This is a genomic window from Massilia sp. PWRC2 (assembly GCF_049896725.1).
Taxonomy (GTDB): Bacteria; Pseudomonadota; Gammaproteobacteria; order Burkholderiales; family Burkholderiaceae_D; genus JAFCUW01.
Genome location: NZ_JAFCUW010000001.1, coordinates 745,614 through 801,823, shown reverse-complemented (window position 1 = coordinate 801,823; position 56,210 = coordinate 745,614). Strand labels below are relative to the sequence as shown.

48 protein-coding genes and 1 tRNA gene (1 of these 49 only partly in view) are annotated in these 56,210 nt (G+C 62.6%); 34 read left to right on the top strand and 15 right to left on the bottom strand.

Annotated features, from left to right (window positions below; all coding sequences use genetic code 11):
* The 3 genes from ACP7BZ_RS03595 to folD form a co-directional block, all read right to left on the bottom strand.
* Window positions 1-102, bottom strand: partial view of a glutaredoxin family protein gene (locus ACP7BZ_RS03595; protein ID WP_426110272.1) — the beginning only. 552 nt of this gene lie to the left of the window's left edge; 102 of the gene's 654 nt are visible here — the first part of the coding sequence; it begins with the start codon at window positions 100-102; its stop codon lies beyond the left edge, outside the window.
* Window positions 103-130: 28 nt separating this feature from the next.
* Window positions 131-2,215, bottom strand: coding sequence for a M3 family metallopeptidase (locus ACP7BZ_RS03590; protein WP_426110271.1), 2,085 nt, complete (start codon window positions 2,213-2,215; stop codon window positions 131-133).
* 328 nt (window positions 2,216-2,543) lie between these two features.
* Window positions 2,544-3,389: a bifunctional methylenetetrahydrofolate dehydrogenase/methenyltetrahydrofolate cyclohydrolase FolD gene (gene folD / locus ACP7BZ_RS03585; RefSeq protein ID WP_426110270.1), complete on the bottom strand. Its 846-nt coding sequence runs from the start codon at window positions 3,387-3,389 to the stop codon at window positions 2,544-2,546.
* 295 nt (window positions 3,390-3,684) lie between these two features.
* On the opposite strand from folD, the gene aceE reads away from it, so the two are divergent.
* The 4 genes from aceE to ACP7BZ_RS03565 all read left to right on the top strand — a co-directional run bounded on the left by aceE (window position 3,685) and on the right by ACP7BZ_RS03565 (window position 13,295).
* Window positions 3,685-6,381, top strand: coding sequence for a pyruvate dehydrogenase (acetyl-transferring), homodimeric type (gene aceE / locus ACP7BZ_RS03580; protein WP_426110269.1), 2,697 nt, complete (start codon window positions 3,685-3,687; stop codon window positions 6,379-6,381).
* Between the two features lie 78 nt (window positions 6,382-6,459).
* Window positions 6,460-8,127, top strand: coding sequence for a dihydrolipoyllysine-residue acetyltransferase (gene aceF, locus ACP7BZ_RS03575; RefSeq protein WP_426110268.1), 1,668 nt, complete (start codon window positions 6,460-6,462; stop codon window positions 8,125-8,127).
* A 12-nt stretch (window positions 8,128-8,139) separates the two neighbouring features.
* Window positions 8,140-9,939: a dihydrolipoyl dehydrogenase gene (gene lpdA, locus ACP7BZ_RS03570; protein ID WP_426110267.1), complete on the top strand. Its 1,800-nt coding sequence runs from the start codon at window positions 8,140-8,142 to the stop codon at window positions 9,937-9,939.
* Between the two features lie 191 nt (window positions 9,940-10,130).
* Window positions 10,131-13,295 (top strand): DEAD/DEAH box helicase, encoded by a 3,165-nt coding sequence (locus tag ACP7BZ_RS03565; protein ID WP_426110266.1) that lies wholly within the window; start codon window positions 10,131-10,133, stop codon window positions 13,293-13,295.
* Here ACP7BZ_RS03565 and ACP7BZ_RS03560 read toward each other — a convergent pair.
* Window positions 13,288-13,974, bottom strand: coding sequence for a TetR/AcrR family transcriptional regulator (locus ACP7BZ_RS03560; RefSeq protein WP_426110265.1), 687 nt, complete (start codon window positions 13,972-13,974; stop codon window positions 13,288-13,290). The two genes, ACP7BZ_RS03565 and ACP7BZ_RS03560, sit on opposite strands and share 8 nt — an antisense overlap.
* A gap of 111 nt (window positions 13,975-14,085) precedes the next feature.
* On the opposite strand from ACP7BZ_RS03560, the gene ACP7BZ_RS03555 reads away from it, so the two are divergent.
* The 6 genes from ACP7BZ_RS03555 to ACP7BZ_RS03530 all read left to right on the top strand — a co-directional run bounded on the left by ACP7BZ_RS03555 (window position 14,086) and on the right by ACP7BZ_RS03530 (window position 21,497).
* Complete coding sequence (locus ACP7BZ_RS03555; RefSeq protein WP_426110264.1) at window positions 14,086-15,255, top strand: HlyD family secretion protein; 1,170 nt, start codon at window positions 14,086-14,088, stop codon at window positions 15,253-15,255.
* Window positions 15,256-15,276: 21 nt separating this feature from the next.
* A complete protein-coding gene (locus ACP7BZ_RS03550; protein ID WP_426110263.1) occupies window positions 15,277-16,878 on the top strand; it encodes a DHA2 family efflux MFS transporter permease subunit in 1,602 nt (533 codons plus the stop codon).
* A gap of 53 nt (window positions 16,879-16,931) precedes the next feature.
* Complete coding sequence (locus ACP7BZ_RS03545) at window positions 16,932-18,410, top strand: efflux transporter outer membrane subunit (protein ID WP_426110262.1); 1,479 nt, start codon at window positions 16,932-16,934, stop codon at window positions 18,408-18,410.
* 159 nt (window positions 18,411-18,569) lie between these two features.
* The gene (locus tag ACP7BZ_RS03540; protein ID WP_426110261.1) at window positions 18,570-19,307 is read left to right on the top strand and encodes a hypothetical protein; all 738 of its coding nucleotides are present in this window, start codon (window positions 18,570-18,572) and stop codon (window positions 19,305-19,307) included.
* 142 nt (window positions 19,308-19,449) lie between these two features.
* Window positions 19,450-20,484, top strand: a complete 1,035-nt coding sequence (locus ACP7BZ_RS03535; protein ID WP_426110260.1) for a BON domain-containing protein — start codon at window positions 19,450-19,452, stop codon at window positions 20,482-20,484.
* A gap of 158 nt (window positions 20,485-20,642) precedes the next feature.
* Window positions 20,643-21,497: an HDOD domain-containing protein gene (locus tag ACP7BZ_RS03530; protein WP_426110259.1), complete on the top strand. Its 855-nt coding sequence runs from the start codon at window positions 20,643-20,645 to the stop codon at window positions 21,495-21,497.
* Between the two features lie 15 nt (window positions 21,498-21,512).
* On the opposite strand, the gene ACP7BZ_RS03525 is transcribed toward ACP7BZ_RS03530, so the two are convergent.
* Window positions 21,513-24,725, bottom strand: coding sequence for a PAS domain-containing protein (locus tag ACP7BZ_RS03525; RefSeq protein WP_426110258.1), 3,213 nt, complete (start codon window positions 24,723-24,725; stop codon window positions 21,513-21,515).
* Window positions 24,726-25,126: 401 nt separating this feature from the next.
* Between ACP7BZ_RS03525 and ACP7BZ_RS03520 the strand changes: the two genes are divergently transcribed.
* From ACP7BZ_RS03520 to ACP7BZ_RS03500, 5 genes are all read left to right on the top strand, one after another.
* The gene (locus tag ACP7BZ_RS03520) at window positions 25,127-26,074 is read left to right on the top strand and encodes an alpha/beta fold hydrolase (RefSeq protein ID WP_426110257.1); all 948 of its coding nucleotides are present in this window, start codon (window positions 25,127-25,129) and stop codon (window positions 26,072-26,074) included.
* Window positions 26,075-26,270: 196 nt separating this feature from the next.
* Window positions 26,271-26,675: a winged helix-turn-helix transcriptional regulator gene (locus ACP7BZ_RS03515; RefSeq protein ID WP_426110256.1), complete on the top strand. Its 405-nt coding sequence runs from the start codon at window positions 26,271-26,273 to the stop codon at window positions 26,673-26,675.
* A complete protein-coding gene (locus ACP7BZ_RS03510) occupies window positions 26,675-26,977 on the top strand; it encodes a putative quinol monooxygenase (RefSeq protein ID WP_426110526.1) in 303 nt (100 codons plus the stop codon). The genes ACP7BZ_RS03515 and ACP7BZ_RS03510 overlap by 1 nt, the downstream gene beginning before the upstream one ends.
* Window positions 26,978-27,146: 169 nt before the next feature.
* Window positions 27,147-28,040, top strand: coding sequence for a molybdopterin cofactor-binding domain-containing protein (locus ACP7BZ_RS03505; protein ID WP_426110255.1), 894 nt, complete (start codon window positions 27,147-27,149; stop codon window positions 28,038-28,040).
* 13 nt (window positions 28,041-28,053) lie between these two features.
* Window positions 28,054-28,521 carry a (2Fe-2S)-binding protein gene (locus ACP7BZ_RS03500; protein ID WP_426110254.1) on the top strand — a complete coding sequence of 156 codons (468 nt, stop codon included), beginning with the start codon at window positions 28,054-28,056 and terminating at the stop codon, window positions 28,519-28,521.
* A 98-nt stretch (window positions 28,522-28,619) separates the two neighbouring features.
* On the opposite strand, the gene ACP7BZ_RS03495 is transcribed toward ACP7BZ_RS03500, so the two are convergent.
* The 4 genes from ACP7BZ_RS03495 to ACP7BZ_RS03480 all read right to left on the bottom strand — a co-directional run bounded on the left by ACP7BZ_RS03495 (window position 28,620) and on the right by ACP7BZ_RS03480 (window position 31,993).
* A tRNA-Lys gene (locus ACP7BZ_RS03495) sits at window positions 28,620-28,695 on the bottom strand.
* An 83-nt stretch (window positions 28,696-28,778) separates the two neighbouring features.
* Window positions 28,779-30,590, bottom strand: coding sequence for a GspE/PulE family protein (locus ACP7BZ_RS03490; protein ID WP_426110253.1), 1,812 nt, complete (start codon window positions 30,588-30,590; stop codon window positions 28,779-28,781).
* Window positions 30,591-30,626: 36 nt separating this feature from the next.
* Entirely contained in the window at window positions 30,627-31,409 is a 783-nt protein-coding gene (locus tag ACP7BZ_RS03485) for a spermidine synthase (protein ID WP_426110252.1), read from the bottom strand.
* 86 nt (window positions 31,410-31,495) lie between these two features.
* Window positions 31,496-31,993, bottom strand: coding sequence for a glycine zipper 2TM domain-containing protein (locus ACP7BZ_RS03480; RefSeq protein WP_426110251.1), 498 nt, complete (start codon window positions 31,991-31,993; stop codon window positions 31,496-31,498).
* A 362-nt stretch (window positions 31,994-32,355) separates the two neighbouring features.
* Here ACP7BZ_RS03480 and ACP7BZ_RS03475 point away from each other — a divergent pair, with 362 nt between their 5' ends.
* The 5 genes from ACP7BZ_RS03475 (at window position 32,356) to ACP7BZ_RS03455 (ending at window position 37,537) form a co-directional block, all read left to right on the top strand.
* A complete protein-coding gene (locus ACP7BZ_RS03475) occupies window positions 32,356-32,754 on the top strand; it encodes a barstar family protein (RefSeq protein WP_426110250.1) in 399 nt (132 codons plus the stop codon).
* A 146-nt stretch (window positions 32,755-32,900) separates the two neighbouring features.
* Window positions 32,901-33,485 carry a phosphoribosylglycinamide formyltransferase gene (purN, locus tag ACP7BZ_RS03470; protein ID WP_426110524.1) on the top strand — a complete coding sequence of 195 codons (585 nt, stop codon included), beginning with the start codon at window positions 32,901-32,903 and terminating at the stop codon, window positions 33,483-33,485.
* Between the two features lie 43 nt (window positions 33,486-33,528).
* Complete coding sequence (locus ACP7BZ_RS03465) at window positions 33,529-34,878, top strand: RsmB/NOP family class I SAM-dependent RNA methyltransferase (protein WP_426110249.1); 1,350 nt, start codon at window positions 33,529-33,531, stop codon at window positions 34,876-34,878.
* 12 nt (window positions 34,879-34,890) lie between these two features.
* Window positions 34,891-36,222, top strand: coding sequence for a mechanosensitive ion channel family protein (locus tag ACP7BZ_RS03460; RefSeq protein WP_426110248.1), 1,332 nt, complete (start codon window positions 34,891-34,893; stop codon window positions 36,220-36,222).
* A 103-nt stretch (window positions 36,223-36,325) separates the two neighbouring features.
* Entirely contained in the window at window positions 36,326-37,537 is a 1,212-nt protein-coding gene (locus ACP7BZ_RS03455; protein ID WP_426110247.1) for a DesA family fatty acid desaturase, read from the top strand.
* Between the two features lie 68 nt (window positions 37,538-37,605).
* Here the strand turns inward: ACP7BZ_RS03455 and ACP7BZ_RS03450 are convergent, their stop codons facing one another.
* A complete protein-coding gene (locus ACP7BZ_RS03450; RefSeq protein WP_426110246.1) occupies window positions 37,606-39,318 on the bottom strand; it encodes a DUF418 domain-containing protein in 1,713 nt (570 codons plus the stop codon).
* Window positions 39,319-39,499: 181 nt separating this feature from the next.
* Here ACP7BZ_RS03450 and ACP7BZ_RS03445 point away from each other — a divergent pair, with 181 nt between their 5' ends.
* Window positions 39,500-41,911 (top strand): penicillin acylase family protein, encoded by a 2,412-nt coding sequence (locus tag ACP7BZ_RS03445; protein WP_426110245.1) that lies wholly within the window; start codon window positions 39,500-39,502, stop codon window positions 41,909-41,911.
* A 69-nt stretch (window positions 41,912-41,980) separates the two neighbouring features.
* Here ACP7BZ_RS03445 and rpmG read toward each other — a convergent pair whose 3' ends face one another.
* The 3 genes from rpmG to radC all read right to left on the bottom strand — a co-directional run bounded on the left by rpmG (window position 41,981) and on the right by radC (window position 43,200).
* Window positions 41,981-42,151, bottom strand: a complete 171-nt coding sequence (gene rpmG, locus ACP7BZ_RS03440) for a 50S ribosomal protein L33 (protein WP_197422130.1) — start codon at window positions 42,149-42,151, stop codon at window positions 41,981-41,983.
* A 10-nt stretch (window positions 42,152-42,161) separates the two neighbouring features.
* Entirely contained in the window at window positions 42,162-42,398 is a 237-nt protein-coding gene (gene rpmB / locus ACP7BZ_RS03435) for a 50S ribosomal protein L28 (protein WP_426103294.1), read from the bottom strand.
* 127 nt (window positions 42,399-42,525) lie between these two features.
* Entirely contained in the window at window positions 42,526-43,200 is a 675-nt protein-coding gene (radC, locus tag ACP7BZ_RS03430; RefSeq protein ID WP_426110244.1) for a RadC family protein, read from the bottom strand.
* Window positions 43,201-43,382: 182 nt separating this feature from the next.
* Here radC and ACP7BZ_RS03425 point away from each other — a divergent pair, with 182 nt between their 5' ends.
* The 6 genes from ACP7BZ_RS03425 to ACP7BZ_RS03400 all read left to right on the top strand — a co-directional run bounded on the left by ACP7BZ_RS03425 (window position 43,383) and on the right by ACP7BZ_RS03400 (window position 48,773).
* Window positions 43,383-43,838, top strand: a complete 456-nt coding sequence (locus tag ACP7BZ_RS03425; protein ID WP_426110243.1) for an FKBP-type peptidyl-prolyl cis-trans isomerase — start codon at window positions 43,383-43,385, stop codon at window positions 43,836-43,838.
* Window positions 43,839-43,863: 25 nt separating this feature from the next.
* A complete protein-coding gene (ispH, locus tag ACP7BZ_RS03420; RefSeq protein WP_426110242.1) occupies window positions 43,864-44,808 on the top strand; it encodes a 4-hydroxy-3-methylbut-2-enyl diphosphate reductase in 945 nt (314 codons plus the stop codon).
* Window positions 44,809-45,104: 296 nt separating this feature from the next.
* A complete protein-coding gene (locus ACP7BZ_RS03415; RefSeq protein WP_426110241.1) occupies window positions 45,105-46,034 on the top strand; it encodes a branched-chain amino acid ABC transporter permease in 930 nt (309 codons plus the stop codon).
* Between the two features lie 9 nt (window positions 46,035-46,043).
* Entirely contained in the window at window positions 46,044-47,252 is a 1,209-nt protein-coding gene (locus ACP7BZ_RS03410) for an ABC transporter permease subunit (RefSeq protein ID WP_426110240.1), read from the top strand.
* A gap of 28 nt (window positions 47,253-47,280) precedes the next feature.
* Window positions 47,281-48,054 carry an ABC transporter ATP-binding protein gene (locus ACP7BZ_RS03405; protein WP_426110239.1) on the top strand — a complete coding sequence of 258 codons (774 nt, stop codon included), beginning with the start codon at window positions 47,281-47,283 and terminating at the stop codon, window positions 48,052-48,054.
* Window positions 48,051-48,773, top strand: a complete 723-nt coding sequence (locus tag ACP7BZ_RS03400; protein WP_426110238.1) for an ABC transporter ATP-binding protein — start codon at window positions 48,051-48,053, stop codon at window positions 48,771-48,773. The genes ACP7BZ_RS03405 and ACP7BZ_RS03400 overlap by 4 nt, the downstream gene beginning before the upstream one ends.
* A gap of 72 nt (window positions 48,774-48,845) precedes the next feature.
* Here ACP7BZ_RS03400 and phaP read toward each other — a convergent pair whose 3' ends face one another.
* Window positions 48,846-49,412 (bottom strand): TIGR01841 family phasin, encoded by a 567-nt coding sequence (phaP, locus tag ACP7BZ_RS03395; protein WP_426110237.1) that lies wholly within the window; start codon window positions 49,410-49,412, stop codon window positions 48,846-48,848.
* A 363-nt stretch (window positions 49,413-49,775) separates the two neighbouring features.
* Here phaP and ACP7BZ_RS03390 point away from each other — a divergent pair, with 363 nt between their 5' ends.
* From ACP7BZ_RS03390 to ACP7BZ_RS03380, 3 genes are all read left to right on the top strand, one after another.
* Entirely contained in the window at window positions 49,776-50,678 is a 903-nt protein-coding gene (locus ACP7BZ_RS03390) for a DMT family transporter (RefSeq protein WP_426110236.1), read from the top strand.
* Between the two features lie 9 nt (window positions 50,679-50,687).
* Window positions 50,688-51,383: a nitroreductase gene (locus ACP7BZ_RS03385; RefSeq protein ID WP_426110235.1), complete on the top strand. Its 696-nt coding sequence runs from the start codon at window positions 50,688-50,690 to the stop codon at window positions 51,381-51,383.
* Window positions 51,384-51,522: 139 nt separating this feature from the next.
* Complete coding sequence (locus tag ACP7BZ_RS03380; RefSeq protein ID WP_426110234.1) at window positions 51,523-52,593, top strand: serine hydrolase; 1,071 nt, start codon at window positions 51,523-51,525, stop codon at window positions 52,591-52,593.
* Window positions 52,594-52,599: 6 nt separating this feature from the next.
* Here ACP7BZ_RS03380 and ACP7BZ_RS03375 read toward each other — a convergent pair whose 3' ends face one another.
* Window positions 52,600-53,385, bottom strand: a complete 786-nt coding sequence (locus ACP7BZ_RS03375) for an IclR family transcriptional regulator (RefSeq protein ID WP_426110233.1) — start codon at window positions 53,383-53,385, stop codon at window positions 52,600-52,602.
* Window positions 53,386-53,520: 135 nt separating this feature from the next.
* Here ACP7BZ_RS03375 and ACP7BZ_RS03370 point away from each other — a divergent pair, with 135 nt between their 5' ends.
* The 4 genes from ACP7BZ_RS03370 (at window position 53,521) to ACP7BZ_RS03355 (ending at window position 56,104) form a co-directional block, all read left to right on the top strand.
* Window positions 53,521-53,907 carry a diacylglycerol kinase gene (locus ACP7BZ_RS03370; protein ID WP_426110232.1) on the top strand — a complete coding sequence of 129 codons (387 nt, stop codon included), beginning with the start codon at window positions 53,521-53,523 and terminating at the stop codon, window positions 53,905-53,907.
* Between the two features lie 90 nt (window positions 53,908-53,997).
* On the top strand, window positions 53,998-54,561 hold the full coding sequence (locus tag ACP7BZ_RS03365) for an RBBP9/YdeN family alpha/beta hydrolase (protein WP_426110231.1): 564 nt from the start codon (window positions 53,998-54,000) through the stop codon (window positions 54,559-54,561).
* Window positions 54,562-54,598: 37 nt separating this feature from the next.
* Window positions 54,599-55,237: a peroxiredoxin gene (locus ACP7BZ_RS03360; protein ID WP_426110230.1), complete on the top strand. Its 639-nt coding sequence runs from the start codon at window positions 54,599-54,601 to the stop codon at window positions 55,235-55,237.
* Between the two features lie 93 nt (window positions 55,238-55,330).
* Entirely contained in the window at window positions 55,331-56,104 is a 774-nt protein-coding gene (locus ACP7BZ_RS03355) for a sulfite exporter TauE/SafE family protein (RefSeq protein ID WP_426110229.1), read from the top strand.
* Window positions 56,105-56,210: the final 106 nt, after the last annotated feature.

Sequence of the window (56,210 nt, the reverse complement as noted above, 5' to 3'; positions counted from 1 at the left end):
ACTGCTGCCAGCAGCGCTGACCACCAGCAGCACGCCCAGCGCTGCCTTCAACAGCGTCGGCATCACGTGCCGTTCCTGCCTGCCTTGTTCGACGACCTTCATAGCAACTCCTGGATGGTGGCAGGGCCGTTCAGGAGCCCATGCCACTGTGGCGCAACAGGGCGTCGATGCTCGGCTCCCTGCCGCGGAACGCCTTGAAGGATTCGAGCGCCGGACGGGAACCGCCGACGGCCAGGATCTCTTGCTGAAAGCGCTTGCCAGTTTCTTCGGAAAGGGCACCGCCGCCAGCCGCTACCGCTTCTTCGAAGGCAGCATAGGCATCGGCAGACAATACTTCTGCCCACTTATAACTATAGTACCCGGCCGCGTAGCCGCCGGCAAAAATATGGCCGAAGGAGTGTTGGAAACGGTTAAATGCAGGCGGCATCATTACCGAAAATTTCTGGCGTACGTCGTCGATCAACTGTTGCACGCTTTGCTCGCTGGCAGGGTCGAAGTCGTAGTGCAGGTGCATGTCGACCAAGGAAAATTCCACCTGGCGCAAGGTTTGCATGCCAGATTGGAAATTTTTGGCGGCCAGCATCTTGTCGTAGAGGGCACGCGGCAATGGCTCGCCGGCGCGCACGTGGGCGGTCAGCTGTTGCAGCACGTCCCATTCCCAGCAAAAGTTTTCCATGAACTGGGACGGCAACTCGACCGCATCCCATTCGACGCCGGAAATACCGGAGACACCGATTTCATCGACCTGGGTGAGCATGTGGTGCAAGCCGTGGCCGAATTCGTGGAACAGGGTGGTCACCTCGTCATGGGTGAACAGCGACGGTTGCAGCTGGCCATCGACATTGGCCGGTGGCGTGAAATTGCAGGTCAGATAAGCAATCGGCGTTTGCACGGCGCCGCCGATGTCGAGACGGCGACCGCGCGCATCGTCCATCCAGGCGCCACCACCCTTGCCGGCGCGCGCATACAGGTCCAGGTAAAACTGGCCGATCAGCTGGCCGTGGCGTTCGATGCGGAAAAAGCGCACATCGGGGTGCCAGACCGCCGCCGTATCGGCCGCGATGGCGACGCCAAACAGGGATTCGACCAGCTTGAACAGGCCCGACACCACTGTCGGTTCAGGAAAATATTCTTTGACTTCCTGGGCCGAAAACGCGTAGCGCTGTTCCTGCAGTTTTTCCGAGGCATAGGCAATGTCCCACGCTTCGAGCTGCTCGATGCCCAGTTGTTCCTTGGCGAAGGCGCGCAGCTCGGCCAGGTCCTTCTCGGCGTACGGCCGCGCACGGCGCGCCAGGTCTTCGAGAAATTCGATCACGTGCTCGGGGCTCTGGGCCATTTTCGGCACCAGCGAGACTTCGGCAAAATTGCGGTAATCGAGCAGTTTGGCTTCTTCGTCGCGCAGTTTGAGCAGCGTGGCGATGTTGCTGGTGTTATCCCACTTTTCCAGCTCGGAAAACACGGTGCCCATTTCCGATGCCTTGGTGGCGCTGGCGCGGTAAATGGTTTCACGCAGGCTGCGCTTGTGGGCAAACTGCAGCAATGGAAAATAGCTGGGGAAGTGCAGGGTGAACAGGTAGCCTGGCTTGCCAGCCGCTTCGGCAGCGGCACGCGCGGCGTGCTGGGCGTCTTGTGGCACGCCATCGAGGTCAGCAGCGTCAAGCACCACCAGCTGGTAGTCATTGGTGGCGTCGAGCACGTTTTCGGAAAAACGCGTGCTGACGGCCGCATGCTGCTCCTGGATGTCGGCAAAGCGCGCCTTTTTCGATTCGGGCAGTTCGGCGCCGCCCAGGCGGAAGTCGCGCAGGGCGTTGTCGATGATTTTTTTGCGCGCCGTGCTCAGGTTGACGTAATCGGGGTTGGCCTTGAGCTGCTTGTACTTGGCGAACAGCGCTTCGTTTTGCGACAGCGCGGTCCAGAATTCGGTGACCTTGGGCTGATTGTCGTTGTAGACGGCGCGCAGGGCCGGGGTGTCCATCACGCTGTTGAGATGGTTGACGATGCCCCAGGCACGGCCCAGGTGTTCGGTGGCCATTTCCAGCGGAGTGACGAAATTGTCCCAGGTGACGTCAGCCGAGGGCTGCTCGAGGCGTGCCACCACGGCGCTGGCGTCGGCGATGAGCTGGTCGACCGCCGGCTGCACGTGCTCGGGGGTGATGGCGTCAAAACGGGGCAGACCGGAAAAGTCCAGCAGGGGGTTGCTCAGTGCGGTAGTCATGATCGCTATTCTCCAATGTCAGGTGCGGGCCGCCGCGCAGTGCTTCTGCCGGCGTCTGGTGTGCGTTACGGTCGACTACTGTGGTGAATCAGAAATTCGTTGATGAATAAATGTGTCGAAATCGCTGCAAGACAAGGAGCAAAGCACAGACAGGCCGAGGCCTGGCGAGCATTTGAGACGCAGTATCGCTGCGATTCTCGGCATCTTTATTCAACAAATTTCTGATTCACCACACTAGGATCGCTTCACGTCTTGTCTTCACTTATATTGCCGGCCGCTCAGTTACGCTCAGTTACGCTCAGTTACGCTCAGTTACGCTCAGTTGCGCTCAGTTGCGCTCGGCCGCTTCCACGGTATTCATCAACAGCATGGTAATCGTCATCGGTCCAACCCCACCCGGTACCGGCGTGATGTGGGACGCCACTTCGCGCACGGCAGCGGTGTCGACGTCGCCGCACAGCTTGCCGGCGTCGTCGCGGTTCATGCCGACGTCGATGACGATGGCGCCCGGCTTGACCATGTCGGCGGTCAGGGTATTACGGCGGCCAACGGCGGCAACGACGATATCGGCCTGGCGCGTGTACAGCGCCAGATCGGCGGTCGCACTATGACAGATGGTGACGGTAGCGTTCGCTTGCAAGAGCAGCAGCGCCATTGGTTTGCCCACCGTGTTGCTGCGGCCGATCACCACCGCGTGTTTGCCACGCAAGTCGACGCCGGTGCTTTCGATCAGTTGCATGCAGCCATACGGGGTGCACGGACGAAAGCCGGGCAGCCCGGTCAGCAGTTCGCCGGCCGACAGCACCGAGTAACCATCGACATCCTTGCTGGTGGCAATCGCTTCGATCACCTTGTGCGGATTGATGTGGCGTGGCAGTGGCATTTGCACGAGGATGCCGTGGATGGCGGGATCGGCGTTGAGGGCGGCGATGCGATCGAGCAGGGCCGCCTCGGTCAGATCGGACTCGTATTTTTCCAGCACCGAATGAAAGCCGACGTCGGCGCAGGCTTTCACCTTGTTGCGCACATACACCTGACTGGCCGGATCGGCGCCCACCAGGATCACGGCCAGTCCGGGCTGGCGGCCGGCGGCGGTGAGGGCGGCGGCGCGGGTGGCGATCTCGCTGCGCAGTTGTTGGGAGTGGGCGACGCCATCGATCAGTTGTGCGGACATGGGTATCAATAAAAAGGGTTAGTAAAAAGCAGCTGGCAGAAGGCTCGATTATAAAGCGCCAGCGGCAAATCCGCCGCCCCGCCTGCACGCCTGCCAGGCGCTAACATTTCACCATATGAAATCATATATCGCCATTTGAGATATTGCAGAAGTGCTGGTAGAATCTTCATACTAAGATAGTCTAGTAATCAAATGCACTGAGTTTGTCCTTTAAAACAGACCAGAAAACCGTCCGCCGCGCTATACCAATTGATTCGCCAGCCTGGCAGGGCGCCCACCCCAAGGAGACGCAACAATGTCAGCTCAACTCGATCAGTTGACGGCCCAGGCCGCCAACGACCCGGATACCCTCGAAACAAAAGAATGGCTCGAAGCGCTCGAAGCGGTCATTGATAACGAGGGCCCGGAACGCGCCCACTACCTGATGGAGCGCCTGGTTGACCTGGCCCGTCGTCGCGGCGCCCATATTCCGTTTTCCAGCAATACCGCCTACGTCAACACCATCCCCACCCACCTCGAAGTGCATTGCCCCGGCAATCTGGAGTACGAAGAGCGCCTGCGCTCGTGGATGCGCTGGAATGCCATGGCGATGGTGGTCAAGGCCAACCGCGCCGATGGCGACCTCGGTGGCCACATTTCGTCGTTTGCCTCGCTGGCGAACATGCTGGGCATTGGCTTTAACCACTTCTGGCACGCGCCCACCGACACCCATGGCGGCGACCTGCTGTACATCCAGGGTCACTCGTCGCCCGGCATTTACGCGCGCGCCTTCCTCGAAGGCCGGCTGTCGGAAGACCAGCTGCTCAACTTCCGCCGTGAAGTCGATGGCAAGGGCCTGTCGTCCTACCCGCACCCGAAACTGATGCCGACGTTCTGGCAGTTCCCCACCGTGTCGATGGGCCTGGGCCCGCTGATGGCGATCTACCAGGCGCGCTTTCTCAAATACCTGCACGCCCGCGGCATCGCCGACACCGGCAACCGCAAGGTATGGGTGTTCTGCGGCGACGGCGAGATGGACGAGCCGGAATCGATGGGCGCGATCGGTATGGCCGCGCGCGAGCGTCTCGACAATCTGGTCATGGTCGTCAACTGCAACCTGCAGCGCCTCGACGGCCCGGTGCGCGGTAACGGCAAGATCATCCAGGAACTCGAAGCGGACTTCCGCGGCGCCGGCTGGAACGTCGTCAAGGTGGTGTGGGGCCCGGGCTGGGACGCGCTGCTGGCCAAGGACAAGGACGGCATCCTGCAACGGGTGATGATGGAAACCGTCGACGGCGAATACCAGAACTACAAGGCGAAAGATGGCGCCTACGTGCGCAAGCACTTCTTCGGCAAGCACCCGGAGCTGCTCAAGATGGTCGCCAACATGACCGACGACGACATCTGGCGCCTGACCCGCGGCGGTCACGATCCCCATAAAATCTACGCCGCCTTCAAGGTCGCGCAAGAGAACAAGGGCACGCCGACGGTCCTGCTGGTGAAAACCGTCAAAGGCTTCGGCATGGGCAAGTCGGGTGAAGCGAGAAATACCGCGCACCAGACCAAAAAGCTCGACGACGACGCCATCCGCGAAATGCGCGACCGCTTCGCCATCCCTATTCCCGACGACAAGCTGGCCGAGATCCCCTTCTTCAAGCCCGCCGACGACGCCCCCGAAATGGTGTATCTGCACGAGCGCCGCAAGGCCCTCGGTGGTTACCTGCCGCAGCGCCGCCCGAAAGCCGATGAAAAGCTGGCCATTCCCGATCTGTCGGCGTTCCAGAATGTGCTCGACGCCACCGCTGAAGGCCGCGAGATTTCGACCACGCAGAGTTTTGTGCGCATCATTTCGACGCTGCTGCGCGACCCGAGCCTGGGCCAGCGCATCGTGCCGATCCTGGTCGACGAATCGCGCACCTTCGGTATGGAAGGGCTGTTCCGCCAGATCGGTATTTTCAACCAGCAGGGCCAGTTGTACGAGCCGGTCGACAAGGACCAGGTGATGTACTACCGCGAAGACAAGGCTGGCCAGATTCTGCAGGAAGGCATCAACGAAGCGGGCGGCATGAGTTCGTGGATCGCCGCGGCGACGTCGTACTCGACGAATAACCGCGTGATGATCCCGTTCTACACCTTCTACTCGATGTTCGGCATGCAGCGCATCGGTGACCTGGTGTGGGCCGCTGGCGACATGCGCGCACGCGGCTTCCTGATGGGTGGTACGGCTGGCCGCACCACGCTCAACGGCGAAGGCTTGCAGCACGAAGACGGCCATAGCCACATCTTTGCCGCCACCGTGCCGAACTGCCTGCCCTACGATCCGACCTTCGCCCACGAAGTGGCGGTGATCGTCCAGGACGGCCTGCGCCGCATGGTCGACGAGCAGGAAGACGTGTTTTATTACATCACCCTGATGAATGAAAACTACCCGATGCCAGGCCTGCGCCAGGGCACCGAGGCGCAGATCCTCAAAGGCATGTATTTGCTGCAGCAGGGCCCCGCCGAAGCCAAGGCGCGCGTCCAGCTGATTGGCTCGGGCACCATCCTGCGCGAATCGGTGTTCGCTGCCGAGCTGTTGATGAACGACTGGGGCATTGCCGCTGACGTCTGGTCGGCGCCGTCGCTGACCATGGTGGCCCGCGACGGCGCCGATTGCGAGCGCTGGAACATGGTCAACCCGACCGCCGAACAGCGCGTGCCGTATGCCACCGAACTGCTCAAGGATACCAGCGGCCCGATCATCTCCACCACCGACTACGTGCGCCTGTTCTCCGACCAGATCCGCCCGTACGTGCCAACGGGCCGCCATTTCACGGCGCTCGGCACCGACGGTTTCGGCCGCTCCGATTCGCGCGTCAAGCTGCGCGAATTCTTTGAAGTGAACCGTTACTATGTGACCGTCGCCGCCCTCAAGGCGCTCGCCGACGAAGGCGTGCTGCCACTGTCGACGGTCGCTGAAGCGGTAGTCAAGTACGGTCTCAATCCAAATAAACCGAATCCGGTTACCCAGTAATGCTTGTGGTCCGCGCGGGCCGGTTCAGTGAACCGTCCGCCGGGCTGCGTCTACAACGAATAAAAACGGAGTCATGCCATGAGCATTGTGGAAGTGAAGGTCCCGGATATCGGCGATTTCAAGGAAGTCGAAGTCATTGAATTGATGGTCAAAGTGGGCGACACCATCAAGGTCGACCAGTCGCTGCTGACGGTGGAGTCGGACAAGGCCAGTATGGAAATCCCGTCGTCGAGCGCGGGCGTGGTCAAGGAAATCAAGGTCAAGGTGGGCGACAAGGTCGCTGAAGGTTCGCTGGTGCTGATGGTGGAGGTGGCGGATGCTGCCGCTGCTGCGCCAGCCGCTGCGGCTGCTCCTGCTGCAGCTGCTCCTGCTGCAGCTGCAGCCCCTGCCGCCGCCGCCCCGGCTGCTGCGCCAGCTGCCGCCGGCGGCGGCGTGGTTGAAGTCAAGGTCCCCGACATCGGCGACTTTAAAGAAGTCGAAGTCATCGAAGTGATGGTCAAGGTCGGTGACACCATCAAGGTCGACCAGTCGCTGCTGACGGTCGAATCGGACAAGGCGAGCATGGAGATTCCCGCCTCGACCGCGGGCGTCGTCAAGGAAATCAAGGTCAAGGTGGGCGACAAGGTGGGCGAAGGCTCGCTGGTGCTGCTCGTTGAAACCAGCGCTGGTGCCGTCGTTGCTGCCGCCGTTGCTGCCCCCGCAGCGACTGGCGCTGCCCCCGCTGCTGCTCCTGCTGCTGCTCCTGCGGCGGCTGCCCCTGTCGCCGCTGCCGCTCCCGCCGCCGCCGCAGCTCCCGCTGCAGTGCAGACTGACGCCTCCAAGGCGCACGCGTCGCCATCGATCCGCAAGTTCGCCCGCGAACTGGGCGTCGATCTGGGGCGCGTCGGTGGCAGTGGTCCGAAAGGCCGCATCACCCAGCTCGACGTGCAGAATTTTGTCAAGGGCGTGCTCGCTGAAGGTCCGGCCAAGGCGGCCGCAGCGCCGGCGACGGGTGGTGCTGGTTTGACGCTGCTGCCATGGCCGTCGCTCGACTTCAGCAAATTCGGTCCGACCGAAGAGCTGCCACTGTCGCGCATCAAAAAAATCAGTGGCCCGAATTTGCACCGCAACTGGGTGATGATTCCCCACGTGACGCAGTACGACAAGTCGGATGTGACCGACCTCGAACAGTTCCGCGTCGAGTCGAATGCGGCGCTGGCCAAGGCCAAGTCGACCGTCAAACTGACCATGCTGGCGTTTGTCATCAAGGCCTGTGTCACCGCCCTGAAAAAATACCCGGCGTTTAATTCTTCGCTGTCGGCCGATGGTGCCAGCTTGATTCTCAAGCAGTACTACAACATCGGCTTTGCCGCCGACACGCCGCAAGGCCTGGTGGTGCCGGTGCTGAAAGACGCGGACAAAAAAACCGTCTCGCAGATCGCCGTCGAGATGGGCGAACTGTCGGCACAGGCGCGCGACGGCAAGCTCAAGCCGACCGACATGCAAGGGGCGTCGTTCACCATTTCGTCGCTGGGCGGGATTGGCGGTACCTACTTCACGCCGATCATCAATGCGCCCGAAGTGGCCATTCTCGGCCTGTCGAAAACGGCGATGGAACCCCTGTGGGACGGCGAGCAATTCCAGCCGCGCCTGATGCTGCCGCTGTCGCTGTCGTACGACCACCGCGTCATCGACGGCGCCATGGGCGCGCGTTTTACTGCCTACCTGGCCGATATCCTGGCCGACCTGCGCAAAACCCTGCTGTGAGTTGGAGCACCGATGAAAACAATTGAAATCAAAGTGCCGAATATCGGCGACTTTAAAGAAGTCGAGATCATTGAAATCATGGTCAAGGTGGGCGATACCATCAAGGCTGACCAGTCCTTGATCACGGTGGAATCGGACAAGGCCAGCATGGAGATTCCGTCATCCAGTGGCGGCGTCATCAAGGAGCTGAAAATCAAGGTCGGCGACAAGGTGGCCGAGGGTTCGCTGCTGCTGTTGCTGGAGCAGGGCGCTGCCGCTGAAGTGGCTCCCGCCGCTGCTGTCGGTGCCCCGGCCGCGGCCGCGGCACCGACAGCGGTCGCCGCGTCCGTCGTCGCCGCTGCCGTTGCCCCCGCCGTTGCTCCAAGCCCCGGCAGTTTCGCCGGCACGGCCGACATCGACTGCGAGATGATGGTGCTGGGCGCCGGTCCCGGCGGCTATTCGGCCGCTTTCCGCGCCGCCGATCTGGGCATGGACACGGTGCTCATCGAGCGCTACGCCGCCCTCGGTGGCGTCTGCCTGAACGTCGGCTGCATCCCGTCGAAAGCGCTGCTGCACGTGGCGGCGGTGATTGACGAGACGGCCACCATGTCCAAGCACGGCATCAGCTTTGCCGCGCCCGCCATCGACATCGACCAGCTGCGCGGCTGGAAAGAAAAAGTCGTCAGCAAGATGACTGGCGGCCTGGCCGGCATGGCCAAGGCCCGTAAAGTCAGGGTGATCCAGGGTGTCGGCCAGTTCATCGGCCCGCACCACATCGAAGTGACTGCCGGCGACGGCAGCAAACAGGTGATCGCTTTTAAAAAGGCGGTGATCGCCGCCGGCTCCTCGGTGGTCAATCTGCCGTTCGTGCCGAAAGATCCACGCATCGTCGATTCGACGGGGGCGCTGGAACTGCGGGCGATCCCGAAAAAAATGCTGGTCATCGGCGGCGGCATCATCGGCCTCGAAATGGCCACCGTGTATTCGACGCTCGGTGCGCGCATCGATGTCGTCGAGATGCTCGATGGCTTGATGCAGGGCGCTGACCGCGACATGGTCAAGGTCTGGCAAAAGTACAACGAGGCGCGCTTCGACAAGATCATGACGAAGACCAAAACGGTGGGCGTGGAAGCGCTGCCCGAAGGGATCCGTGTCACCTTCGCCGCTGCCGAAGCAGGCGGCGTTGCGCCCGAGCCGCAGCTCTACGACATGGTGCTGGTGGCGGTCGGCCGCAGCCCGAACGGCGCCAAGGTGGCGGCCGACAAGGCTGGCGTGACCGTCAGCGAGCGCGGTTTCATCGCCGTCGACAAGCAGATGCGCACCAACGTGCCGCACATCTTTGCCATCGGCGACCTGGTGGGGCAGCCCATGCTGGCGCACAAGGCGGTGCACGAAGCGCATGTGGCAGCGGAAGCGGCGCATGGCGAGAAAGCCTTTTTTGATGTGAAGGTGATCCCGTCGGTGGCGTATACCGATCCCGAAGTGGCATGGGTCGGCATCACCGAAGACGAAGCGAAGGCCAAGGGCATCAAGCTGGAAAAGGGCCACTTCCCGTGGGCCGCATCCGGCCGCGCCGTCGCCAACGGCCGCGATGAAGGCTTTACCAAGCTGCTGTTCGATGCCGACACCCATCGCATCGTCGGCGGCGGCATCGTCGGCACCCATGCGGGCGACATGATCGGCGAGATCGCCCTGGCCATCGAGATGGGCGCCGATGGCGTCGATATCGGCAAGACCATCCACCCGCACCCGACGCTGGGCGAATCGATCGGCATGGCCGCCGAAGTATATGAAGGGGTGTGCACCGACCTGCCACCACCGCGCAAGCGTTAATCATGAGAGCGCCCCGGCGCTCGCTGTGACCAGGGACCGGCCGGCGCCCGCGCGCTGCCGGTCCTTTTTTTGTTAAAAATTATAGCGTTTGCCAACGATGTTGGCGTCGAATTGGTGTAAGCTTCGGCCCCGTTTTGGCCGCCGCCGGCATTGCCGCCGGCGGCCGCGCTTACCTCGATTCAGGAATGATTATGCCGGCGGCCTATCTCAACACACTGCGTTACTGGTGGGATGCGGAAGCGCTGATGTATCCCGACTTGCCGAAGGCCGGCCAACGCCCCCAGTTGCTGTTGCGTTACAGCGATCGCCTGCCGTGGTCTGGTGCCGCTGCAGCCGACGACCACAAATATTTCGTCTACTTCGGGCTGGTGGAAAAGCATGCGCTGGAAGCCGAGCTGGCGGCGCTGTTCAAGGTCAGCGGCGCGCCTGAATCGTACAGTGGGAACTATCAGCGGGCCACCCGCGGCAAGACTTTTTTGTGCGCCATCGAGGTCGCCGCTGACGGCACGCCGCTGACCAGCACCTTGCAGCTGGCCGCGTTTGGCGTCGCCTTCGCCGAGCGCCACGATGGCCTGCCACGCGCCTACGGCGCCATCGCCGCCGCGCTGCAGGAGCAGGTCGGGGCGCTGACCTCGATGAGCAGCAGCAGCGTCGCCGACGGCGCCTGGTTCGAACAGGTGTGCGCCTGCCTGTTCGCCCGGCTGGCATGGCAACCAGGCAGCTTGCTGGCGCGCGAACAGCTGTGCATACAGAAGGTTGCGCTGCTCGACTGGAAAGGCAAGCGGCTGGCCAATCCACCCGAACTCGATCCCGTCAATTCGTTTTACCTGGAAGACCTCGAGCGCATCCGCGTCGCCGCGCAAGAGGGCAGCGGCGCGGTCCAGGTGGCGCGCTATCTGGATGGCGAGGCGCAGGCCGGTGAACGGGTCGATATCACCAGCATCGCCGCCATCGATGCCGCACTGGCGCCGCAGCGCTGTCCAGCCGGACGCTGGCCCAGTGATTTCCCCCTGTTTCTGATGCAGCAGGTGGCGGTCAACCTGGCGCTCGAGACCCTGCGCGACGGCGGTATCTTTGCCGTCAACGGCCCGCCGGGCACCGGCAAGACCACCTTGCTGATGGACGTCATCGCCGCCCGGCTGGTCGAACGGGCGACCATCCTGGCCACGTTCGACGACCCCCAGCAAGCGTTCGAACGGGCGCCCGAGGCGGTCGAATATCCCGCCAATGGCGCCGGCAAAGCCTTGCGCGGCGCCATACACACGGTCGATGCGCGCCTGCTCGATTGCGCTATTGTCGTCGCCAGCGCCAACAACAAGGCGGTCGAAAACATTACCCTCGATCTGCCCAGTTTGAAGAAGGTATCACCGCAGCCGCTGCAGCGCGGCATGGCGTCGTTCGATTATTTTGCCGCGAGCGCCGAGTCGATCCTCAACGACGACGCCGGCGAGGACGCCCGCGCCAGCCTGCAATGCTGGGGCTTGATCTCGGTCCCGCTGGGCAACCGCAAGAACCGCAACCGGGTGGCCGCCCGCCTCGGTCGCTTTGGCGACGCCGGCCTGTTCCAGGAGCTCGACAAGATTCCCCACCCGGCGCTCGACTGGGATGCCGCCCGCAGCGCCTACCAGGCGGCACTGGCGCGGGTGCAGGCGATCGCCGCCGACATCGGCCGCCACGATGTGGTGCTGGCGCAGCTGCAGGCAAGCCGCGCTGCCGTCGTCGACGCCGGCGCGCTGGTGCTGACCTGTGGCCAGCGCCAGCGGGCGGCCAGCACGGCGCTGCAAGCGATCGCTGGCGCGATTGCTGACGGCGAGGCCGCACTGGCGACCAATCTGGCCGAGCGCGAGCTGCTGGCGCGCCAGTGGCCGTGGTGGCGCCAGCTGTTCGCCCGCCTGCTGCGCCCGACCGTGTTTGCCCGATGTGCGCTGCGCCGCCAGCAGCTCGATGGCGATGACGACCGCCTGAGCGCCGGCCGCGCCAGCGTGCGCCGTGCGCGCCTCGAAGCGCTGGCCGAGCTGGAGGCGGCGGGGGCTGCGCTGCAGGGGGCCGAGGCGACGCTGGCAGCGGCCAAGCGCACGGTCCATCTGCACGCGGCGCAGCAGCGCGCGCTGGCAGCGGCGCTCGGTCCGGCCGCCTTCGATGCGCAGGCGTTTGCCATGCTGCCGCCCGAGCAGCAGCACAAAACTCTGCCGCGCAGTAATCCGGCCTACCAGGCGGCGCGCGCGCACGTGTTCGTCGCTGCCATGCACCTGCACAAAGCGTTCATGAAAAACGCCGGTAAAGCCTTCCGCACCAATTTTCAGCTGGCGCTGGCCATGCTCGAGCAGCAAGCCTTTCTGGCGCCGCACCTGCCGCAGATGGCGCCGCACCTGTGGGCCAGCTTCTTTCTGGCGGTGCCGGTGGTGTCGAGCACCTTTGCCTCGGTGGCGCGCTGCTTTCGCGATCTCGGTGAAGGGCAGATTGGCTTGCTGCTGGTCGATGAAGCGGGGCAGGCGGTGCCCTCGCATGCGCTGGGCGCCATCTGGCGCGCGCGCCGCGCCCTGATCGTTGGCGACCCGCTGCAGGTCGAACCGGTGATCAAGCTCGATCGCCAACTCGACCTGGCGATGCTGAGCTTTCACGGTGCGCCGGCCGCGCACCAGCTGACGGCCTGCTCGGCGCAGCAGCTGGCTGACCGCGGCAACCGCCACGGCGCCATCGTCGTCCAGTACGACGGCAGCGAACTGTGGGTGGGCGCACCGCTGCGCGTGCACCAGCGCTGCGTCGAGCCGATGTTTTCACTGTCGAACCAGATCGCTTACAACGAGCAGATGGTGTTTGGGCCGGCAGTGGAGGATGAAGTGGCGGCCAGCGCGGCGCGGCCCTTGCTGGGGCCATCGGGCTGGCATGATGTGGTGAGCGGTCACTTCGATGGCCATTCCAGCGCCGCCGAAGGCCAGCTGGCGGTGGCGCTGGTGCTGGCGTATGCCGCCAATGAATGGGTCGGCAAGGACGATGGCTTGCCCGAGCTGTTCCTTGTTTCGCCCTTCAAGTCGGTCGCTGACAGCCTGCAGAGCGCCTTGCGCCGGCGCCAGGCCGAATGGGCTGATGGCGCCAGCGACGAGGCCATTGCCAGCTGGCTGCAACAGCATGTCGGCACCGTCCACACCTTCCAGGGCAAGCAAAGCGAAACGGTGTGTTTTGTGATGGGCGGCGCCAGTGCTGGCGCGCGCAGCTGGGCTGGCAGCCGGCCCAATCTGATCAATGTCGCCGTCACCCGCGCCTGCCGCCGCCTGTATGTGATCGGTGACCGCAGCGCGTGGTCGGCGACGGTGTTTGGCAGGCAGCTGGCGCAGGCGCTGCCGCTGATTAATTGACGGTCTTGAGCACGCTGCGATAAAACAGGTCGAGGCGCTGGTCGAGCGCCTGCTCGATCGCCGCCGCCGTCAGCGGCACCGGCTCGAACAGCATCCGTTCATACGGGTCGCCGATGATGCAGTTGAGCAGGAACACCGGTAGCAGCGCCAGCTCGAGCCCATCGCGCAGCTGGCTGCGGACGTCGGCGCGCGAAAAAAATTCCAGCAGCATGATGCGCGTCTGCTGCGGGCCACCCTCGAAAAACGCTTGCGCCAGCTCGGTATTGGTGGGGGCGTCGGCCACCACCATGCGGTGCATGGCCAGCGCTTCCGGCCGGCTGATCAGGTCGAGGAAGTGGAGGGCGAAGTCGCGCACGTTTTCCTTCAGCGGGCGGGTGTCGTTGAGAATTTCCTGGGGCCGGAAGAATTTTTCGCGATTCGCTTCCAGTACTGCCTTGAGCAAGCCGGCCTTGCCGCCAAACTTGACGTAAATAGTGCGCACGGCAACGTGCGCTTCGCGCGCCAGCATTTCCAGGCTGACGTTGCGGTAACCATGCTTGATAAACAGCATGCCTGCGGTGTGCACCAGCTCTTGCTGGCGCGCGGCACGCTCGCACGAACGTGGCCGACCGGCAGCAATTTTTATGCTGGCGGCGCTGTCGGCACTGCTGTCGCTGGTGGTGTGAGAGTCATTGGTCATGGCCAGACTGTAGTCCAAAATAAAATGAAATGCAATCGTTTCATTTCTTGACTTCGCCCAAATTCTCACCAATAATGCGTCATCCACCACCCTATCCACCCCGGAGTTTCCATGTCTGCCAACCCCAACAAAGCCGATTCCCAGCCGCTGAGCGCCGTTGCCGCCGGGCCTGCTGAGACTGCCGCTACCCCGGCCAAGGCGCCGCCCAACAAGCGCGTGATCGGCATCGTCGCCGTGATTGCCCTGGTGGCGCTCGCTGTCGGTGGCCGCATGTGGTACCGCAGCCATTACTATGTAGAGACGGAAAATGCCTTCGTCTCCGGCCACGTCACCCCGGTGTCGTCGCGGGTGGCGGGGGTGGTCACCAAGGTGCTGGTGGAAGACAACCAGGTGGTTGCCGCCGGCGCCGTCATTGCCGAACTCGATTCCGCCGACCAGGGCCTGAAAGTCGAGCAGATCCAGGCGCAGATCGCCAGCGCCGAGCAACAGGTGCTGCAAGCCGATGCCACCATTGCCCAGACCCGCGCCCAGGCCAGCGCCGCCCAAGCCCAGGTGACGCAGTCGCAGGCGTCGCTGCTGCGCACGCGCCAGGACGCCGAGCGTTACGGCCAGTTGTACAACACCCAGATGAAGGCCGTCTCGAAAGCCGAGCTCGACGCCGCCAATGCCGCCCGCGCCGGCGCCACCGCCGATGTGGCGGCGCGCCGCGAAAACGTGCTCGCCGCGCAGGCGCAGATCACGGCCGCGCAGTCGGCCCGCGAAGTGCTCAAGGCGCAGGTCAAGGTGCTGCAGACGCAGTTGAAGGATGCCCGCCAGACGCTCGGCTACAACAAGGTGCTCGCGCCGGTCGCCGGCCGCATCGGCAAGCGCAGCGTCGAAGTGGGCGCACGCGTGCAGCCGGGCCAGCAGCTCGTCGCCATCGTCCAGCACGACCTGTGGGTGACTGCCAATTTCAAGGAAACCCAGCTCGCCGAACTGGTGCCGGGCCAGCAGGTCGATCTGAAAATTGATGCCTTGCCCAAGCACCCGCTGAGCGGTCGTCTGGACAGCTTTTCGCCAGCCTCGGGCAACCAGTTCGCCCTGCTGCCGGCCGATAACGCCACCGGCAATTTCACCAAGATCGTCCAGCGCGTGTCGGTGAAAATCACCCTGCGCCCGGAAGACGTCAAGGCCCTCAATGGCCGGCTGGCGCCTGGCATGTCGGCGTTTGTCGAAATCAAGCTGGGCCAGGATCCGCAACCGCAGGCAGCCCCGGCAGCCCCCGCGGCTGCAGCCCGCTAAGCGGCCCCGCGAGCGCTCCCCATGGCCAGCACCACCAACACGCCACGCGGCGTCATGATGCCCGCAGCGGCCGGGCAAAAAGTCGACATGCGCACCTGGATCGCCGTCGCCGCCGGCATGCTGGGCGCCTTCATGGCGGTCCTCGACATCCAGATCACCAATTCCTCGCTCAAGGACATCCTCGGTACGCTGTCGGCCACCCAGGAAGAGGGCTCGTGGATTTCCACCGCCTACCTGTGCGCCGAGATCGTCGTCATTCCACTGGCGGCGCTGCTGGTGCGCGTGTTTAGCATGCGCGGCTACATGATCGGCACCACCGCTGCCTTCCTGCTGTTTTCGACCCTGTGCGGCAGCGCCTGGAGCCTGCAGTCGATGATCATTTTCCGCATGTTGCAGGGGTTCACGGGCGGCGCCCTGATCCCGATGGCGATGACGCTGGTGATGGCCAAGCTGCCACCATCGAAGCGCGCCATCGGCATGGCCATTTTCGGTTTGACGGCGACGCTGGCGCCGACCATGGGCCCGACCCTGGGCGGCTACCTGTCGGAGATTTATGGCTGGCCGTCGATCTTTTATATCAACTGGGTGCCGGGCCTGCTGCTCATCCTGGGCATCTGGTGGGGTCTCGACAAGGAAAAAATCCACCTCGAACTGCTCGCCGGCGCTGACTGGCTGGGCATCGCCTTCATGGCCACCGGGCTGGCCAGCCTGACCATTTTTCTGGAAGAGGGCAATTCGAAGGACTGGTTCGATTCGAGCTTCATCATTACCTTCGCCGGCCTGGCGCTGGTCGGCATTGTCGGCTGGGTCGCCACCAGCCTGACGCGCGCCGACCCCTTCGTCAACCTGCGCCTGTACGGCGAGCGCAATTTCATGGTCGCCACCGCCTTGTCGGCCTGCGTCGGCATGGGCCTGTACGGCGCCTCCTTCCTGCTGCCGCTGTACCTTGGCCAGATCGCCAATTACACGCCGATGCAGATCGGTGAAGTGATCATGTGGGCCGGCCTGCCGCAGCTGTTCATCATGCCGTTCGCCGCCGCCCTGTCGTCAAAAATCGACAACCGCATCCTGTGCTCGATCGGCCTGGCCATGTTCGGCGGCTCCTGCCTGATGAACGCGTACATGGACGCCAGCTACGGCTATGACCAGCTGTTGTGGTCACAGATCGTGCGGGCGCTGGGCCAGCCTTTCATCATGCTGACGCTGTCGAACTTCGCCATGCAGGGCATCGCGCCAAAAGACATGGCCTCGGCCTCGAGCCTGTTTAACATGACCCGTAACCTCGGTGGCTCGGTCGGTATCGCCATGCTGGCGACAGCGCTGACCAACCGCGAACATTTTCACTCGGCGCGGCTGGGCGAATCGATTTCGATGTACGGCGCCGCCACCCAGCAGCGCCTCGACCAGCTGACCGGCGCCTTCATGGCCAATGGCGTTGAAGCGACTGCCGCCGCCAACCAGGCCATTGCCGCCATCGACCGTATTGTGCGGCGCGAGTCGTTCGTGATGGCCTATAACGACGGTTTCGTCATCATGGGCGCGGTGCTGATCGGCTGCATCGTCGTGCTGTGGTTTGCCAGCAAAGTCAAGTCGCCCGGTGGCGCCAGCGCTGGTGGTCATTGATGCGCCGCCCGTTCAACCTTCGCCCGTCACTTTTACCTACCATTGAGCCGACCATGACCTCATCGATTACGCCCCTGCTGGCCCGCAGCGCCCTGCTGGCCGCGGCCCTTGCCCTGTGCGGCTGCGCCACCGTCGGCAGCAATTTTCAGGAGCCGGTGACGGCCGCTGCGGCCGCCTATCGTCACGCCGCCAGCGCCGACAGCGCGCGCCTGCCCGCTGCCTGGTGGACGGTGTTTAATGATCCCACTCTCGACGCCCTCGAGCAGCGCGCCGTGCGCGACAACCCGAGCGTGCTGGCCAGCGCCCAGCGCCTGCTGCAGGCGCAGGCGCAGCTGGGCGTGTACCGCGCGGCGCAGGCGCCGACGCTGTCGGTGGGCGCTTCGATCGCCAACTCGCACAGCTCCACCGAAACCTCGCAGGGTATTGCGCTGGGCCGCCGCACCATCGAGGGCAATAACTACCAGGTCGGCGCCCAGCTGTCGTATGAACTCGACCTGTGGGGCCGCGTGCGCCGCGTGGTTGAGGCGGCCGATGCCCAGGCACTGGCAGCGCAGGACGACCGCGACGGCGTCGTGCTGATGCTCTCGAGCCAGCTGGCCGGCACCTACTGGCAGCTGCGCGGGCTCGACGCCGAAATGGCCATCGTCCAGCGCGCGCTGGCCACCCGGCTCGAGTCCGAACAGTTGATCGAGGCGCGCTTTAATGGCGGCCTGTCGAACGAACTCGATCTGTCGCGCGCACGGGTCGAACGGGCCAATGCGCAAGCCGATATGCATGAACTGCAGCGCCAGCGCAACGCCCTCGAGCATGCGCTGGCAACGCTGGCCGGCGTCTCTGCCTCGACACCGCTGGTGCCTGCCATCGGCAGCGCCACACTGCCGCCGCCGCCGGCCATTCCGGTCGGCCTGCCAGCGAGCCTGCTGGCCCAGCGTCCCGACCTGGCCGCCAGCGTGGCCAATCTGCGCGCCGCCAATGCCCAGGTGGGCGTGGCCGAAGGGGCGTTTTATCCTTCCCTGAGCCTGACCGGCAATTTTGGCTATGCTTCGGAAAACCTGCGCAATCTGGCCACTGGCCCGGCCCGTCAGTTTTCCGCTGGCCCGCTGTCGATCGCGCTGCCGATTTTCGACGGTGGCCGCAACCGCGCCAATCTGGCAGTGGCGCGTGCGCGCTATGACGAAGCGGTGGCGAATCACCAGTCGCGCCTGTTGACCGCCCTGCGCGAAGTGGAAGACGCCCTGTCGGACGTCGAGCAGCGCCAGTTGCAGGCGCAGTCGCAGTCCGCCGCCGGCAGCGCCGCTGCCCGCGCCGTGCTGGTGGCGCAGGCGCGCTTCGATCGCGGGGTGTCGAACTACCTCGACGTCACCGACGCCCAGCGCAGTTCGCTGACGGCCGACCGCGCCGCCGCCCAGATTGCCACCCAGCGCCTGCTGGCCGCGGTGGCAGTGGCGCGTTCGCTGGGCGCTGGCTGGCAGCAGCAGGCACCGCTGGCGACCATCGCCCAGGGCCCGCAAGCGGCGCCGCTGCCGCGCTGACCGCGCCAGCACGGTTCGATACAAGGGCAGCCTGCCTCAGGCTGCCCTTTTTACATGCAAGTTGTCGTTCTCGTCAGTCACAAAACTAATCCTGGCGAATCACTGTAGCCGGCTCAAGACTTGCCGATAGTCATTACATGGACTCTCGAGGAGCACGCCATGTTCAAGTCGATCTTGTTTGCCAGTGCCGCGCTGCTGGCGGCCACTGCTTGCCTGGCTGCCCCTGCGGCCGAGCTGACGGCGCAGGAAATCCGCTGGCTGCAGGCGGCCGCCCCGGTCCTCGCCTGGGCGCAGCAAGGCCAGCTGCCCATCGATATCGTGGTGCAGCCGCAGGCTGGCCCCGACGACGTGCCGATGGCGATGGGCTTTGATGGCCGGCGCTGCAAGCTGGTGCTATCGATGCGCGGTCGCAGCGACGACGCCGACGCCATTTTCGCTGGCGTGGTCCTTGAACAGCGCAGCTGGATGATCGAAGCGATGGCGGCCCACGAAGTGGGGCACTGCTGGCGCTACGTGCAGGGTGTCTGGCATGCGCTGCCGGCCGCGTTTGCGCAGCGCGCCGCCGCGCGGCCGCCAGCTGGTGAAGACGCCGCCGCCGTTCTGGCCGATGCTGCGCCCATGGCCGCCGTACGGCGCGAGATCATGCTGATGCGCCGCGAAGAAGCGTTTTCCGACCTGCTGGCGCTGGCGTGGACGGCGCGCCGCCAGAGCGCACGCTACCCGGCCGTGCTGGCCTGGCTGCGCAGCGTGCGCGGCCAGCCGCCGCTGGCCAGCGGTGGCCATGACACCGTCGCCTGGCTCGATCTGGCCGCCGATCCGGCCAGCCTGACGGCAGTGGCCAGCCCGTTCGAAGCGGTCGCCTTGCTGTGGCGCGCGGGACCATTGACAGGGGAATGATCTATCCCGATTTATCAATCTGCTTCGACAAATGCGCTAACGTGGTTTATTCAGCAAGTGTACGGTGACGCACAGATTAACCTCGCCAGCGGGCGTCTAATGGGCGCACGAAGGACTACTTACCACGTGCGAAGGGACTACCATGACGACCACACTCAAGACCACGCTACTGGCCGCTGTGCTGGCCGGCGCCATGGGCGCCAGCTCTGCCGCCGCCCCGACTGCCGCCCTCAATCACGATCCTGCGACGTACCGCAACGTCACCCAAAAAGCCGCCGCCGATTACAAGATGGCCACCAGCGCCTGCAAAGACATGGGCGGCAACGCCAAGACCGTCTGCATGGAAGAAGCCAAGGCAGCACGTGCCCACACTGAAGCGGACGCCGTGGCCCAGTACAACAACAGCGTCGCCGGCCGCGCCCGCGCGCGCAACGCCGTCGCCGACGCCGATTTCGCCGTCGCCCGCGCGCGCTGCCAGGACGCCAGCGGCGCCGAAAAAGACAGCTGTATGGCCAATGCCAGCGCTGTTCACACGGCCGCCGTTGCTGACGTGAAGGCTGACCGCGCCGTCGCCGGGGCCAATCCGGTCACCACCGGCGTCGATGGCGACCAGGCTGCCAGGGCGGCAGCGCTGGAAAAATGCGCACAGGCAGGCGGCGCCAGGACTGGCTGCCTGATCGATAACCGCAGCGGCGCCGTTACCACCGGCACCGCCACCACCGCCACCACCACCAACTCGCCGATGTCGCCGTCGCGGATGGCCAACCAGTCGATCACCGCCGTCGATCAGGTCGCCGACAACACCCGCGCAGCCGCTGCCACCATGGCCGAAAAAAACCGCGAAGTGGCCTCCCGCGTTGCCGACAAGACCCGCAGCGCGGTTGCCACCGTCGCCGGCAAGACCGAAGTGGCGGCCGAAAAAGCCGAAGCCACATCCGATGTCGCCGCCCGCAAGACTGGCGTTGTGGTGGCCGATTCGGTCATCACCACCAAGGTCAAGGCCGATCTTTTCAAGGAGCCTGCACTCAAATCGATGGCCATCCACGTCGAAACCGAAAAAGGGGTCGTCATGCTCAGTGGCTTTGTCGATAGCAAGGACGCTGCCGACGAGGCGGTTGCACTGGCCAAGTCGATCGACGGTGTGAGCAGTGTGAAAAGTGCGATCAAGGTGAAGTGATCGACGCCGGCAGCATGGTCGTCGGCGCAGTCGCCTGAAGGTGACGCCGGCGCTGGGGTGTTGGAAATATGGGACAGGTGCCTTGTGGTAGCAGTCCCCCCTGCTGCCAGCGGCGCAGGCATTGTTTCGCCGGTGCGGTGCTGGCGTATAATTTTATCGTGAACAAACTAGAGACTTTCGGCCTCATTGCCGCGCAAGCCGAACGCGGGGAAATCAGCTTTCCTACCAGCGTCAACGCCGTGCTGCGCCTGCAGCGCGCGCTCGAGGATCCCGATTGCCATAGCGAAGAAGCCATCAAGCTCGTCTTGGGCGAGCCGCAACTGGCGGCGCGCACGGTGGCCATGGCCAATTCGGTGGCGTATGGCGCCACCGGCGGTGGCGGCGGCCTTGCGGTCACCAATGTGCGGGTGGCGCTGGGACGGATCGGCATGCGCAATCTGCAATTGCTGGTCTCGAGCCTGGTGGTGCGCCAGTTCGGCAGCCGCATCGTCAACCGTGAATTGCGCGCCAAGGCCGAACAGTTGTGGCAACACACTGCCCACGTGGCGGCGCTGGCGCGCGTGCTGGCGCTGCGCTTGACTGGTGTCGACGCCGATACCGCCGTCTTTGCCGCCATCGTCCACGAAGTTGGTGGCTTTTATCTGCTCTCGCGTGCCGACGAATTTCCCGGCCTGCTGGACGCCGATCCGGAAAACTGGATCGCCCTGTGCGAAGAAGTGGTCAGCGCCGAAGTGCTCAAAAAGCTGGCCATTCCGGCGCCCGTCTTTGACGCCATCGGCGGCATGCGCCATGGCCTGATGGGCATGCCGCCCGCCAGCCTGCTCGACACCCTGTTGCTGGCCAACCGCCTGGCGCCGGTCGCCTCGCCACTCGATAGCGCGGCGCGGCCGACGCCGGCGCTGGCGCACGAACACAGCGTCCTCGACCTGCTGCTCGACCGTGCCACCCTCGACGACATTCTGGCCGAAGCACGCGAGCAGCACCGCGTGATGAGTGCGGTGCTGCTGGTGTAGCTTGCTTGGCAAGGCTTAGCCGCGCCGCAGCGCCTTTTGCACGGCCCCATTGAGGGCCGCCAGGTCGTACGGTTTGAGCAGGTGGACGGCGTCGCGAAATTCGCTGTCGCTGCCACGCCCGGAGGCGAAGATCACCGCCAGGCCTGGTTTGAGCTGGCGCGCGCGCGCGGCCAGCATTTCACCCGAGATGCCGGGCAGCTCCAGATCGGTGATCAGCACATCGGCGCCGACCTGCCCGTCGCCGGCCAGCAGTTCGAGGGCGCTTTCGGCGTCACCTGCCTGCGCCACCTGGTAGCCGAAATGTTCGAGCAGCTCGGTGGTCATCGAGCGCAGGGGCTCATCGTCTTCGACCAGCATGATACGCAGGGGCGCGCCACTGGCGCCGAGGTCGCCGGCGGCCAGCGCCAGCTTGTGTTTTTGCTGGGTCAGCACCTGGCGGATTTTCTGGGCCAGCGCGGCGCGCGTGTAGGGTTTGCCGAGCAGGTCGACGCCAGCATCGAGGCGGCCGCCGTGGACGATGGCGTTTTCCGTGTAACCGGAGGTGAACAGCACCGCCATCTGCGGCTGCAGTTCGCGCGCCTTGCGTGCCAGTTCAGGACTGCGCAGGGGACCGGGCATGACGACATCGGTGAACAGTAAATCTATCGGCATGCCGCTGGCGACGATCGCCAGCGCGCTGGTGGCGTCGCCCGCCTTGAGCACGCGGTAACCGAGTTCGCCGAGCAGTTCGACGACGGTGTTGCGCACATCTTCATCGTCTTCCGCCACCAGGATGGTCTCGGTGCCGCCGGTGATTGGCACCACTGGCGCGGTGGCAGCGACGTCTTCCATTTCGGTCGAGCGTGGCAGATAAATTTTCACGCAGGTGCCGTTGCCCACTTCGCTGTAAATCTTGATATGGCCGCCCGACTGCTTGACGAAGCCATACACCATCGACAGCCCCAGACCCGTACCTTTTCCTTCCGGCTTGGTGGAAAAAAATGGCTCGAAGGCCTGCTGCAATACTTCCGCTGACATGCCGGCACCGGTGTCGCTCACTGCGATCATCACGTAGGCGCCGGCGCTGACGTCGTCGTGCAGGCTGGCGTAGGCTTCGTCGAGGGTGGCGTTACCCACTTCGATGGTCAGCCGGCCGACGCCGTTCATGGCGTCGCGCGCATTGATGCATAAATTGAGCAGGGCGTTTTCCACCTGCGCGGTGTCGACCAGCACATTCCACAGGCCCGCTGAAATCACGGTTTCCAGTTCGATTTCTTCGCCGATGGTCCGGTGCAGCATGTCGTCCATGGCGGCCACGTAACGGCTGATTTTGACCACTTTGGGCTCGAGTGCCTGGCGGCGGCCAAAGGCGAGCAGCTGGCTGGCCAGCTTGGCGCCGCGGGCGACGCCGCCGATGGCGTTTTCCAGCCGTTTGAGGGCGCGCGGATTGGCGCCGACGTCCGACAGCAGCAGTTGCAGATTGCCGGAGATCACTTGCAGCAGGTTGTTGAAATCGTGCGCCACGCCGCCCGTCAGCTTGCCGATGGTTTCCATCTTTTGCGACTGCTGCAGCGCCTGTTCGGTGCGCCGCATGGCGGCCTGCGCCTCGCGGTCGGCGGTGACGTCGCGGCCGACTGCGTGCAGGTGTTCGACATCGGGCGACGCCGCCCAGGCGATGATGCGGTAGCTGCCATCGTGATGGCGGCAGCGGTTTTCGAACTTGAAGGTGGTCTTGCCGCTCGACAGGGCGGCGACGCCAGCGCTGGTGGCGGCGGCGTCGTCAGGGTGCACCAGCTGCATCAGCGAACTGCCGACGATTTCCGACTCGCGCCAGCCCAGCAGCGAAGTGAAGGCGGGATTGACCGCCTCGATGGTGGCGTCGAAATCGGCCACCAGCATCAAGTCGGTCGACAGCACCCACATGCGGTCGCGCTCGGCCGTGCGGCGGCGGATTTCGGTCGACAGCATCTCGTTCATGTTCGCCAGCAGCAGCGCGGCCAGCTTTTGGTCCTCGATGTCGGTGTTGGTGCCGACCCAGCGCTGCACCACGCCGTCCTCGCTGGTCACTGGCAGCGCGCGCGAGATGTGCCAGCGGTAGAGGCCATCGGCGCGGCGCAGGCGCAGCTCGCGCTCGTAGGCCTGGCCGCTGGCGCAGGCCGCAGCCCAGCCGGCGACGGTGCCGGGCAGGTCGTCCGGGTGCACCATCGCGCCCCAGTTGCCGCCATCGAGCGCACCCGGGGCGACGCCGGTGTATTCGTAGATGTGATCGTTAAACCAGTTGAGCACACCGTCGGCCGCTGCCGCCCAGACCTGGTTGGGCAGCGCCTGCGCCAGTGCGTTAAAAATACGGCCGCTTTCACGGGCGGCGTTTTCCGCCAGCACGCGGGCGGTGACGTCGGAGCCTTGCACGAAAATGCCGAAGACCTGCTGGTCGTCGTTTTTCATCGGCTGATAGATAAAATCGAGGAACTGCTCGCGTGCCGGCGCCAGCGCGGTCGCTGCGCTGCGGAAGGGGACGGCGTGGCCAGAAAATGGTTCACCGCTCGCATACAGGCGGTCGAGCAGGGCAATAAAACCTTGCTCGGCCGCTTCCGGCAGGGCGGCGGCGACGCTCTTGCCGAGAATGTCGCGCTGGCCCACCAGCCGGTGGTAGGCATCATTGGCCAGCGTGATGACGTGGTCGGCGCCGGTGAGCATGCACATGAAGCCGGGCGCCTGATCGAACATGGCTTTCAGGCGGGCCGATTCGCCCCGCAGGTAGCGCTCGGCGCGCACCCTGGCGGTGGTCTCGACCACCACGGCGATTTCGCCGATCGGGGTGCCGTCGTCGCCGTAGGTGGGGGAGTAATCGAGATTGAACCAGCTGGTCTGGGCGCTGCCGTGGCGCTGCAAGACCAGTTCCTGATCCGTGTAGGACACGGTTTCGCCAGCCAGCACGCGTGCCAGGATCGCCATATTGAAATCGGCCACTTCCGGCCACGCCTCGGCCACTTTCATCCCCAGCGTGCGCGGGTGCTTGTCGCCGGCGATGATGGCGTAGGCGTCGTTGTAGATCATCACGCCATCCGCTCCCCACATGGACGCCATGGCGATCGGTGCATGCAGCAGCATGGTCACCACCGCGCGCTGGCTGGCCGGCCACGACGCCATCGGTCCGAGGGTGGTGGCAGCCCAGTCGAACTGTTCGACCAGGGCGGGCAGGCGCAGCGGCGCGACAGGGCGCGGCGGCAAATCGGCGTGATTCGGCATAAGGGGGCGGGCTCAGGCGTATTCGGGGGACCCGCAATTATACGGGATGCCTGAGCATTATTGCCGTATTTACATGTATTTGCGCGCCAGCGCGATTGCCAGTGGCAGCGCCCGCAGTGGGGGCGTTTGATGCACATCGCCGTGCACATCAGGTGCTGCGAACTTTGCGCGCGCGTCGCCGTCTATCAGCCGTGGCTAAGTACTCGCCAGTAAATTATTGTGATTTCCAGCTGCCATAAACGGCGCGCTGCTGCGTTGCTCACCGCTAGCAATGCCCGCGTTGCTAGCGGTGAGCGCCTTGCATCGCATCCGTTTCTGTTCGCTATAAATCCACAATAATTTTCCGGCGAGTACTTAGCTCGAATTTTTCCAAACGGACAACGCATTCAAAGGACTCAGGCATGCGACTCAAACTGCTGTTGGCCGGCGTAGTTGCCGGCATCGTGACCATCGTTAGCATCCTGCCTGCTGCTGCTGCTGCTGCTGCTGCTGAAAATGAAGCTGCGCTGCCAGCCGGTTTCAAGGCATCGACGGTAACCACCGCTGATGGCGCCCAGTTGTATGTGCGCACCGGCGGCGGCGGCCCGGCGGTGGTGCTCATCCATGGCTTTGGCGACACTGGCGACATGTGGGCGCCGCTGGCCGCGCGGCTGGCCCGCTCGCACACGGTCATTGTGCCCGACCTGCGCGGCATGGGGCTGTCGTCGAAGCCGCCGGGTGGCTACGACAAGCGCTCGCAGGCGCAAGACATTCGCACCATCCTCACCAGCCTGGGCCAGGACCGTGCCGCCGTGGTCGGTCACGACATCGGCACCATGGTCGCTTACGCCTATGCCGCGCGCTATCCGGCCAGCGTCAGCCGCCTGGTGGTGATGGACGCGCCACTGCCTGGCATTGCCCCGTGGGACGCGTTGATTGTGCGTCCGCAGTTCTGGCATTTCAATTTTGGCGGCAAGGATGCCGAGCGCCTGGTCGCCGGTCGCGAGCGCATTTATCTGGACCGTTTCTGGAACGAGTTTGCCGGCGACCCGGCCCGCATCAGCGAAGCGACGCGCGCGCACTATGCCCGACTTTACAGCCGGCCCGGCGCCATGCGCGCGGCGTTCGCCCAGTTCAACAGCATCGTCGCGCTCGACGTCGCTGACAACCGCGCGCCGGGCGCGACCCGGCTGACCATGCCAGTGCTGGCCGTTGGTGGCGAAAAATCGATGGGCGCGACGGTGGCGGCGATGATGCGCAATGTCGCCAGCGACGTGCGCGAGGTGGTGGTGCCGGGGGCGGGGCACTGGCTGATGGAGGAAGTGCCGGAGTTGACCATCCGCTTGGTGGAGGACTTTGTTGCTCAATAGGATGGGTTGGACATACTTTGGCCGAGTCCGCCGACTTGCCTCATTCGAGAAAATTTCTTTGCTCGAATGGAGTTCGCCTGCCTCGGCGTTTTCATACCGCTGGCGATGCGTTCACAGGTGACAAATTTGTACCTTATTGCTTTTTTCGTGCATCGTCGTTACTGTGATTTGGACGGTCATCTGATGAAAAAATCCTATGCGCGCCACGGACAATATCTCCCCAAGCGGCCCACGGCGGCTGACCAAAGAATACTTCTGCAGCATTGAAGTGGCCGTTGACTGCATCGCGGGAAAATGGAAGCCGACCATCCTGTTTCAGCTGAAGGCCGGGCCGTTGCGCTTCACCGAGCTGACCCGTTTGATCCCACGTGCGTCAAAAAAGGTGCTTGGGGAGCAGCTGCGCCAACTGGCCGATGACGGCCTGGTCAGGCGCGTCGTTCTCGACCAGGAAGTGCCGAAAGGCGTGGAGTATGGATTGACCGACGCCGCGCGCGCGTTGACCATGGTTCTGCAAGTGCTGCACGTGTGGGGTGTGCAACATGCGCGCCGCAACAATATTGCATTGACCTTAGCCACCACGCCCAAGGGAGAGCAGCCGTGATGGTTGAATACATCCGCTATGCCATCGCGCCCGAGGACGCGCCCGCATTTCTCGCCGCCTATGCAACGGCAGCGGACGTCCTGCGGGCGTCCTCATTTTGCCTGGACTTTGAGCTGGCCCGCTGCGTCGAGGACGACCGCAACTTTATCCTGCGCATTGAATGGCCCTCGATCGAGGCGCATCTCGATGGCTTCCGAAAGAGCCCGGACTTCGCGCGCTTTCTGGCGGCAATCCGGCCGTATATCGACCGTATCGATGAAATGCGGCACTACGCGCCAACGCTGGTTCACACGGCCGGCTGAACTGTGGAAACGGCCGATGCGATGTTTCCACCTGCAAGGGCGGGCGCGGCCTTGCTGATGCCTTGCTGATGCCGATTGATGCCGATTGATGCCGATTAATGCCGATCGCCTGCCCGACCGCATTCCTGCTGCCCACCGCCAACCCGCCACCGCCTCAGGAGCATATGCCATGCGTACCGACCCGACCGCCATTCCCGCCAGCCTGTGCGCAGACAGCAGCCCTGACCTTCGCCGGCGCCGGTTTTTGACAGCGTCGCTGCTCGATGCCGGTGGCTTGATGCTCAGCCTGCACTGGCCTGCCATGGCAGCATCGGCAGCCAGTGCTGATACCGATGCCGATGCCGGCCAAATGCGGGCGGCCGAACTGACCGCCTGGGTGCTCATTAATCGGTCCAGTGAAGTGACCATCACGGTCTCGCAGGCGGAAATCGGTCAGAGCATCAGCACCACGCTGCCCGCCATCCTGGCCGACGAACTCGGCGCCGACTGGGACCCGGTGCGCATTGAGCCGGCGCCATTTGCGCCCGCCTACCGCAATCCCGAACGACCGTTGATGTTCACTGGCAATAGCGAAAGCACGCAAGCCTTTTATGCATTGATGCGCACCACCGGCGCCGCCGCGCGCGCGATGCTGATCCAGGCGGCGGCCGCGCGCTGGAACGTTGCGGCGGCCGAATGCGTGGCCGCGGCCTCGCGCATCCGGCATACCCCGAGCGGCAGGCAATGGACTTTCGGCGAGCTGTGTACCGACGCCGCCAGGCTCCCCGTGCCGCGCACACCCGCCCTGAAAGCTGAGCGCGAATTGAAGCTGATCGGCAAGGCACTTGCCAAGGTCGACATTCCATCGAAGGTCGACGGCAGCGCGCAGTTTGGCATTGACGTCACGCTGGCCGAGACGCCCAGGATCGAGGTCAGCTTCATCGATGGCGGCGGCAAGCTTGGCGGCATCGCTGAAGTCGGTCCGGTGACCGTGCCGCCGGCGCTGGCCAATGCCATTCACGCCGCCACGGGTAGGCGCCTTCGCTCCATGCCCTTGTCACGGCACGGATTACATTTCGCATGAAAAGGAGACTGCGATGGAAGTGACAGTCAATGGCACACGCCACCAGGTTGATGCCGAGGATGACATGCCGCTGCTGTGGCTGGTGCGCGAACAGCTGGGCCTGACCGGTACAAAATTTGGTTGCGGCATCGCCGTATGCGGTGCCTGTACCCTCCACGGCGACGGCAATGCGGTTCGTTCCTGCGCGTTTCCCGCCGCCCTCGCCAGTGGCAAGTCCATCACGACCATTGAAGGTTTGTCCCGCGACCGCTCCCACCCCTTGCAGCGGGCCTGGATCGTCGAGCAGGTACCCCAGTGCGGCTATTGCCAGTCCGGGATGCTGATGGCCGCCGCCGCGCTGTTGCGTCAGGTCCCGCAACCTACCCCGCAGCAGATCGATGCCGCCATCGCTAACCTGTGCCGCTGCGGTACCTACCAGCGGGTGCGGCGCGCCATCGAGCGGGCCAGCTGCCAGCTGCCAACAAATAAAAAAACGTCGTGATTGGCCACGCGCCTTGGCACGCCGGGAGAGTTTCTCGGCACAAAGCAAAAAGCCCCCGAACGCAAATTCGGGGGCTTTTATACTCTGCTGCTTGTTCTTGGTAGGCCGTGCGGGATTCGAACCTGCGACCAACGGATTAAAAGTCCGCTGCTCTACCAGCTGAGCTAACGACCCAAGGGAGGCAAAATTATAGCCGAAGGATTTGAATTACGCTAGGGCAGGAAAGCGAAATGTGCAAAATCGTTTGCCGATCGGCCTTACGACAGCGCCGCCGTTACCTTGAGCACCTCGTCGGCCGTCGTCACCCCTTCGATGATTTTCATGGCGCCCGCAATGCGCAGCGGCTTCATGCCGTCACTGATGCCCTGGCGGCGCAGGGCCAGCAAGTCGGTGTTCTTGCCAATCAGTTTGCTGAACGGTTCGGTGATGGTCAGCAGCTCGTAGATGCCGGTGCGGCCTCTAAAGCCGGTCTGGCGACATTCGGGACAACCAACCGGCCGGTAGATGACCTGTGGCTTGGCAATCTGCCAGGCGCCACCGATGCTGTGCCAGATCTCATCGGTGATCTCGCCACCCGGCTTCTTGCAGTGCGGGCACAGGGTACGCACCAGGCGCTGGGCCAGTACGCCGATCACCGTCGCTTCCAGCAGGTAATGCGGCACGCCCAGTTCCAGCAGGCGCATGATGGCCGCCGGGGCGTCGTTGGTGTGCAGGGTGGAGAGCACCAGGTGCCCGGTCAGCGCCGCCTGGATGGCCATCTCGGCAGTGCCAAGGTCGCGGATCTCGCCCACCATGATGATGTCGGGATCTTGCCGCATCAGCGCCTTGACGCCATCGGCGAACGACATGTCGATGCCCGGCTGCACCTGCATCTGGTTGAACGACGCTTCCACCATCTCGATCGGGTCTTCCACCGTGCACACATTGACTTCGCTGGTGGCCAGCGCTTTTAAGGTGGTGTAGAGCGTGGTGGTCTTGCCGGAGCCGGTGGGGCCGGTGACCAGAATGATGCCGTGCGCGCGCTTGGTCAAATCGTCCCAGCGGCGGGCATCGTTGACCGGAAAGCCCAGCTCTGGCAAGGTCTTGACCACCACTTCCGGATCGAAAATGCGCATCACCAGTTTTTCGCCAAACGCCGTCGGCAAGGTCGACAGGCGCAACTCGACTTCCTGGCCAGCGTTGGTGCGCGTCTTGATGCGGCCGTCCTGCGGGCGGCGCTTTTCAATAACATCCATGCGCCCCAGCAGCTTGATGCGCGCGGTCATGGCGATCATCACCACCGCCGGCACCTGGTATACCTGGTGCAGCACGCCATCGATGCGGAACCGGATCGCGGCAACGTCGCGCTTCGGTTCCAGGTGGATGTCGGAGGCGCGCTGCTCGAAGGCGTATTGCCACAGCCAGTCGACGATATTGACGACGTGCTGGTCATTGGCGTCGAGCTGCTTGTTCATTCTGCCCAGCTCGACCAGCTGTTCAAAATTGTTGCGCAGGGCGACATCCTGGCCGCTCGATTTGTTGGCGCTCTTGATCGACTTGGCCAGCGCAAAAAACTGGGCGATGTACTGGGCAATGTCGAGCGGGCTGGCAAATACCAGTTCGATCTTGCGGCGCGACAGCTTGGCGATTTCCGCTTCCCATTCGAGGCGGAACGGTTCGGCCGTGGCCACCGTCAGGGTGGTCGGCGTCAATTCCAGCGGCAAGATATTAAAGCGCGCCGCATAGCTGGCCGACATGACGTCGGCCACCTGGGTAAAATCGATTTTAAGGGGATCGATGCGGCAAAACGGCAAGGCCACCCGGCCCGCTGCCCACTCGCACAGGGCGTCCAGGGTCATCAGCCGCTGCGGCGGCCTGGCCGACTGCAATTTACACTGGGCTACCGCCACCAGCGGGTGCATGCCGGCCGCGCCATTTTTAAGGATCCCTTGTGCTTCCGCATAGTGGGCCTTGCTGCCAGCCTTCTCGACAATGCCGTCGGCGATCAGCCAGGAAAAAATCGCGTGCAGATCGAGGGCGGCGGGGCGGCTGGCGCGGGGACTGGTCGATGCGGTGGCGGCGGTATGCAAGGCGAACTCCGATCTGCGGCGCAGGAAACGATCACGCTAGGTGGCGGCCAGCAAACCCTTGACCCAGGATTTGGCGGGCAATTTGGTGGCGGCAGTGATGGCCGCCGCGCGCGCCGCCAGGGCAGTCGCATCGATCAGCGGCTTGCTGGCAAAGCACAGGGCAACGACGTTGCCATCGTGAACTTCTGGCAGGCACATCACATGGGCGAAGGCAAACTTCATCGCCTTCAAATTCTTGTTGTAGCTGGGGTGGTCGCCAAACAGGTTGACCGTCATCACGCCAGCGGGCGTCAGGCAGGCGCAGCACGACTGGTAAAACTCGGCGGTGTCGAGCACCGGGCCCTTGGCGGTGGCGTCGTACAGGTCGCACTGCAGGACGTCGAAGCGGCCCGCATTGGCTGGATCGTTGACGAAATCGAGGGCATCCATTTCCAGGATGTGCAGGCGATCGCTGGCGGGCGGCATCTTGAACATCGAATCGCAGACGGCGATCACCGATGCGTTGAGCTCGACCGCGGTCACTTGCGCGTCGGTAAACGTCTTATAGCAAAATTTGGTCAGCGCGCCGGTCCCCAAGCCCAGCTGGGCGATGGCGGCGGGGGACTCGATGAACAGCATCCAGGCCATCATTTGCTGGGCGTATTCGAGCTCGGGCCAGTCCGGCTTGCGGATGCGCATGGCGCCTTGCACCCATTCTGTGCCGAAGTGCAAATAACGCACGCCATCCTGTTCGGACAGGGTGACCGCGGCAAATTTGGGCTTGCGCGCGGGGCGGCGCGAGGATTCGGCTTGTTCGATGGATTTTCTTCTGATAAGCATAGGGCGACCTGATTCGATCGCCCTATTATCAATGCAGGGTTACTCTAGTGCAAGCAGAAACCCCGCCAGCGCCAGCGTGCAGAACATTAGTTTTGCGGCTCGACATTGATGCGCAGGCGCACACGCTGGCCTGGATCGCGTTGCATCACGCTGGTGTAGTTGCGGCCCTGGTAGTCGTAGGTGACGTCATAGCCCACCGTGCGCGACTCGTATGCGTCGACATTGCGGCACTGGCGCACGGCCTGTTCCTGCATCACGGTCTGGCCCTGTGGACGGCCGTCGTTGTCGACGCGGTCACCGACCAGGGCGCCGCCGATGGCGCCGGCCGCAGTGGCGGCGGCGCGGCCGGAGCCGCCACCGACCTGGTTGCCCAGCAGGGCGCCGGCGATACCGCCGATGATGGCGCCACCGGCGCTACGCTGCTGTTGTTGCTGCACTGGCTGCTGGACGTAATCGGTGCGGCATTCCTGGCGCGGCTGGCGAATCTGTTCGATGCGGGGCGAAACACGCACGACACGGCCGTAGTCTTCGAACTCGACAGCGTGCGCCAAGGGAAGGGCGGACAGGCCCAAAACAGTCATCATCAGTTTTGCATGCATCTTCATATCAGCCTCGTGGGGTGGAATCATCGATCAGGTTAGCCAAACAGGCCATGGTCGTATACTAGCGCGTTCGCCCGGGCTTATCAGTCCTTCCTGGCAACAAAATGTAACAAGGCGTCAAGACAATCATCAGTAAAAGCATGCGTAAGCTTCTGTTTTTTTACAAATATTTCGACGAGGATCACATTCGGGTTGATTCAGTAACCACAAAACGTTACCCTTGCAGGAGCATCAGGCGCGTTGGCGCTATGCAACGACATTGGGAGAACCGCGTTAGTCCGTAACGGCTACGCATGAGAACGTTACGTCACATCACCGGGACACCGGGTCGAACTGAGGGAAAAATGAGTTTGTTGCTAACAGTGCCGCCACATCTTGTGCAGTCCATTCGCGCCTTCCGCGTTATCGAACTGCAGGAGGAGGCTGCGCGCCTGGGTCATCATTTTCTGTACGCCCACTGCGCCGATGCGCTCACCAAGCAGCAGGTATGCGCCCGTATCGGTGAAAATTTTCATTTTCCCAAGCCGTGCAGCAAGAATTTCGATGCCTTGCGCGAATGCCTGACCAACACCATCCACAACGCCGGCCCCCAGCCCGGTTTCCTGGTGGTACTCGAGCAATTGCCAAATACACAGAAATTTGACAAGGAAGCACGCGAAACCTTGCTCGATGTGTTTCGCGATGCGGCCGATTTCTGGGCCGAAAAGAAAGTGCCGTTTCGGGTCTTTTACTCGTTCGAATAGCGGCGCTGGCGGTCCTGTGCAGGGCGCCAGCAGCAGTTACTGGCGGTAGCGAGCCGATCACAAGCGGGCCCCCGGCCCGTGTTGCGTTGCAACATGCGACACGTCCCGGCTTGGTCAGCTCCCCTGGCCGGGTTACAATGCGCGCTATGCAAAACATCGTGATCCTCATTTCCGGCGGCGGCAGCAATATGGCTGCCATCGTGCGTGCCGCCAGTGCCCAGCAATGGCCGGCGCGGATTGCGGCTGTCATCAGCAATAACCCGGATGCGGGTGGTTTGAAATTCGCGGCGGAGCACGGCATCGCCACCGTGGTGGTACCGAATAAACAATATGCCAGCCGCGCGTTGTTCGATGCGGCCCTGCGCGAGGCCATCGACCGCTTTGCCCCTGACCTGGTGGTACTGGCCGGCTTCATGCGCATCTTGACGGCACCGTTTGTTTCGCACTATGCGGGCCGCATGCTCAATATTCACCCGTCGCTGTTGCCGAAATATCCTGGCCTGCACACCCACCGCCAGGTGCTCGCCGCCGGCGATGCCAAGCATGGCGCCACCGTGCACATCGTCACCGCCGAACTCGACCACGGGCCGATGCTGGGCCAGGTGGAAATCGATGTGTTGCCGGGCGACACGGAAAGCAGCCTGGCCGCGCGTCTGCTGGCCGAGGAACACCAGCTCTATCCGCGCGTGATCCGCGCCCAGATCGAGCGCAACGCCGCCGCAGCAGCCTAGCTGCGCAGTTATCCCCTACATTAGCCGTCAATTAAGGAACACCATGAGATTGCCTCCAGCGATCCTCGCCAATACCGAAGAGGTATTGCGCGAGATCTTACGTTTTACGTCGCCCGCCGACACCACCTTGTCGCGTTATTTCAAGGATCACCCGCGCCTCGGTTCGCGCGAACGGGGCGCTGTCGCTGAAGGCATCTACGCCATCTTGCGCAACAAAAGCTTTTTTACTGATTTTGCCGAAGCGGGCCAGAGCCCGACCATGCGCCGCCTGACCATCCTCGGCCTGGCCGAAGCGGTGGGCGTCGATTCGCTGGGCGGACTGACCGAAGAAGAAACTGAGTTCCTGCAGCGCATCGCGCAAATCGACCGCACCCTGATGCCGGCGCAAATGCAATCGAACCTGCCGAAATGGCTGTTCGACAAATTCGTGGCCCAGTATGGCGAAGCCGACACCCTGGCACTGGCGCACGCGCTGAACCAGCCGGCGCCGCTCGACCTGCGCGTCAATTCGATCAAGGCCACCCGCGATGAAGTGGTGGCGCGCCTGCTCGAGGCGCCGATTGCCGCCGAGCCGACGCCGTATGCACCGCTTGGACTGCGCGTGCTGAAAAAGCCCTCGCTGCAAAATCTGCCGCTGTTCAAAGAAGGTGCCATCGAGGTGCAGGACGAAGGCAGCCAGGTGCTGGCGCAAATCGTCGGCGCCAAGCGCGGCGAAATGGTGGTCGACTTCTGTGCCGGCGCCGGTGGCAAGACGCTGGCGCTGGGCGCGATGATGCGCAATACCGGCCGCCTGTACGCCTTCGATGTGTCGGAAAAACGCCTGGCCAAACTGAAACCGCGGCTGGCCCGCAGCGGCTTGTCGAACGTCCATCCGGTGCAGATCGCGCACGAGCGCGACGCCAAGGTCAAGCGCCTGGCCGGCAAGATCGACCGCGTGCTGGTCGATGCACCGTGCTCGGGGCTGGGCACCTTGCGCCGTAACCCTGACGTCAAATGGCGCCAGAAGGAAACGGCGATCGCCGAGATGCAGGAAAAACAAGCCGCCATTCTCGACGGCGCTGCCCGCCTGCTCAAGGGCGGCGGTCGCCTGATCTATGCCACCTGCAGCCTGCTCGACGAAGAAAATGACTGGATCGTCGAACAGTTTCTCAAGCAGCATGAGGAATTTACCTTGGTGCCCATGAGCCAGGTGCTGGCCGAGCAAAAGATCGACATGGACATGGGCGACTACCTCAAAATGCTGCCGCACAAGCACCATACGGATGGTTTCTTTGCTGCCGTGCTCGAGCGTAAGCCGTTGCCACCGCGGCCGCCGAAGCCGAAGGATGACGACGAAGCTGAAACTGCGTCCGAGGCTGCAGTCAACGCCGACCTCGGCGACAACGCCACCTAAGGTAGTCTGCCCATGCGCCTGCCGCAACTGCTGTCCGACCTGCTCGACGACCTGCAAGAGCCCGGTGTGCTCTGGCAGGTCGCCGCTATCTTCGCCAGCGTGGTGGTGGGCTGGACGCTGGCCCGCCTGATCCGCAACCAGGTGCGCCAGCGCAGCGCCATCGCGCGCGACGAGGGCCCCGACGGCGCCGTGCACAGCTTTACCCGTGTGCTGGGGCCGCTGTTGATTCTCGGTCTGCTGGCGCTGGCGCGCTATGTGCTGGTGTCGTATCACCAGCGCGGCAATATACTCAACGTCGCCGTGCCGCTGGCGGCATCGTTCGTGCTGATCCGGGCCGCCTTTTACCTGCTGCGCCGCGTGTTCGCCCGCGGCAGCGTGCAACTGGGCGCCACCTTCCACACCTTCGAAAAAACCTTCGCCCTGCTGGTCTGGCTGGCGGTCGCGCTGTACATCACCGGTGTATGGCCGGACATCCTCCGTTATCTCGATCACACCACCTTGCCGATCGGCCGCAACAAGGTGGCGCTGTCCGACATGTTGCAAGCGGTCGCGTCGGTGGTGGTGCTGCTGATGCTGGCGCTGTGGGCCGGCGCTGCCCTCGAAGAACGGCTGATGGGCGTGCAGGGACTGAATATGTCGCTGCGGGTGGTACTGGCCCGGGTGAGCCGCTCGCTGCTGATCGTGGTGGCAGTGCTGGTGAGCCTGTCGCTGGTAGGCATCGACCTGACCGTGCTGTCGGTGTTCGGCGGCGCCCTCGGCGTCGGACTGGGCCTGGGCTTGCAAAAAGTCGCCAGCAACTATGTGTCCGGTTTCGTGATCTTGCTCGAACGCAGTTTGTCGATCGGCGACATGATCACCGTCGATAAATACTCGGGCGTGGTCAGCCAGATCAACAGCCGCTACACCGTGCTGAAGGGTCTCGATGGCGTCGATACCGTGTTGCCAAATGAAATGCTAATCTCGTCGGTGGTGCAGAACCAGTCGCTGTCGTCGCGCAATATTCGCGGTACCACCACGCTGACGGTTGCTTACGGCAGCGATCTTGACGTCATCTTCCCGCTATTGACTGCGCTGGCGGCGGACGTGCCGCGCGTGCTGGAAACCCCGGCGCCTGGTGTGTCGATCAATAGTTTCAAGCCGGAAGGTTTTGAGCTCGAGTTGGGCTTCTGGATGGTCGATCCGGAAAGCGGGCGCGGTGGTGTAGTCTCAGAAATAAATAAAAGAATTTACAAACTCGTGGCTTCCGGCGATATCAAATTGGCACAACCGGCCCTGACTATTGACCAGATGAACAGACAAATAGCATCTGCTCTTATAAATAACTCACAAACTGTCACCAATTGATCACGTGAAACGTCATTTCCTCTGGAGGAAGGGCGTAAAATAAGCATGTGCAGACTGGCTCACAGAAGTCGGCGCGATGTTCTCACACCCAATTGGAGAGGTAATGGATTTGTTAAGCAGCATGATGCATGCGGTACTCGGATTTCTCGACGGTGGCATTTTTAAACTGTCGGCCTGGCAAGTGGTGGTGTACACCCTGATCGTGACCCATATCACCATCGCCGCTGTAACAATTTACTTGCACCGCCACCAGGCTCACCGGGCGCTGGAGCTGCACGCTTTGCCCAGCCACTTTTTCCGTTTCTGGCTGTGGCTGACCACCGGCCAGGTCACCAAGGAATGGGCCGCCATTCACCGCAAGCACCACGCCAAGTGCGACACCGAGGAAGACCCGCACAGCCCGGTCACGCGCGGTATCAAAAAAGTGTTTTTTGAAGGCGCCGAGCTGTATCGCGCCGAGTCGAAGAACCAGGAAACGCTCGATAAATACGGTCACGGCACGCCCACCGACTGGATTGAACGTAATCTGTACACGCGTTTTAGCATGCAGGGCGTCGCCATTTTGCTGGTGCTCAATATCGCAATGTTCGGCATCATTGGCCTGTCGATCTGGGCGGTGCAGATGCTGTGGATTCCCATCATGGCTGCCGGTGTGATCAATGGCATCGGCCACTGGTGGGGCTACCGCAACTACGATTGCGCCGACGCTGCCACCAACATCATCCCTTGGGGCATCTTGATTGGCGGCGAAGAGTTGCATAACAATCACCACACCTATGCCACCTCGGCCAAGCTGTCAAGCAAGTGGTACGAGTTCGACATCGGCTGGCTGTACATTCGCACGCTGGAAACGTTTGGTCTGGCCAAGGTGCGCAAGGTCGCGCCAGCGCCGAAGTTCGCGCAAGGCAAGCTGGTGGCCGATTTTGACACCCTGCAATCGGTCATCGCCAACCGCTACGACGTGATGGCCAAGTACGCCAAATCGTTCAAGCATGCCTGGCATGAAGAAATCGACCACCTGCGCAACAAGGCGGTTCTGGAAAAACGCTTTTTGAAGTCGTCACGCAAGCTGCTGCAACGCGAACCGGCCAAGCTGGAGGCGTCGCACAAGCTGCAATTGAGCGCATTGTTCGAGCACAGCAAGGCGCTGGAAACCATGCACACCATGCGCGTCGAATTGGGCGCCATCTGGGAACGCTCGCATTTCACCCGCGACCAGCTGCTCCATCAGTTGCAAGACTGGTGCGCGCGCGCCGAAGCGTCGGGCATCAAGTCGCTGCAAGAGTTCTCCTTGCGCCTGCGCAGCTACGCCTGATTCTTATCTAGCGCAGGCAACGACAAAGGCTCCCGCGGGAGCCTTTGTCGTTGTTACGCCAGTTTGCTTCAGGCCGTCGCCATCGCCACGCCCTTGCGCTCGATACGCATGGCTGGCCACGTCATGTAGGTGATGGCGCGCCACAGCCACTCGGCTGGACCGTAGCGGAAGTTGGCCAGCCACAGATGACTGAACACGATTTGCGCCGTCAGCAGGCCGGCGGCAAAGCCCAGTTGCGCAGCGCGGCCCATGCCGTACAGCGCCATGCCATGGCCGAGGAAGACCAGCGACATGACCAGTGACTGCATCAGGTAGTTGCTCAGCGCCATGCGGCCGAACGGCGCCAGTACTTTGATGTTGGCCAGTGGCGAGCGGCTGTGCAGCATCAGCACCACCATGCCGACATAACCCAGGCAGGCGGGCAGGTTGCCCAGTACGTGCAGGGCGTCGGCCAGCATGAAGCCGTCGTTGTCGACACCCGGCACGTGGCTGGTGGCGATCAGGCTGCCGGCAATTCCCATGCCGATACCCAGCGGCAGTAGTAGATAGGCAAATTTGCGGAACAGGGGCAGGTGGGCTGCGGTGTTTTCCATCACCCCCGAACGGATGAACCAGGTGCCGAGCAAAAACATGCCAATCAACAAGGTGGCAAAGCCCGATTCGCCCGGCGCGTGTTCGGCGAAATGCCGGGCACGGTATTGCACCAGTTCCAGGTAGCTGCCACTGCTCATCAACTTTTGCTCAAGCACGACTTGGTCTGCCTGTTTTTTCAGACGTTCGGCCTTTTCTTTGGCGGCTTCGGCTTTTTTCTCGGCTTCTGTCTTGGCTTTGAGCTCGGCTTTGGCGCCGGCAGGCACCTTTGCGGTCGCTGCCGGTGTCGTCGGGGCTGCCGCCACTGTGGCTGGCACGGCCGCTTCTGCTGGCTTGAAATAGAAGTACAGACCGCCGGCCAGTTGCATGGTGGCGAACAGCATGAAAATCGCCACGCCCGCGCGCCATGGCCGGGCGGCGACGGGGTCGCGGAATTTTTGCGCCAGCACCGCCAGGATGGCGAACAGGAAGGTGGCAGCAGTGAGCGGGCCGCGCGGCTGCACCGGCATACCCGGCACCAGCCAGAACACCAGTACGGCAATACCGGCCAGCAGCGCCATCATGGCAATGCCGAAGGCGCTGGCCGACAGGCCCAGGATGCGCTTGTCGCTGCGCAGGTAGACGGCGACCAGGCCGGAGAAAGCCAGCGCGAAAACCGCCGTGCCGCCCGCCTCATTGACGCCAGGAATGCAGGCAAGCACTGCGGCGACCACGATGGCCAGGATCAGCCAGCGGGTTTTGGCATACAGCACCACCAGCAGGTAGGTGGCGGCGACCGCATAGCTGAACAGGATGTCGCCGGCAAACAGGAAGATGTGATGGGCCGCACCAAATACGGCCAGCGCGGCAATGCGGCGCATATACGGTTTGAGGAAGCTGCGTTCGGCGCGCTCGGCGCGGGTGAGCATGACGGCAAAGCCCATGCCGAACAGCAAAGAGAAAATGGTCCAGAATTTGCCGGCCACAAAGTAAGCGACAAAGTAAGAGGCGGCCCAGTCAAGGCCCGTCAGGCCGACCGGCATGCCGCGCCCCAGGGTGGCCATGGCGCGATTGAAAAACTCGATGTTCATCACGCAAATGCCGAGCAGGGCGAAGCCGCGCACGACGTCGAGCGCTTCGATGCGCTGGCCGGCCGGCACGGGCGCCAGGCGGGCAGGGGGACTGTCGGGAAAATCGGTCAGGGTGTGCATTGCGGCTCCCATCCTTGATAAGTTGTGATGGTCTCATGGTATTCCTGCCAACTGGGTCGTGGAGCAAAATGCGACGAAGTGTTGAAATGGCGGCGCAGGATGCTGTGACGGATGCCTGAACTTGCTTGCTTGGCATGTAAATATCACTATACTGGGCCATTACATGTGCTTCGAGGATCTTATGTTGCAGCTGCGCCCTGGTTTGCTCACATCGTTGCCCGTGCTGGCGCTGCTGCTGTCGGCGCTTGCGCAAGCGGCGCCGTCCACCCAGACCATCAAGGTCGCTGGCCTGGCGCAAGGCGCCGAAATCCTGGTCGACCAGTGGGGTGTGCCCCATATTTATGCGCAGAGCAAGGATGATGCGTTTTTCGCCCAGGGTTTCAATGCGGCCCGCGACCGCCTGTTCCAGATCGACCTGTGGCGCCGCCGCGGTCTGGGCCAACTGTCGGCCGTGTTCGGTCCTGCCTTCGTCGCCCAGGACCGCGCCACCCGCCTGTTTCTGTTTCGCGGGGATATGCAAAAAGAATGGCAATCCTACGGCCAGGGCGCCGAGCGGGTCAGTGAGCGCTTCGTCGCCGGCATCAATGCCTATGTCGATTACGTTTCACAAAACCCGGCGGCACTGCCATTCGAATTCCGCCAGGCGGGCTATGCGCCGGCGCGCTGGAAAACCGATGACGTCGTGCGTATCCGCAGCCATGGCTTGACGCGCAATCTGACCCAGGAAGTCACGCGCGCCGGCGTCGTCTGCGCCGCCAGCCTGGAAGCCGACCTGGTACGCAGCACGCCGCAGCCGCCATGGACCAGCACAGTGCCGGTGGGGCTCGATCCCTGTTTACCGTCGGGCTTGCTGGACGTTTTTAAACTGGCGACCGACAACGTGTTTTTTGGTAACGACCCGTCGATCTCGCAGCAGGACGCGGCCGATGCTCCCGTGCGGCTCGCTGGCGCCGACCTTGAAGCGGCGCGCCTGGAAGGCAGTAACAACTGGGTACTGAGTGCGTCGAAATCGCGCACCGGACGGCCCATCCTCGCCAACGATCCGCACCGCGCCTATTCGGCGCCGTCGCTGCGCTACATCGCCCACCTGAGCGCGCCTGGCATGGATGTGATCGGCGCGGGCGAACCAGCCCTGCCTGGCATTTCGATCGGTCACAACGGCACCATCGCTTTCGGCCTGACCATTTTTAGCATCGATCAGGAAGATTTATATGTGTATGAACTGAACCCGGCCAATCCGGGGCAGTACAAATACAAGGGCCAGTGGGAAGCCTTCCGCGTCATGAAAGACAGCATTGCCGTCAAGGGTGCGGCGGCGGTGCCGGTCGAGATGGTATTTAGTCGTCATGGTCCGGTGATTTTTATGGAGCCGGCCAAGCAGCGCGCTTTTGCCGTGCGTTCCGGCTGGCTCGAGCCGGGCATGGCGCCCTACTTTGGCAGCGTCGACTACATGCTGGCGAAAAATTTTACGCAGTTCAAGCAGTCGATGAAGGGCTGGGGGGCGCCCACCGTCAACCAGGTCTATGCCGATGTCGCCGGCAATATCGGCTGGGTGGTGGGCGGCTTGACGCCGGTGCGCCCCAACTGGGATGGCCTGTTGCCGGTACCGGGCGATGGCCGCTATGAATGGGCAGGCTTTTTAAGCGGCGACAAATTGCCTTCCAGCGTGAACCCGCAGCAGGGCTGGCTGGCGTCGGCCAATGAAATGAATTTCCCGGCCGGCTACCCATACAAGCAATACAAGCTGGGCTTTGAATGGCCGAACGATGCGCGCCGCGTGCGCATCGGCGAAGTGCTCGACAGTAAACCCAAGCTGTCGATCGAAGACTCGATGCGGCTGCAAAACGACCTGGTATCGATCCCGGCGCGGCGCATGCTGGCCCTGCTCAAGCCGCTGTCCACCAGCGAGCCGAAAGCGGCTGCTGCGCTGGCGCTGCTGCGCGGCTGGAACGCCAGCGAAAACGCGCAGTCGGCGCAGGCGGCGCTGTTCGAAATCTGGTGGTCGCGCCACCTCAACCGTGCCTACGCACGCGCCGTGCTCGATCCGGCATCCGTGGCGGCCATCAACTCGGTCGATCCGACGCCGATGATGGCGGCGCTGGAAAAGCCGGGTGCCCGCTTCGGCCGCCAGGGCCGCCTCAAGCGCGACCAGTTGCTGTTGAGCAGCCTGGCGACGGCATGGGTAGACATGGAACGCCTGGGCGGGCCTGATCCTGCCGCCTGGCAATGGGGCAAGCTGCACTACAGTTATTATGCGCACCCGATGAGCACCATGGGCGATGGCAGCCTGCGCAGCAAGCTCAATGTGGGGCCGTTTCCGGCCCAGGGCGGCGCCAATACGGTGAGCCAGTCGAGTTACCGGCCGGCCGATTTTTTGAAAATCAACGGGCCGTCGTTTCGCGTCGTCGTCGATGTGGGCAACTGGGACAATTCGCGCGCCATCAACACGCCGGGGCAGTCGGGCGATCCGGACAATCCCCATTACCGCGATCTGGCGGCCAGCTGGGCAGCGGGCAGCTATTTTCCGCTACTGTATTCGCGCAAGGCGGTCGAGAGTGCCACCGAGAGCATCATCCGCCTGCAACCGCAATAAGTATTTCGCAATAAAAAAGCCGCACACTTGCGTGGCGGCTTTTTTATAACGACAGAGACGTGATCGGGATTACTTGATCTTCGTTTCTTTGTACATAACGTGCTTGCGTGCCTTGGGATCGAACTTCATGATCTCCATCTTGGCAGGCATGGTGCGCTTGTTCTTGTCGGTGGTGTAGAAGTGACCCGTACCTGCGGTCGATTCCAGCTTGATTTTGTCGCGGCCAGTTTTTGCCATGATAGCTCCCTAATTAAACTTTAACGCCACGGGCGCGCATGTCGACCAGAACGGCATCGATGCCGACCTTGTCAATGACGCGCAGACCGGCGTTGGACAAGCGCAGGGAGACCCAGCGGTTTTCCGATTCCACGAAGATACGACGATTCTGCAAGTTAGGCAGAAAACGACGTTTCGTCTTGTTGTTAGCGTGGGAGACGTTGTTACCAACCATCGGGCCCTTGCCAGTTACTACGCAAACACGTGCCATAGCGCACTCCTTCAGTAAACTTCCGCAATTCGGAAAAACGAGAGTATAGCGTGAAAACCATCAATGAATCAATCACTTGTGAAAAACAATTGTGTCTTAATGTGGAGGCATTATTTAACAATTGAAGTCACAATTGACCGTGCTCGGCAAACGAGTGGACGTGCCTGCCGGCCACCACGAAATGGTCGAGCACGCGCACGTCGACCAGCGCCAGCGCCTGGGTGAGGGCGGCGGTCAGGGTCAGGTCGGACTTGCTGGGCTCGGGGCTGCCCGATGGGTGGTTGTGCGCCAGCATGACGCTGGCGGCATTGTGACGCAGCGCCGCCTTGACCACTTCGCGCGGGTAGACGCTGGTATGGGTGAGGGTGCCGCGAAACATTTCCTCGCTGGCGATCAGCCGGTTTTTGACGTCGAGGAACAACACGAGAAAGATTTCATGGCCGTGCTGGTGCAGGCTGGTGCGCAGATATTGTTTGACGGTGTCGGGCGAGCCCAGCGTTTGCCCCCGTTCGAGCGGCTCGCCGATGGCGCGCCGGGCCAGCTCCATCACCGCATTCAACTGGGCGAATTTGGCCGGACCGAGCCCGTGCAGGCGGGAAAACTCGGTGACGGACGCGCCGAACATGGCGTTGATCGAGCCGAAGTGGCGCAATAACTGTTCGCCCAGTTCGACGGCGCTGCAACCCTGCACGCCCACGCGCAAAAACACTGCCAGCAATTCGGCGTCGGACAGGCTGCGGGCGCCGTCGGCAATCAAGCGTTCGCGCGGGCGCTGGTGGACTGGCCACTGTTTGATAGTCATGTTGGCAATGCCGGGTGAGGGCGGTGATGGCTCCGGCACCGAGCTTAGACCGAAGCGCGCCAGCCCACTTTGTGCCCGCCGGGGCCGTAGCGTCATCTGGCTTATCATCTGGCTTACAATATCGCTTTGCACGCCCGCTTATCTGTTCGCTTCATTGCCCGCATCACTGCCTGGATACCACCATGACACTCGCGTCCCCCCCGGTCGTCACCGACGCCGCCTACCTGACCCTCCATTACCGCCTGGCCACCGCTGACGGCACCGACATTGTCACCACGTTTAATGGCAACCCGGCCACCCTGATGCTGGGGCAGGGGCAGCTGGCGCCCTTCCTCGAACAGCGTTTGCTGGGCCTGGTCGAAGGCTGCCACGAGAAATTCGAGCTGGCGGCCGGCGAGGCGTTCGGCGAACGCAGTCAAGAGATGGTGCAGGCGGTCACCCATGCCACTCTCGAAGCGAACTCGGCGCCGGGCGCCGCTTACGTGGTGGGCGACCTGGTCGATTTCGCCGCGCCTGGCGGCGGCCGTTTTGCTGGCGTGCTGTGCGAGTTGACGCAGACGGGGGCAATTTTCGACTTCAATCACCCGCTGGCTGGCAAGCCCCTGATGTTTGAAGTCAAACTCATTTCGGTACTGTAAATAAGTAACAAGAACAAGGAAGCATATGGATAGCGAAATTCTTCTGGCCCAGCCGCGCGGCTTTTGCGCCGGCGTTGACCGCGCCATCGAGATCGTCGAGCGCGCCTTGCAACAGTTCGGTGCGCCCATCTATGTGCGCCACGAAATCGTCCACAACGCTTACGTCGTGGAAGACTTGCGCAGCAAGGGCGCGATTTTCATCGAAGATCTCGACGACGTCCCGGCCGGCAACACCCTGGTGTTTTCCGCCCACGGCGTCTCGCGCGCCGTGCGCGACGAGGCTGCCGAACGGGGCTTGACGATTTTCGACGCCACCTGTCCGCTGGTGACCAAGGTGCACGTGGAAGTGGCAAAAATGCGCAAGCAGGGCTGCGATATCGTCATGATCGGCCACGATGGCCATCCCGAAGTGGAGGGCACCATGGGCCAGGCCGATGCCGGCATGTATCTGGTGGAAACGGTCGACGACGTCGCCACCTTGCAGGTCGAGCATCCGGAAAACCTCGCCTATGTGTCGCAAACCACGCTGTCGGTCGACGACACCGCCGCCGTCATCGCCGCGCTGAAACAAAAGTACCCGAACATCATCGAGCCGAAGAAGGGTGACATCTGCTACGCCACCACCAACCGCCAGGAAGCCGTCAAATTCATGGCGCCGCAGGTGGACGTGGTGATCGTCGTTGGCAGCCCCAACAGTTCCAACTCGAACCGCCTGCGCGAAGTGGCAGAAAAGAAGGGCACCCCCGCCTACATGATCGACAACGCCTCGCAGATCGATCCGCTGTGGCTCGAAGGCCGCCAGCGCATTGGCGTCACCGCCGGCGCCTCGGCGCCCGAAGTGCTGGTGCAAGCGGTGATCGACCGCCTGAAAGCACTCGGCGCGCGCAGCGTACGTACGCTCGAAGGGGTCGAGGAACATGTGACCTTCCCCCTGCCCAGGGGACTCGATGGCGCCAAGCCGGTGCAGTAAGCACCAGCTTGAAGCAAATAGGCCGTATAGTTTGCACCATGAGATTGCGGGGAAAACAATATTCGGGAGACTGGTGATTTTCCGATGTTAGTTTTTTCAAAACCTCGCTATCATGACGACGCTCGGATTACGCACTCAGGCGTAGTCACTGTAAACACCATGTAATCCTGCGTTCCACCGCACATCGCTATGCGCGGTCGATAGCTTGTTAAACCAGGCGCAGGCCATGAGCGGCACCGCGGGGTGGTCCCCGGGTGCCGTTTTTGTTAGATCGAAAAGAAAGAGAATCCCTCCCCATGGATACATTTATCCAACAGATCATCAACGGATTGGTGCTCGGCAGCATGTATGCGCTGATCGCTCTCGGTTACACCATGGTCTACGGCGTGCTGAACCTGATTAACTTCGCGCACGGTGACGTGCTGATGATTGGCGCCATGGTTGGCCTGAGCATCCTGAAACTGCTCGAAGCGGTCGCCCCCGGCTTGCCCGGTTATGTCGACCTGTTCATCGCCATCGCTGGTGCGGTGCCGGCCTGCATGATTGTGAATGTGGTCATTGAGCGCGTCGCTTACCGCCGGTTGCGCAATGCGCCCCGGCTGGCGCCTTTGATTACCGCCATCGGCGTGTCGATCCTGCTGCAAACTTTTGCCATGATGATCTGGGGCCGCAGCCCGCTGCCCTTCCCGCAACTGCTCTCGAGCGAGCCGATCCAGATTGGCGGCGCCGTCATTTCGCAAACCCAGGTGCTGCTGCTGGTGCTCGCTGCGCTGGCCATGCTGGGCCTGGTGTACCTGGTGGAAAAAACCAAGATGGGCCGCGCCATGCGCGCCGTGGCGGAAAATCCCCGCGTGGCCGGCTTGATGGGGGTCGACTCGAACCGCGTGATCGTCGCCACCTTCGCCATCGGCGCCGCGCTGGCGGCCGTCGCTGGCGTGATGTGGGGCGCCAATTACGCCTCGATCGCTTTTGCGATGGGCACCTTGCCGGGCCTGAAAGCGTTTTGCGCAGCGGTGCTGGGCGGTATTGGCAATATTTATGGCGCCATGATCGGCGGCATTTTGCTGGGCATTATCGAGAGTCTGGGCGCCGGTTATATTGGCGACCTGACCGGTGGTTTCCTCGGCAGCCATTACCAGGACATCTTCGCCTTCGTGGTGTTGATCATTGTGCTCACGATCCGGCCCTCCGGCATCATGGGTGAACGCGTTGCCGACCGCGCATAAGGAATCCTCATGGCTCTGCTCAATTTCAACGTTCAAGACAAGCCGCGCCAGGCCTACGCCAGCATGGCGGTGCTGCTGATCGGCCTGATCATCTTCCCTTTCGTCGCCGCCCAGTTCGGCAATTCGTGGGTGCGCATCATCGATATCGCCCTGCTCTACATTATGTTGGCGCTCGGTTTGAATATCGTGGTCGGCTTTGCCGGCTTGCTCGACCTCGGTTACATCGCCTTTTTTGCCGTTGGCGCCTATCTGACCGGCCTGCTGGCCTCGCCGCAGTTCGCCCTGCTGCTCGAATCGATCGTCAATTACAGCCCGGCGGTGGGTGCGGCCCTGGTGTCGGTGTTCGGTCCCGAGATCGTGCAAAACGGCATACACCTGTCGGTATGGATCATCGTGCCGCTGGCGGCGCTGGTGGCCGGCCTGTGCGGCGCCCTGCTCGGTGCGCCCACCCTGAAATTGCGCGGCGATTACCTGGCCATCGTCACCCTCGGCTTTGGCGAGATCATCCGCATTTTCATGAACAACCTGAACGACCCGATCAATTTCACCAACGGGCCGCAGGGCATCAATTCGATCGACTCGGTGCGTATTTTCGCCGTCAACCTCGCCGGCGAACCCGGTTCGCGCGCGAATGTCGTCCTCGGCGGCTTTAGCATGCCGTCGGTGAATGCCTATTACTTTCTGTTCCTGGTGTTGTGCATCGCCATCGTGTTCGTCACCTCGCGCCTGCAGCACTCGCGCCTGGGCCGCGCCTGGGTGGCGATTCGCGAAGATGAAATTGCCGCCAAGGCGATGGGCATCAACACCCGCAACGTCAAGCTGCTGGCATTTTCCATGGGCGCGTCGTTCGGCGGCGTGGCCGGCGCCATGTTTGCCTCGTTCCAGGGCTTTGTGTCGCCCGAATCGTTCTCGCTGACGGAATCGATCGCCGTGCTGGCCATGGTGGTGCTGGGCGGTATCGGCCACATTCCCGGCGTCATCATGGGTGGCGTGTTGCTGGCGGCCTTGCCGGAAGTATTGCGCCACGTGGTCGAACCGGTCCAGATGGCGCTGTTTGGCAAGGTGTTGATCGAATCGGAAGTGCTGCGCCAGTTGCTGTACGGCCTGGCGCTGGTATTGATCATGCTCAATCGCCCGGCAGGCCTGTGGCCCTCGCCGAAACACGAAGACCGGCCGGATGCAGCCGAAATGAACAAGGGCGAGTCGTTCCCGGCTTAAGGCCGCACGTCACGCGCAAGGATTCCACATGAGCGAACAAATCATTCTGAACATTTCCGGCGTCAACAAGCGCTTCGGCGGCCTGGCGGCGCTGACGGATGTCGGCATCAAGATCATGAAAGGCCAGATTTATGGCCTGATCGGCCCGAACGGCGCCGGCAAGACCACCTTTTTTAATGTCATCACCGGCCTCTACCAGCCTGACACCGGCAGTTTTGAACTGGCCGGCAAGCCGTATTCACCATCGGCACCGCATGCCGTGGCCAAAGCGGGGATCGCCCGGACTTTCCAGAACATCCGTCTGTTCGGTGAAATGACGGCCCTGGAAAACGTCATGGTGGGCCGCCACGTGCGCTCGCACCAGGGTGTGTTTGGCGCTGTCTTCCGCCACAAGGCGGCGCGCCTGGAAGAAGCGGCGATCCGCGCGCGCGCGCAAGAGTTGCTCGATTTCGTCGGCATCGGCCAGTTTGCCAACCGCACCTCGCGTTTTCTGTCCTACGGCGACCAGCGCCGGCTGGAAATCGCCCGCGCCCTGGCGACCGACCCGCAATTGCTGGCGCTCGACGAACCGGCCGCCGGCATGAACGCCACCGAAAAGCTGGCGCTGCGCGAGTTGCTCGTAAAAATCAAAAACGAAGGCAAGACCATCTTGTTGATTGAGCACGACGTCAAGCTGATGATGGGGCTGTGCGACCGCATTACCGTGCTCGAGTACGGCAAACCGATTGCCGAGGGCTTGCCCGCCGACATACAAAAAAATCAGGCCGTCATCGACGCCTACCTGGGAGCTGCCCACAAATGAGCGACAACATTCTGAAAATCGCCGGGCTGAAAGTGGCCTACGGCGGCATCAAGGCCGTCAAGGGCATTGACCTCGAAGTGAACAAGGGCGAACTGGTGACCCTGATCGGCGCCAATGGTGCCGGCAAGACCACCACCCTGAAAGCGATCACCGGTACCTTGCCCGCATGCAGCGTTGAAGGCGTGATCAGTTACATGGGCACGCCGCTGACGGGCGTGCACTCGTTCCAGATGGTGCAAAAGAAGCTGGCCATGGTGCCCGAAGGACGCGGCGTGTTCACCCGCATGAGCATCCACGAAAACCTGCTGATGGGCGCCTACACGCGCGACGACAAGGCCGGTATCGAGCAGGACGTTGAAAAATGGTATGAGGTGTTCCCGCGCCTGAAAGAGCGCGCGGCCCAGCTCGCTGGCACGCTGTCGGGTGGCGAGCAGCAAATGCTGGCGATGGCGCGCGCCCTGATGAGCCATCCGGCGCTGCTGCTGCTCGATGAGCCGTCGATGGGCTTGTCGCCGATCATGGTCGAAAAGATTTTCGAAGTGATCCGCGATGTGTCGAAGCAGGGCATCACCATTTTGCTGGTCGAACAAAATGCCAAGCTGGCGCTGGAAGCCTCGCACCGCGGTTATGTGATGGATTCCGGCAATATCATCATGACCGGCGATGCTGCTGCCATGCTGCACGATCCGCGCGTGCAGGCGGCGTATCTGGGCGAGTAAGCCTTGACTGCACAGACGTAAAAAAGCCCCGGTTGTCGGGGCTTTTGCTTTGCGGCAGAACAACTTACAGCATTACTTGGCAGCGACTTTCGATGCCATCGTTTGCGCTGCCTGGGTCAGCTGGGTGACGGCGGCGTTGACATTGGTTTCGACGGTTTGGGCGGCCTGCTTGGCGGTCTTGCTGAACTGCTCGTAACCGGCGTTGACGTTGCCCAGGGATGCCTTGAAGGCGGCGACGACGTTTTCCGAACCGGCCGGGGCGTTCTTGCTCAGTTCATCGACCAGGCTGATGACCTTGCTGTTGGTTTCTGCCAGCTGGGTTTCCGCAGCCTTGGTGAATTCGGCCTGGGTGCCGGCAGCAATGGCGGCGACCTGGCGGCTGTAGGCCATGGCTTTTTCGGCGCCCGGCTGGACTTGGGCGGCGCTGAGCGACATGAATTCCTGCGCATCCTTGGCGGCGAGCAGCTGGCGCGTGGTGTTGGCCGACTCTTCCATCGACGCCTTGGCAGCAGCCATGTTCAGCTCGACCAGTTTTTCCATGCTCTCGAATGCCTTGGCAGTCAGCGAGGAAAAAATGGCGTACTGGGATTCGAAGTTGGCTTTGGTGGCGTTCGAAAACTGCTCGGGAATAGCAAACATGGTGATCTCCAATAAGGGTGGTGGTACGGATATGTAAACTGTATGGCAAGCTGCGCTCGGTGCTGCTGGGGCGTGGGGCGCTGTCGTGTTGCCCGGCGCGCCACAATTGTGCAATGCAATAGATGCTCATTTTACTGACAATTTGAGCTGCGTCAAGACATTCTTGTGCGCCGCAGCATTTAAATTTACAGCAATTTATTGCGATTAATCAAGTGCTTACGTAGCCTGCATGAAACTTCCATGCTGCTGATGCAAATTAGGTGGCGGCGCGGCACTGAGCGCGCATGCTAGACTGGCCATACGCGCTTTCTTCGAGGCTGTCTGGCGCGGCAGCCGACACACTTCGTTCAGGCGCAGTCACCGATGGCTATTCCCACCACCGCCAGCGCGGTCCAACCGGCTCCGTGGCTCTCGCCCGTGCCGGTATTTTTTGTGCTGTTATGGAGTACCGGTTTCATCGTTGCCAAGTTCGGCCTGCCGTATGCACCGCCGCTGACCTTCCTGATGATCCGCTGCGCGCTGGCCGTCTGCGTGCTGGTGCCGATGGTGTTGATCTGGAAAGCGCCGTGGCCACGGGGCAGCGCCATTTTCCATATCGCCGTCGCCGGCCTGTTATTGCAGGCTGGCTATCTGTCAGGCGTCTGGTGCGCCATCAAGCTGGGCATGCCGGCCGGCCTGTCGGCCCTGATCGTCGGCATGCAGCCGATCTTGACGGCGGCGGCGGCGCCCCTGATCGGCGAGCGCGTGCGTCCGCGTCAGTGGCTGGGTTTGCTGTTCGGCCTGACCGGCGTCGGCCTGGTGGTCGCTGCCAAGATCAGCTTGATCGGGCTGTCGCCGTATGCGATTGCATTTTGCGTGTTCGCGCTGTTCTCCATTACCATCGGCACCATGTACCAGAAGCGCTTTTGCCCGCGTTTTGACTTGCGTAGCGGCACCGTGGTGCAATTTAGCGCCACCGTGCTGGCCCTGCTGCCGCTGGCGATGCTGTTCGAGGGCCTCGATCCCAGCTTGAGTTCGGTAACCTGGACGCCCCGTTTCATCGGCGCGCTGTTGTGGTCGGTCTTTGCGCTATCGATTGGCGCCATTTTCCTGCTCTTTCAATTGCTGCGCCGGAGCGAGGCGACCCAGGTCACCAGCCTGCTGTACCTGACGCCGCCCACCACCGCCATCATGGCGTGGCTTGCGTTCGGCGAGGTATTCAATGTGCTGGGCATGGCGGGCATGGTCCTGGCCGTGATCGGCGTGGTCTTTGTCGTCAAAAAATAAGGAGATGTCTTGATTTCGAATCAACAACAACAACTGGTCGATGACGCCATCCTGTCGCGCCGCTCGATCCGCGCTTTCCTGCCAACGCCGGTCGAGCATGCTGATATCGCCGCCATCCTCGAAGTGGCCGCGCGCGCGCCGTCCGGCACCAATACGCAGCCATGGAAAGTCACGGTGCTGACCGGTGCCGCGCGCCAGCGCCTGGTAGACGCCATCCTGGCGGTGTTTCACGACAAGGCTGCGCTCGCCGCTCACAGCGAGGAATACGCGTATTATCCGCGCCAGTGGACCAGCCCGTTTATCGAACGGCGCCGCAAGGTTGGCTGGGATTTATATGCGCTGCTGGGCCTGGGGCGCGACAACAAGGATGGCATGGCGGCCCAGCATGCGCGCAATTTCCAGTTTTTCGATGCCCCCGTCGGCCTGATCTTTACCATCGACCGCGTGCTCGAGCAGGGCTCGTGGCTCGACTACGGCATGTTTTTGCAAAACATCATGGTGGCGGCGCGGGGCAGGGGACTCGATACCTGTCCGCAGGCCGCGTTTACCCAGTTTCACAAGATTATCGCCGAGCAGCTGGGCCTGCCTGACAATGAGATGGTGGTGTGTGGCATGGCGCTCGGCTACGCCGACGTCGCAAAAATTGAGAATTCCTTGATAACGGAGCGTGTTCCGCTTGCAGAATTTGCACGATTTCTCGACTGAGTTGTTACACTGATCGCCAAACGACGCAGCAATGAAACAAGCCGACATCGCCATGCAGAACGGATGAATAAGGCTTGCGAATGCTGAGTGGTTTGCTACACTGCAATGAGTGTTCTAGTTTGTCGTAAAGGATTGCCTGATGTTCAAGTATGCGCTTGCTGCAATTGTTTCTGCCGCGATAATTTTAGTCACGGCACCTGCGGCGCAAGCGGCGGCGGCCGGGCACAAGGCAAGCACCAAAAAACACGCGGTCGCCAGCACAACGCGCGCCAAGGCGGTCGCCAACGGCGGTCAGCGCAGCGGCCGCGTCACCTTCCGCGTGCGCGGCAAGAAAATTGTCGGTCATGCACCGGTGCGCAGCGCCTTCGTCATGCCGCGCAGTGCGGGCGATGTGGCCGGCCTGAATCTGACCACCGACCAGGTGGGACTGGCGTCGAACGTCGCCTTCGTGCTCGACCAGACGAGCTCCGAAGTGCTGTTCGAAAAAAATGCCAACGTCGCCCTGCCGATCGCTTCGATCACCAAGCTGATGACGGGTTTGGTGGTGGTGCAGGCGCAGCAGGACATGCATGAAATGCTCAGCATCACCGATGGCGACATCGACCATGAAAAACACACCAGCTCGCGCCTGACCATCGGCGCGCGCATGACGCGCGGCGATTTGCTGCATATTGCCCTGATGAGTTCGGAAAACCGCGCCGCCTCCGCGCTGGGCCGCAACTATCCAGGCGGCATCAGCGCCTTCGTCGACGCCATGAATGCCAAGGCGCACCAGCTGGGCATGCATGACACCCATTATGTCGACGCCAACGGCCTGTCGAGCCGCAACATCGCCAGCGCCCGCGACCTCGCCAAGCTGGCCATTGCCGCCTACCAGGAACCGCTGCTGCGCGAGTACTCCACCGATCCCAAATACCAGGTCGATGCGGGCGGCCGCCTGATGCACTACTCGAATACCAATTACCTCGTTGCCAGTCCGGACTGGGACATCGGCCTGCAAAAGACCGGTTTTATCAATGAGGCCGGGCGTTGCCTGGTGATGCAGGCGATGATCCAGGGGCGCGCCGTGATCATGGTATTTCTTGATTCCAAGGGCAAGCAATCGCGCACCGCCGATGCCGGCCGCATGCGGCGCTGGATCGAGCAACTGCAGCTGCGTGCGCCTGGCCTGGCTGATGCGTTTAGCAGCAGCCGGCCAGCCCAGCCCTGATCTTCCTCAGGCGGCGGGCAGATAGCCCAGGGTGGCCGAGATATGCGCCGCCGTCTGCACCAGGTCGTCCAGCCACTCTTCCTGCAAGCGGTCGGCCGGTGCCGAAATCGACAATCCCGCGATCAGTTTGCCGGTATCGTCGTGGATGCCGGCCGCCATGCAGCGCACCCCCAGTTCCAGTTCTTCATTGTCGCGCGCATAGCCGCGCGCGCGCACCAGGCTGAGCTCCCGCTCGAGCTTGGCGAGGTCGGTGATGGAATTCTTGTTGTGGCCAGCCAGCCCCGTGCGGGTGGCGTACGAGCGGATCGCCTTCGGCTCGTCGACCGACAGGAACAGCTTGCCGGTAGATGTCAGGTGCAGCGGGCCGCGCCCGCCGATGGCGCGCACCACCTGCATGCCCGAGCGCTCGGAAAAGGCACGGTCGATGTAGACGATCTCGTCGCCCTGGCGCACCGACAGGTTGATGGTCTGCTGGGTTTTCTTGTGCAGCGAGCGCATGCTGTCGAGCGCCGCTTCGCGCACCGACAGCCGGCTCTTGACCACATTGCCCAGCTCTAGGAGGCGCATGCCCAGCCGGTACGTGCCCGGCTCGACGCGGTCGACGAACCGGGTAATGACCATATCGTTGAGAATCCGGTGCGCGGTCGATGGATGCAATCCCGACACGCGCGACAATTCCTTCAGACTGACCGGGTCGCTGTAGCTGGCCAGCGCGTCGAGCAAGGCCACCATGCGCTCGATCACCTGGATCGAGGTCTTGGCGGGTTCGGGAACAATAGGATCAGATTTCATCATGTGGTTGGTGCGGTGCAGTAATTGTCCATCAACTTATATCACATGGTGAAAAGACTTTGCAAGCCTGCAGCGCCGTGGCGTGATTCTGCCGCGCCGGCGCATAATGGCGCATTTCCATTTCCAGGACACCACATGGTCGAGCCAGTCAGTCAGTTCAAGAGCAAGAGCGGTTTCAAACGCATCGTCGGCGCCTTTGGCTATTCCCTTGCTGGCTTTCGCTCGGCCTGGGCCAGTGAAGCGGCGTTTCGTCAGGAAATGCTGTTGATGGTGGTAGGCACGGTGTCGGCCTTGAGCATGCACATTTCCGCTTTTGAAAAATTCATGCTGATTGGCGTGCTGGTATTGATGCTGATCGTCGAACTGCTCAATTCGGCCATCGAAGCGGTGGTCGACCGCATCTCGCTCGATCAGCACCCGCTGTCGAAAAACGCCAAGGATTTCGGCAGCGCCGCCGTTGCCCTGTCGATCTTGCTGGCGGCAACCGCATGGGGCGTGGTGCTGTTCAACCGGTTTTATTGAACACTCCTTTATGCGCGGCGGACATAAGCAAGTTGCTAACGCTTCGTTGGCGAAATGACGGCGAAGCCGTATTGTGTGGGGCAGGAGGCAATGATGGTGCAGGAACTGTATCCCCAATTTCAAGTCATACTGGTACCCGGTCTGCATAACAGCAGCAGCGATCACTGGCAGTCGTTGTGGCACGCCAGTCACCCGGAGTTTGTGCGCGTCGAGCAGGATGACTGGGGCAGCGCCGATCTGCCCGCGTGGACGGCGCGGCTCGATCAGGTACGCGCGCGTGATGCGCGGCCGGCGCTGTTCGTCGCCCACAGCTTCGGTTGCCTGGCGACGGTGGCCAGCATCCACGCCCATCCGCACGGTGTCGCCGGGGCCTTGCTGGTGGCGCCCGCCGATCCGCACAAGTTTGCGGTGGAGGCGGTTTTGCCGCACGGTGTGCTGGCGGCGCCCTCGACCCTGATCAGCAGCCGCGATGATCCGTGGATGCAGGCCGGGGTGGCGGCGCTGTGGGCGCGTCGCTGGGGCTGTCATTGGATCGACGCTGGCGCTGTGGGCCACATTAATGCTGCCTCGCAATTGGGCGACTGGCCAGCGGGCCGCGCGGCCTTGCAAGAGTTATACGAGCGGGCGCACCTGCAGCCGCTGACGATGGTATAAATACATTGACGAAGCGCTTACAACCCTGGAGACCACGATGACATTACGTTTGGGCGATACCGCCCCCGATTTTGAGCAAGATTCCTCCATTGGCAAACTGCATTTTTACGAGTGGGCCGGCGAAGCCTGGGTGGTGCTGTTTTCCCATCCGGCCGACTTCACCCCCGTCTGCACGACCGAGCTGGGCCTGACCGCCAAGCTCAAGCCCGAATTCGACCGGCGCAACGTCAAGGCCATCGCCCTGTCGGTCGATGCCGCCAGCTCGCACAAGGCGTGGATCGACGATATTGAACACACCCAGCACACGGTGGTGGGCTTTCCCATCATCGCTGACGAAGACCGCAAGGTGTCTGCGCTGTACGACATGATCCACCCGGAAGCATCGGCCACCGCCACCGTGCGCGCGCTGTTCGTGATCGATCCCGCCAAAAAAGTGCGTCTGATGATCACCTATCCGATGAGCACGGGCCGCAACTTCGACGAAGTCTTGCGCGTCATCGATGCCCTGCAACTGACCGACAAATACACCGTTGCCACCCCCGGTAACTGGAAGCAGGGCGACGATGTCATCATTCCCCTGTCGGTGCAGGATCCGCAGGTGCTGGCGCAAAAGTATCCGAAAGGGTTCACGGCGGAGCGGCCGTATTTGCGCCTGACGCCGCAACCGGGCAAATAAGCCGCGCTCGAACGAATACCGCATAAGCAAATAACAAGTCAGTCCTTCGGCCCCTGCTTGGGGCCGCTTAACATGCATGAAACAAAGGATTGCATGTTACTGAGCTATGTGGTGTCTGGATTTGCCGTCGGCCTGCTGGTCGGCATGACCGGTGTCGGTGGCGGCTCGCTGATGACGCCCCTGCTCACCCTGCTGTTCGGGGTGCCACCATCGGTGGCTGTCGGTACCGATCTGGCCTTTGCCTGCGTCACCAAGACCGCCGGCACCTTCACCCACCGCTTGCGCGGCACCGTGCGCTGGGACATCGTTCGCCTGCTGTGCGCGGGCGCCTTGCCCGCTGCCGTGGTCGCGGCCCTGTCGCTCAAGCATTTCGGCACCGTCAATGCCGAGATCGGCCAGCTGATCCGCTATTGCATCGCCGGTTCGGTGCTGCTGACCGTCACCGCGCTGCTGTTCAAAACCAATATGATGGCCTGGGTGAATGCCAGGCCCAGCCGCCAGTTGCAGGGGCGTTCTCTGACCGTGGCCACCGTCGCCGCCGGCCTGGTGCTGGGCGCGCTCGTCACCGTTTCCTCGATCGGCGCCGGCGCCATTGGCGCCACCCTGCTGGTGCTGATGTACCCGCGCCTGACGGCCGCCGAAGTGGCCGGCACCGACATCGCCTATGCCGTGCCGCTGACCGCCATCGCCGCCGTCGGTCACTGGTGGCTGGGCTCGATCGACTGGACCCTGCTGGCCACCCTGCTGGTCGGCTCGGTGCCCGGCATTACCATCGGCGCGTTTGCCGCCCGCGCCGTCCCCGAGCGCTTTTTGCGCGCGCTGCTGGCGCTGACGCTGACCACGGTGGCCGTCAAGCTGCTGTGGTGATCCGTATATAGCCTGTTGATCTAAACAAATGAAAAATGCTTCGTTTGTGATATGAGTTTTTCCTGCGATTATCGAGTTCTGATAGAAGAATCCGTAATAAGAGGAC

What these genes read in the sequence shown, in the direction of transcription:
- ACP7BZ_RS03590 (WP_426110271.1), bottom strand. Translation starts at nt 2,215, where the DNA reads ATGACTACCGCACTGAGCAACCCCCTGCTGGACTTTTCCGGTCTGCCC.
- folD (WP_426110270.1), bottom strand. Translation starts at nt 3,389, where the DNA reads ATGTCCGCACAACTGATCGATGGCGTCGCCCACTCCCAACAACTGCGC.
- aceE (WP_426110269.1), top strand. Translation starts at nt 3,685, where the DNA reads ATGTCAGCTCAACTCGATCAGTTGACGGCCCAGGCCGCCAACGACCCG.
- aceF (WP_426110268.1), top strand. Translation starts at nt 6,460, where the DNA reads ATGAGCATTGTGGAAGTGAAGGTCCCGGATATCGGCGATTTCAAGGAA.
- lpdA (WP_426110267.1), top strand. Translation starts at nt 8,140, where the DNA reads ATGAAAACAATTGAAATCAAAGTGCCGAATATCGGCGACTTTAAAGAA.
- ACP7BZ_RS03565 (WP_426110266.1), top strand. Translation starts at nt 10,131, where the DNA reads ATGCCGGCGGCCTATCTCAACACACTGCGTTACTGGTGGGATGCGGAA.
- ACP7BZ_RS03560 (WP_426110265.1), bottom strand. Translation starts at nt 13,974, where the DNA reads ATGACCAATGACTCTCACACCACCAGCGACAGCAGTGCCGACAGCGCC.
- ACP7BZ_RS03555 (WP_426110264.1), top strand. Translation starts at nt 14,086, where the DNA reads ATGTCTGCCAACCCCAACAAAGCCGATTCCCAGCCGCTGAGCGCCGTT.
- ACP7BZ_RS03550 (WP_426110263.1), top strand. Translation starts at nt 15,277, where the DNA reads ATGGCCAGCACCACCAACACGCCACGCGGCGTCATGATGCCCGCAGCG.
- ACP7BZ_RS03545 (WP_426110262.1), top strand. Translation starts at nt 16,932, where the DNA reads ATGACCTCATCGATTACGCCCCTGCTGGCCCGCAGCGCCCTGCTGGCC.
- ACP7BZ_RS03540 (WP_426110261.1), top strand. Translation starts at nt 18,570, where the DNA reads ATGTTCAAGTCGATCTTGTTTGCCAGTGCCGCGCTGCTGGCGGCCACT.
- ACP7BZ_RS03535 (WP_426110260.1), top strand. Translation starts at nt 19,450, where the DNA reads ATGACGACCACACTCAAGACCACGCTACTGGCCGCTGTGCTGGCCGGC.
- ACP7BZ_RS03525 (WP_426110258.1), bottom strand. Translation starts at nt 24,725, where the DNA reads ATGCCGAATCACGCCGATTTGCCGCCGCGCCCTGTCGCGCCGCTGCGC.
- ACP7BZ_RS03520 (WP_426110257.1), top strand. Translation starts at nt 25,127, where the DNA reads ATGCGACTCAAACTGCTGTTGGCCGGCGTAGTTGCCGGCATCGTGACC.
- ACP7BZ_RS03515 (WP_426110256.1), top strand. Translation starts at nt 26,271, where the DNA reads ATGCGCGCCACGGACAATATCTCCCCAAGCGGCCCACGGCGGCTGACC.
- ACP7BZ_RS03510 (WP_426110526.1), top strand. Translation starts at nt 26,675, where the DNA reads ATGGTTGAATACATCCGCTATGCCATCGCGCCCGAGGACGCGCCCGCA.
- ACP7BZ_RS03505 (WP_426110255.1), top strand. Translation starts at nt 27,147, where the DNA reads ATGCGTACCGACCCGACCGCCATTCCCGCCAGCCTGTGCGCAGACAGC.
- ACP7BZ_RS03500 (WP_426110254.1), top strand. Translation starts at nt 28,054, where the DNA reads ATGGAAGTGACAGTCAATGGCACACGCCACCAGGTTGATGCCGAGGAT.
- ACP7BZ_RS03485 (WP_426110252.1), bottom strand. Translation starts at nt 31,409, where the DNA reads ATGCTTATCAGAAGAAAATCCATCGAACAAGCCGAATCCTCGCGCCGC.
- ACP7BZ_RS03480 (WP_426110251.1), bottom strand. Translation starts at nt 31,993, where the DNA reads ATGATGACTGTTTTGGGCCTGTCCGCCCTTCCCTTGGCGCACGCTGTC.
- ACP7BZ_RS03475 (WP_426110250.1), top strand. Translation starts at nt 32,356, where the DNA reads ATGAGTTTGTTGCTAACAGTGCCGCCACATCTTGTGCAGTCCATTCGC.
- purN (WP_426110524.1), top strand. Translation starts at nt 32,901, where the DNA reads ATGCAAAACATCGTGATCCTCATTTCCGGCGGCGGCAGCAATATGGCT.
- ACP7BZ_RS03465 (WP_426110249.1), top strand. Translation starts at nt 33,529, where the DNA reads ATGAGATTGCCTCCAGCGATCCTCGCCAATACCGAAGAGGTATTGCGC.
- ACP7BZ_RS03460 (WP_426110248.1), top strand. Translation starts at nt 34,891, where the DNA reads ATGCGCCTGCCGCAACTGCTGTCCGACCTGCTCGACGACCTGCAAGAG.
- ACP7BZ_RS03455 (WP_426110247.1), top strand. Translation starts at nt 36,326, where the DNA reads ATGGATTTGTTAAGCAGCATGATGCATGCGGTACTCGGATTTCTCGAC.
- ACP7BZ_RS03450 (WP_426110246.1), bottom strand. Translation starts at nt 39,318, where the DNA reads ATGCACACCCTGACCGATTTTCCCGACAGTCCCCCTGCCCGCCTGGCG.
- ACP7BZ_RS03445 (WP_426110245.1), top strand. Translation starts at nt 39,500, where the DNA reads ATGTTGCAGCTGCGCCCTGGTTTGCTCACATCGTTGCCCGTGCTGGCG.
- rpmB (WP_426103294.1), bottom strand. Translation starts at nt 42,398, where the DNA reads ATGGCACGTGTTTGCGTAGTAACTGGCAAGGGCCCGATGGTTGGTAAC.
- radC (WP_426110244.1), bottom strand. Translation starts at nt 43,200, where the DNA reads ATGACTATCAAACAGTGGCCAGTCCACCAGCGCCCGCGCGAACGCTTG.
- ACP7BZ_RS03425 (WP_426110243.1), top strand. Translation starts at nt 43,383, where the DNA reads ATGACACTCGCGTCCCCCCCGGTCGTCACCGACGCCGCCTACCTGACC.
- ispH (WP_426110242.1), top strand. Translation starts at nt 43,864, where the DNA reads ATGGATAGCGAAATTCTTCTGGCCCAGCCGCGCGGCTTTTGCGCCGGC.
- ACP7BZ_RS03415 (WP_426110241.1), top strand. Translation starts at nt 45,105, where the DNA reads ATGGATACATTTATCCAACAGATCATCAACGGATTGGTGCTCGGCAGC.
- ACP7BZ_RS03410 (WP_426110240.1), top strand. Translation starts at nt 46,044, where the DNA reads ATGGCTCTGCTCAATTTCAACGTTCAAGACAAGCCGCGCCAGGCCTAC.
- ACP7BZ_RS03405 (WP_426110239.1), top strand. Translation starts at nt 47,281, where the DNA reads ATGAGCGAACAAATCATTCTGAACATTTCCGGCGTCAACAAGCGCTTC.
- ACP7BZ_RS03400 (WP_426110238.1), top strand. Translation starts at nt 48,051, where the DNA reads ATGAGCGACAACATTCTGAAAATCGCCGGGCTGAAAGTGGCCTACGGC.
- phaP (WP_426110237.1), bottom strand. Translation starts at nt 49,412, where the DNA reads ATGTTTGCTATTCCCGAGCAGTTTTCGAACGCCACCAAAGCCAACTTC.
- ACP7BZ_RS03390 (WP_426110236.1), top strand. Translation starts at nt 49,776, where the DNA reads ATGGCTATTCCCACCACCGCCAGCGCGGTCCAACCGGCTCCGTGGCTC.
- ACP7BZ_RS03380 (WP_426110234.1), top strand. Translation starts at nt 51,523, where the DNA reads ATGTTCAAGTATGCGCTTGCTGCAATTGTTTCTGCCGCGATAATTTTA.
- ACP7BZ_RS03375 (WP_426110233.1), bottom strand. Translation starts at nt 53,385, where the DNA reads ATGAAATCTGATCCTATTGTTCCCGAACCCGCCAAGACCTCGATCCAG.
- ACP7BZ_RS03370 (WP_426110232.1), top strand. Translation starts at nt 53,521, where the DNA reads ATGGTCGAGCCAGTCAGTCAGTTCAAGAGCAAGAGCGGTTTCAAACGC.
- ACP7BZ_RS03365 (WP_426110231.1), top strand. Translation starts at nt 53,998, where the DNA reads ATGATGGTGCAGGAACTGTATCCCCAATTTCAAGTCATACTGGTACCC.
- ACP7BZ_RS03360 (WP_426110230.1), top strand. Translation starts at nt 54,599, where the DNA reads ATGACATTACGTTTGGGCGATACCGCCCCCGATTTTGAGCAAGATTCC.
- ACP7BZ_RS03355 (WP_426110229.1), top strand. Translation starts at nt 55,331, where the DNA reads ATGTTACTGAGCTATGTGGTGTCTGGATTTGCCGTCGGCCTGCTGGTC.